This is a genomic window from Pseudoalteromonas sp. MMG013, from assembly GCF_018100885.1.
GTDB lineage: Bacteria > Pseudomonadota > Gammaproteobacteria > Enterobacterales > Alteromonadaceae > Pseudoalteromonas > Pseudoalteromonas aurantia.
Genome location: NZ_JAGJEE010000016.1, coordinates 57,672 through 115,342 on the forward strand (window position 1 = coordinate 57,672; position 57,671 = coordinate 115,342).

41 protein-coding genes, 2 pseudogenes and 2 CRISPR repeat arrays (1 of these 45 only partly in view) are annotated in these 57,671 nt (G+C 39.5%); of the genes and pseudogenes, 27 read left to right on the forward strand and 16 right to left on the reverse strand.

The annotated features are described in order from the left end of the window. The 4 genes and pseudogenes from J8L98_RS15010 to cas6 form a co-directional block, all read right to left on the reverse strand. A protein-coding gene (locus J8L98_RS15010) for a M35 family metallo-endopeptidase (protein ID WP_210997066.1) crosses the window boundary here: on the reverse strand, positions 1-571 show its 5' portion. It extends 554 nt beyond the left edge of the window; only the first 571 of its 1,125 coding nucleotides appear in the window; it begins with the start codon at positions 569-571; the stop codon falls past the left edge of the window. Positions 572-776: 205 nt separating this feature from the next. Then, on the reverse strand, positions 777-4,433 hold the full coding sequence (locus J8L98_RS15015; RefSeq protein ID WP_210997067.1) for a collagenase: 3,657 nt from the start codon (positions 4,431-4,433) through the stop codon (positions 777-779). A gap of 405 nt (positions 4,434-4,838) precedes the next feature. Continuing rightward, a pseudogene (locus J8L98_RS15020) lies at positions 4,839-5,024 on the reverse strand (transposase); the annotation flags it as partial. An 87-nt stretch (positions 5,025-5,111) separates the two neighbouring features. After that, positions 5,112-5,553: direct repeats of the CRISPR family, unit length 35 nt; unit sequence GTATCAATCCCCTCTAAAGTCGGGGTCACTCATAC. Positions 5,554-5,872: 319 nt separating this feature from the next. Then, positions 5,873-6,799: a CRISPR system precrRNA processing endoribonuclease RAMP protein Cas6 gene (gene cas6 / locus J8L98_RS15025; RefSeq protein ID WP_210997068.1), complete on the reverse strand. Its 927-nt coding sequence runs from the start codon at positions 6,797-6,799 to the stop codon at positions 5,873-5,875. Between the two features lie 69 nt (positions 6,800-6,868). On the opposite strand from cas6, the gene J8L98_RS15030 reads away from it, so the two are divergent. The 13 genes and pseudogenes from J8L98_RS15030 to J8L98_RS15090 all read left to right on the forward strand — a co-directional run bounded on the left by J8L98_RS15030 (position 6,869) and on the right by J8L98_RS15090 (position 23,650). Next, a complete protein-coding gene (locus J8L98_RS15030; protein WP_210997069.1) occupies positions 6,869-7,750 on the forward strand; it encodes a hypothetical protein in 882 nt (293 codons plus the stop codon). A 14-nt stretch (positions 7,751-7,764) separates the two neighbouring features. Continuing rightward, positions 7,765-11,865 carry a hypothetical protein gene (locus J8L98_RS15035; RefSeq protein ID WP_210997070.1) on the forward strand — a complete coding sequence of 1,367 codons (4,101 nt, stop codon included), beginning with the start codon at positions 7,765-7,767 and terminating at the stop codon, positions 11,863-11,865. A 4-nt stretch (positions 11,866-11,869) separates the two neighbouring features. Beyond that, positions 11,870-13,801, forward strand: coding sequence for an RAMP superfamily CRISPR-associated protein (locus tag J8L98_RS15040; RefSeq protein ID WP_210997071.1), 1,932 nt, complete (start codon positions 11,870-11,872; stop codon positions 13,799-13,801). Continuing rightward, entirely contained in the window at positions 13,795-15,258 is a 1,464-nt protein-coding gene (locus J8L98_RS15045) for an RAMP superfamily CRISPR-associated protein (RefSeq protein WP_210997072.1), read from the forward strand. Before J8L98_RS15040 ends, J8L98_RS15045 begins: the two co-directional genes overlap by 7 nt. Then, positions 15,251-17,455 carry a TIGR03986 family CRISPR-associated RAMP protein gene (locus tag J8L98_RS15050; protein WP_210997073.1) on the forward strand — a complete coding sequence of 735 codons (2,205 nt, stop codon included), beginning with the start codon at positions 15,251-15,253 and terminating at the stop codon, positions 17,453-17,455. Before J8L98_RS15045 ends, J8L98_RS15050 begins: the two co-directional genes overlap by 8 nt. Positions 17,456-17,516: 61 nt before the next feature. After that, positions 17,517-18,515: a reverse transcriptase domain-containing protein gene (locus tag J8L98_RS15055; RefSeq protein ID WP_210997074.1), complete on the forward strand. Its 999-nt coding sequence runs from the start codon at positions 17,517-17,519 to the stop codon at positions 18,513-18,515. Between the two features lie 48 nt (positions 18,516-18,563). Further along, entirely contained in the window at positions 18,564-19,568 is a 1,005-nt protein-coding gene (cas1, locus tag J8L98_RS15060; RefSeq protein WP_210997075.1) for a CRISPR-associated endonuclease Cas1, read from the forward strand. Between the two features lies 1 nt (position 19,569). Continuing rightward, the gene (gene cas2 / locus J8L98_RS15065; protein WP_210997076.1) at positions 19,570-19,848 is read left to right on the forward strand and encodes a CRISPR-associated endonuclease Cas2; all 279 of its coding nucleotides are present in this window, start codon (positions 19,570-19,572) and stop codon (positions 19,846-19,848) included. Further along, a complete protein-coding gene (cas2, locus tag J8L98_RS15070) occupies positions 19,849-20,121 on the forward strand; it encodes a CRISPR-associated endonuclease Cas2 (RefSeq protein WP_210997078.1) in 273 nt (90 codons plus the stop codon). Between the two features lie 352 nt (positions 20,122-20,473). After that, positions 20,474-21,054: direct repeats of the CRISPR family, unit length 35 nt; unit sequence GTACGAGTGACCCCGACTTTAGAGGGGATTGAGAC. 43 nt (positions 21,055-21,097) lie between these two features. Beyond that, a pseudogene (locus J8L98_RS15075) lies at positions 21,098-21,370 on the forward strand (integrase core domain-containing protein); the annotation flags it as partial. Positions 21,371-21,473: 103 nt separating this feature from the next. After that, positions 21,474-21,983 (forward strand): GNAT family N-acetyltransferase, encoded by a 510-nt coding sequence (locus J8L98_RS15080; RefSeq protein ID WP_312037129.1) that lies wholly within the window; start codon positions 21,474-21,476, stop codon positions 21,981-21,983. A 233-nt stretch (positions 21,984-22,216) separates the two neighbouring features. Continuing rightward, complete coding sequence (locus tag J8L98_RS15085) at positions 22,217-22,645, forward strand: NUDIX hydrolase (protein ID WP_210997080.1); 429 nt, start codon at positions 22,217-22,219, stop codon at positions 22,643-22,645. Positions 22,646-22,882: 237 nt separating this feature from the next. Continuing rightward, the gene (locus J8L98_RS15090) at positions 22,883-23,650 is read left to right on the forward strand and encodes an SDR family oxidoreductase (protein ID WP_210997082.1); all 768 of its coding nucleotides are present in this window, start codon (positions 22,883-22,885) and stop codon (positions 23,648-23,650) included. Between the two features lie 28 nt (positions 23,651-23,678). Here the strand turns inward: J8L98_RS15090 and J8L98_RS15095 are convergent, their stop codons facing one another. From J8L98_RS15095 to J8L98_RS15105, 3 genes are all read right to left on the reverse strand, one after another. Continuing rightward, entirely contained in the window at positions 23,679-24,329 is a 651-nt protein-coding gene (locus J8L98_RS15095) for a DUF1826 domain-containing protein (protein WP_210997084.1), read from the reverse strand. Positions 24,330-24,588: 259 nt separating this feature from the next. After that, complete coding sequence (locus tag J8L98_RS15100) at positions 24,589-25,608, reverse strand: AraC family transcriptional regulator (protein WP_210997086.1); 1,020 nt, start codon at positions 25,606-25,608, stop codon at positions 24,589-24,591. After that, positions 25,605-26,516: a GGDEF domain-containing protein gene (locus tag J8L98_RS15105; RefSeq protein WP_210997088.1), complete on the reverse strand. Its 912-nt coding sequence runs from the start codon at positions 26,514-26,516 to the stop codon at positions 25,605-25,607. Before J8L98_RS15105 ends, J8L98_RS15100 begins: the two co-directional genes overlap by 4 nt. 339 nt (positions 26,517-26,855) lie before the next feature. On the opposite strand from J8L98_RS15105, the gene J8L98_RS15110 reads away from it, so the two are divergent. Both J8L98_RS15110 and J8L98_RS15115 read left to right on the forward strand, forming a co-directional pair. After that, positions 26,856-29,642, forward strand: coding sequence for a TonB-dependent receptor (locus J8L98_RS15110; protein WP_210997090.1), 2,787 nt, complete (start codon positions 26,856-26,858; stop codon positions 29,640-29,642). 84 nt (positions 29,643-29,726) lie between these two features. Beyond that, positions 29,727-30,989, forward strand: a complete 1,263-nt coding sequence (locus J8L98_RS15115; protein WP_247682576.1) for a metallophosphoesterase — start codon at positions 29,727-29,729, stop codon at positions 30,987-30,989. Positions 30,990-31,196: 207 nt separating this feature from the next. Here the strand turns inward: J8L98_RS15115 and J8L98_RS15120 are convergent, their stop codons facing one another. Together J8L98_RS15120 and J8L98_RS15125 are read right to left on the reverse strand one after the other, a co-directional pair. Then, a complete protein-coding gene (locus J8L98_RS15120) occupies positions 31,197-32,396 on the reverse strand; it encodes a hypothetical protein (RefSeq protein ID WP_210997093.1) in 1,200 nt (399 codons plus the stop codon). A gap of 86 nt (positions 32,397-32,482) precedes the next feature. Continuing rightward, on the reverse strand, positions 32,483-34,114 hold the full coding sequence (locus J8L98_RS15125; protein ID WP_192506996.1) for a trypsin-like serine protease: 1,632 nt from the start codon (positions 34,112-34,114) through the stop codon (positions 32,483-32,485). 404 nt (positions 34,115-34,518) lie between these two features. Between J8L98_RS15125 and J8L98_RS15130 the strand changes: the two genes are divergently transcribed. Next, positions 34,519-35,088, forward strand: a complete 570-nt coding sequence (locus J8L98_RS15130; protein WP_210997095.1) for a hypothetical protein — start codon at positions 34,519-34,521, stop codon at positions 35,086-35,088. A 197-nt stretch (positions 35,089-35,285) separates the two neighbouring features. On the opposite strand, the gene J8L98_RS15135 is transcribed toward J8L98_RS15130, so the two are convergent. After that, positions 35,286-35,867 carry a TetR/AcrR family transcriptional regulator gene (locus J8L98_RS15135; protein WP_192506998.1) on the reverse strand — a complete coding sequence of 194 codons (582 nt, stop codon included), beginning with the start codon at positions 35,865-35,867 and terminating at the stop codon, positions 35,286-35,288. 150 nt (positions 35,868-36,017) lie between these two features. Here J8L98_RS15135 and J8L98_RS15140 point away from each other — a divergent pair, with 150 nt between their 5' ends. The 6 genes from J8L98_RS15140 to recD all read left to right on the forward strand — a co-directional run bounded on the left by J8L98_RS15140 (position 36,018) and on the right by recD (position 49,128). Further along, the gene (locus tag J8L98_RS15140) at positions 36,018-37,061 is read left to right on the forward strand and encodes an alkene reductase (RefSeq protein ID WP_210997097.1); all 1,044 of its coding nucleotides are present in this window, start codon (positions 36,018-36,020) and stop codon (positions 37,059-37,061) included. A gap of 111 nt (positions 37,062-37,172) precedes the next feature. Next, positions 37,173-39,170, forward strand: a complete 1,998-nt coding sequence (locus tag J8L98_RS15145) for an EAL domain-containing protein (RefSeq protein ID WP_247682572.1) — start codon at positions 37,173-37,175, stop codon at positions 39,168-39,170. A gap of 133 nt (positions 39,171-39,303) precedes the next feature. After that, on the forward strand, positions 39,304-40,329 hold the full coding sequence (locus tag J8L98_RS15150) for a GGDEF domain-containing protein (RefSeq protein ID WP_210997100.1): 1,026 nt from the start codon (positions 39,304-39,306) through the stop codon (positions 40,327-40,329). A gap of 108 nt (positions 40,330-40,437) precedes the next feature. Beyond that, the gene (gene recC / locus J8L98_RS15155; RefSeq protein WP_210997102.1) at positions 40,438-43,695 is read left to right on the forward strand and encodes an exodeoxyribonuclease V subunit gamma; all 3,258 of its coding nucleotides are present in this window, start codon (positions 40,438-40,440) and stop codon (positions 43,693-43,695) included. Further along, positions 43,682-47,215, forward strand: a complete 3,534-nt coding sequence (gene recB, locus J8L98_RS15160) for an exodeoxyribonuclease V subunit beta (RefSeq protein WP_210997103.1) — start codon at positions 43,682-43,684, stop codon at positions 47,213-47,215. Before recC ends, recB begins: the two co-directional genes overlap by 14 nt. 47 nt (positions 47,216-47,262) lie before the next feature. Beyond that, positions 47,263-49,128 (forward strand): exodeoxyribonuclease V subunit alpha, encoded by a 1,866-nt coding sequence (gene recD, locus J8L98_RS15165; protein WP_247682577.1) that lies wholly within the window; start codon positions 47,263-47,265, stop codon positions 49,126-49,128. Positions 49,129-49,318: 190 nt separating this feature from the next. Here the strand turns inward: recD and J8L98_RS15170 are convergent, their stop codons facing one another. Beyond that, a complete protein-coding gene (locus tag J8L98_RS15170) occupies positions 49,319-50,614 on the reverse strand; it encodes an amidohydrolase (RefSeq protein ID WP_210997106.1) in 1,296 nt (431 codons plus the stop codon). Positions 50,615-50,776: 162 nt separating this feature from the next. Between J8L98_RS15170 and J8L98_RS15175 the strand changes: the two genes are divergently transcribed. After that, positions 50,777-51,295 (forward strand): Mpo1-like protein, encoded by a 519-nt coding sequence (locus J8L98_RS15175; protein ID WP_210997113.1) that lies wholly within the window; start codon positions 50,777-50,779, stop codon positions 51,293-51,295. 30 nt (positions 51,296-51,325) lie between these two features. Here J8L98_RS15175 and J8L98_RS15180 read toward each other — a convergent pair whose 3' ends face one another. Beyond that, positions 51,326-52,282: an FHA domain-containing protein gene (locus tag J8L98_RS15180; RefSeq protein WP_192507007.1), complete on the reverse strand. Its 957-nt coding sequence runs from the start codon at positions 52,280-52,282 to the stop codon at positions 51,326-51,328. Positions 52,283-52,694: 412 nt separating this feature from the next. On the opposite strand from J8L98_RS15180, the gene J8L98_RS15185 reads away from it, so the two are divergent. Next, positions 52,695-53,285 carry a CBS domain-containing protein gene (locus tag J8L98_RS15185; RefSeq protein WP_210997120.1) on the forward strand — a complete coding sequence of 197 codons (591 nt, stop codon included), beginning with the start codon at positions 52,695-52,697 and terminating at the stop codon, positions 53,283-53,285. A 37-nt stretch (positions 53,286-53,322) separates the two neighbouring features. On the opposite strand, the gene J8L98_RS15190 is transcribed toward J8L98_RS15185, so the two are convergent. Together J8L98_RS15190 and J8L98_RS15195 are read right to left on the reverse strand one after the other, a co-directional pair. Then, positions 53,323-54,237 (reverse strand): M14 family metallocarboxypeptidase, encoded by a 915-nt coding sequence (locus tag J8L98_RS15190; RefSeq protein ID WP_210997122.1) that lies wholly within the window; start codon positions 54,235-54,237, stop codon positions 53,323-53,325. Between the two features lie 66 nt (positions 54,238-54,303). Beyond that, positions 54,304-54,714 carry a hypothetical protein gene (locus tag J8L98_RS15195; RefSeq protein ID WP_210997124.1) on the reverse strand — a complete coding sequence of 137 codons (411 nt, stop codon included), beginning with the start codon at positions 54,712-54,714 and terminating at the stop codon, positions 54,304-54,306. 500 nt (positions 54,715-55,214) lie between these two features. Here J8L98_RS15195 and J8L98_RS15200 point away from each other — a divergent pair, with 500 nt between their 5' ends. Continuing rightward, on the forward strand, positions 55,215-55,607 hold the full coding sequence (locus J8L98_RS15200) for a hypothetical protein (RefSeq protein WP_192507011.1): 393 nt from the start codon (positions 55,215-55,217) through the stop codon (positions 55,605-55,607). A gap of 42 nt (positions 55,608-55,649) precedes the next feature. On the opposite strand, the gene J8L98_RS15205 is transcribed toward J8L98_RS15200, so the two are convergent. Then, positions 55,650-55,964 (reverse strand): cupin domain-containing protein, encoded by a 315-nt coding sequence (locus J8L98_RS15205; RefSeq protein WP_192507012.1) that lies wholly within the window; start codon positions 55,962-55,964, stop codon positions 55,650-55,652. Positions 55,965-56,159: 195 nt separating this feature from the next. Here J8L98_RS15205 and J8L98_RS15210 point away from each other — a divergent pair, with 195 nt between their 5' ends. Both J8L98_RS15210 and J8L98_RS15215 read left to right on the forward strand, forming a co-directional pair. Then, positions 56,160-56,336 carry a hypothetical protein gene (locus J8L98_RS15210; RefSeq protein ID WP_192507013.1) on the forward strand — a complete coding sequence of 59 codons (177 nt, stop codon included), beginning with the start codon at positions 56,160-56,162 and terminating at the stop codon, positions 56,334-56,336. Then, complete coding sequence (locus J8L98_RS15215; protein ID WP_210997126.1) at positions 56,320-56,922, forward strand: hypothetical protein; 603 nt, start codon at positions 56,320-56,322, stop codon at positions 56,920-56,922. Before J8L98_RS15210 ends, J8L98_RS15215 begins: the two co-directional genes overlap by 17 nt. Before the next feature lie 63 nt (positions 56,923-56,985). On the opposite strand, the gene J8L98_RS15220 is transcribed toward J8L98_RS15215, so the two are convergent. Further along, complete coding sequence (locus tag J8L98_RS15220) at positions 56,986-57,144, reverse strand: hypothetical protein (RefSeq protein WP_192507015.1); 159 nt, start codon at positions 57,142-57,144, stop codon at positions 56,986-56,988. Between the last annotated feature and the right edge of the window lie 527 nt (positions 57,145-57,671).

Sequence of the window (57,671 nt, forward strand, 5' to 3'; positions counted from 1 at the left end):
TTTGTGTATTGTATGTCAGAGTGGAGTTTGCAGCGACTGTTTCTGCTATCGGATCACCTGTAACCCAAGTTGAAATTGCAGTAGAGCGCAAAGCTGAATATGCAAAAGGTACCGCATTGTTCTTTAGTGACTGCATATGCTCATTTTGTGGCGCTTTAAATAGATGCAAAGAATTTGCCTGATATTGAACACGATATTCACCTGGGAGTGCAAAATTATAGAGTGAAGAGAGTTCGATTGAGTAGTTAATACTTTGGCCTGGTTTGAGCATTTGGTAATCATTTTCACTCGGTGCTGTGCGCTTGTACAATGCGCCTGTATATTCAACGGGCTCACCATCGCGGGTAATGTTAAATATATTACCTTGTACGCCATCAGCAGCTGTGTACCATTTAAGCACTTTAACTGGGGAGTTGTCATGGTTGGTTAGTACCAGTTCCACATGAATATCACCTTCAGTTGTCAGTAGAGAGCTTAGGAAATTTATTTGGGCAGAAACTTGCGCAGCACTTGCCGTATTAGCCACAAAGATGGCTGAAGAGAGCGCACTTATTAAAAGTCTTCTTTTCATTACTTTATTCCTTTATGTTGTTGTCTCTAGGAATAATAGCAGCGAAGAACAAAAAATAAACAGTATATCGTTTTTTTGTTTGTTTTTTGTTAATTTTTGACTCTTTACTAGTGAGGATTTTATGCAATTGTTGGTGGGGGGAGAAAAAATAGGCGCCACAAGTAGGGTGGCGCCTATTGGTTACTTACATGTAATTAAGGGTAGATCACTCTGCCTTAACGCTAAAGGTTACCCCCTTAAAGGTAGAGTTCGTATTCAAGGTGATGTAGCGCCAGCCACGATTTGCCGTGACAACAAGACTTTGTGCTGTGCCAGCTTCACCTGATTTATTTTGTGCATTGGCCTTACTAGCCCAAGTATCGGCGTTGAAGTAAATACCGACATCACCTTCACCACCTTGGCTTTGCAGTGTTAGTGTGGTGTTATCTGCTGCGACCCACACATAGAATGAGTTACGGCCCCCAGCGACACATTCATTTTTGCCAAGTGTTAATTGTCCATAATTAATTGTGGCAGCGCCACAATCTTGAATAGCCCCATTATTAGGATCATTCGGGAATGGGTCACTATTGTCACCCATGCCATCCCCATCGCTGTCGAGCCACTCTGAGCTATCATTTGGAAATGCGTCTTTGTTGTCTCCAAAACCGTCACCATCGGTGTCTTTTGTTTCAGTTGGATCATTTGGGAAAGCATCTTCTGAGTCGATTACGCCATCGCCATCGGCATCGTTATTATTGCCGTTACCATTATCGAGAATGTCATTGGTGATCACGTAGTCATTGAGGGTGTTTTCTTCACTCATGACGGCAACGGCTAAACACTGTCCAGACTGTGTGGTGATAGCTGCGCGTCGATTACCAAACCATTTCCAAGAGTCGGCACTCGAGTATGTTTCACCTTGTGCTAATGTTTTAAACTCAAAACTGTCACTCAATGCACCTGTTTCGTTGTCTACACGATAGATACGCACAGTTGTGTCAGTGGTGTTTGTGAATTTGAAATCAGCTTCAAATGGACCTGTTAGATGTTTTTCCATTAAGTCACAAGAACCTAACTGATTCGCTGCTGGTAGCACTTCTGGGCTTTTTGCGTTGGCAACCATCGCTTCATCAATGGTAAAGTTGCCAGTTGGGTTATCAAGAACACCCACGCTCAAACAATTTAAGCGTGCATCGGTGATCATGAATCTGCGATTGGCATACCAAATATCAGAAGTATAGCTTTGCCCTTTTTGTAATGTGCCATAGCCATAATCAAAGCCATCGGCCGCACTTTCATATTTAGGCTTGCCAGTCAGATTGTCTATACGGAATAATCGAACAGGGTAATCTGTGGTATTTGTAATGCTAAATTGATGTGCTTCGTCACCAATAATATGCGGTTTAACTAATTCACAGCTCCCTAAAGTATGCTGGGCCGGCAAAGTTTCTGGCACAACATCTTTTACTAAATCTGCGTTTATCGTGAAAGTGTTACCCGCTGATTTCAAAGACGCAACGCCGAGACAATTGAGGTTATTGTCTGACAACATAATTCTGTCGAATTCTCGCCAATTTGTTGCGTTATAAGTGTCACCTTGACCTAATGTCTTGTAGTTTTTCGCAAAGTTGGCCGTACCTTTTTGATTATCAATCCAGAAAATAGACACCGGAGTATCAGTGTTGTTGGTGATTGTGTAGTCAGTGTTATTTGCGTCAACGGGGCGCACATATTGCTGTGTGAGATCACAGCTACCGATTTTTCCAGCGTTAGGTATGACTTCAGCTTTTGCAGCAATGGCTTCAGAATTGGCCATAACAAATGCTTCAAAGTCCGCTTGGCTACGCTGCGCAACTGCCTTTAAAGAACTTACATAACCGTCTTTGCTGCCATTTCTTAATGCATCTTTGAGCAAGTGCATGTCGCTATTGTGTTGCTCGTCTAAATAACGCATAGCAAAGTAGCTCCACTGGTATAAGTCATCATAGCCATACGCCATGAATAGCAAGTTATAAAGTGGCGGGATAACTTTGCCTTTGATTGACTCTAATGTACGAGCGAAATCAGTACCATTTGCTAAATATTCAGCCATGCCTTCAGACCAAGACACGTTGTAGTTATAATAGTTGAAGCCACCGACTTTGACATATCGGCCATCTAGATAATGCACATATTCGTGGCGTAGATTGTAAATTTGGTCTTCATATTGACAAGATTTACCGACCCACGCATCAGGGCATTGCATCGCTAGGAATCGTGCTTGGTTCCCCTCTTTTTCTGGTGTTCCTTCTAAGTATATTCCGCCATTATCGGTGTCTACATTATCAAAAAACTCAGGCGCATACTTTTTATATTCGTCTGGGCTTGAGAATACGACAACCTCCAGCGTGGTGTTCTTATCGTTAGCAACCGGGCTGCCTTGGGTATTAAAAAATGCATGAAACTCAGTTTCTTGGGTAGCCATTTCAGCGCAAGATTTATTTAGAATTGACTGGCTGATGGTGCTTTGTGCTCGAATAGTGACCGAGTCAGAGCATTTATGAGTCACAGTTAAAATATCAGACTCTTTTGGTGGTACGATACAATGACCAAAGAGTGGATCGGTACTTTCACATAGTCGTTTAGCCGAATCTAGGTACTTTTTAGTGGTCATAGTTTCAATGGTTTCAGTGCTTAACCATGCGATGAGCTTTTCATGGGTTTCAAGCACAATACTGTCAAAGCGTGCTTTTGCTTCGTCAGTGGCAATGGTGGCAATTTTCCCCAATGCGATATAACTGTGTGGCACAATCCATTTACGGTCAGACTCTTTACTCCAACGCAAATCAATGGCCGTTTCACCTAATACTGCAAATGAGCGAATAACAGACATCACATCTAAAATCCGTTCATTAATTGCATTTTGCGCAGCCGGATCACCATACATTGCGGCATTAGCAACCGCACCAAGCATTTCCATCATGGCATCACTGGCGTTGTTTGCCTTGAATGGGTCTGTTTGCAATGAATGATATTGGATTGCGGCCAGTATGTGGGGAAGCTGGTCTTTAAAGTGGTTTGCGCCATTGCCACGTTGAAAATTATTGATGGCCTTTGCATAGCCTTCTTGGATAACACTGCCCGTCGGTGATAAAAACGCAGTCATTTTTGCAACGGCTTGCATCGCGGTATTTAGATTACTTGCTTCTGTTGTGGTAATTGCTTGCGCATAAAATTTATATGACCCAAGGAAATACAATAGTTGGTTTAAATCAGGGTCGGCAATGTCATCGGCATCAGCAAGATAATGAATTGCTTCGAGTACATCAGGGAGTGGGTCATTTGCAGCGCCGGCGAGCGCTTCAAAATCGGCATATTTTGCCGCTAAAATAGTGGGAATTATGCTTCCGTATTGAGATTTTGAACTGATAGCCGGGTTAGGTAAGTTAACGGAGATATTGGTGTTATAAATAATGTAGTCGCCAAGTGGAGGTGGAATATCTCCTCCTGTAATGTCGACTCTTAATGTGGTTTGCGCAATATTACCGTCGATTTTAAAGTAACGTCTTCCAGCTCGTGATGTTTCTGATACTTGCTCTGTGTTCGTGTCTGCTGTGTCACTGCGCTGCGTGACAGTGCCACTCCAGTGGTTACCCTCATATAGACTTATTGCTGCATCAATTCCGTTGTACGTACCACCTGAAGTGCTGATAACCAGTTGGCTGTTCTCATAGGGGACTTCTACATAAAAATAGTGACCGTAATTCGTAATACAGTGTGTTTGGTTGGCGCTTACTTCACCTTGGCGAGGTAGAGTAGGGTCCCCACATTGGGCGTTGGCCAAAGTAATGTTACTACTGAGAGAAAGTAGTACCGCACTTGCTAGAACCGATTTTTTCATAGTTTTATTCATTATTATTATCAACATGTTGTGGTTATATGAACGTAAAGTTTGTTATTCCTTCGCATGACAAGCATTTTTGCCAAGCTTACGCACTGTCATCCATTATTTTTATTCGTATTTTTACAATCTTGTCATATTGTCTTAATTTTTATACCGTAAATTGTATACTGTATGCAAAATAATCTTACCTAATTTATATATCTTTTTTGTCTATAATTATTCTAATTTAAAATTTTCTTTTAAATTCAATTGATTAGTTTTTTTTCATCGAGTCTTAAGTAAGAAACTCTCAGTGGTGTGAAGCGATTTTTCGCGAAAAGTAAGGAGTGGTGATATCAAGTGGTCAGTGCAACATGGTTTTTAATCATATCATTAGGAGTTAAATAGTTTAATATCCTTCTTCAAAGCTTTGGCATTAGGTGTTTCACCATTTCGCTCAAGTTCAAGTTGTTGAACCCAGCGCCTTAAAGCCGTTTCTCCAACATCCAATGAACGACATGCTTCTTGAAGTGAATAGCCTTGGTCTAAAACTAAACAAGCGGCTTCAAGTTTGAATTCTTTACTAAATGTTCTGCGTTTTCTTACCATCGGACACCTCTGATTGAGTGGTAATGATACCACCTAAAATAGTGTCCGGAATTATTGAACCACAATACAAAGTTCTTAGGAGAGCCAGTCTCAATCCCCTCTAAAGTCGGGGTCACTCATACACACATAACGGAGGTACTCATTATGAGTATCAAGTATCAATCCCCTCTAAAGTCGGGGTCACTCATACTAATTCTTATTGGGTATGCGCTTTTTGATTCAGGTATCAATCCCCTCTAAAGTCGGGGTCACTCATACTCAAAATAGGGTTTTATAGTATGAATATTTTTAAGTATCAATCCCCTCTAAAGTCGGGGTCACTCATACGCACAGCGTAAAGTCTCTCATTTTGAGAGAGAGTATCAATCCCCTCTAAAGTCGGGGTCACTCATACATTATTAACCGCGCTTTAACGGCTTTTGCTAACGTATCAATCCCCTCTAAAGTCGGGGTCACTCATACTTTGGTATTACTTTTAAGTAAGAGGTAACTGTGTATCAATCCCCTCTAAAGTCGGGGTCACTCATACTATAGCTGATCGAGGCCGCGCCATACAAGGCCTAGAAGGGGTAAAAATGACGCTCTCCAAAAGCTTGTACCTAAAAGCTGTTTGTTACTGACATTTTTAAGTGTTGGAAAGGAAAAAGTTTAAAGTTTTCAAACATCTGTGGTCTAGGCTACTGACAAAGTGTTGATTTTATAGTGTAGATTAAATAATATTTTTTGAAAAAAGCTAATTAAATTAAAAGGCTATAACCTTTTCAGTCAAAGTAACCTAAGTAAAAAAGCAGTATGTGGTCAAAATAGATTAAAGCGTTTATTTTCGGGCATTAACCTATTTACATAACTTACTGTACTGAGTCATCATGAGCCGACATTAAGGCATATTCTAGGGAGTAATTGCCCTGACCAAAATTGGCTTTTTTACCTATTTGCAATGCGCTGCCAATTTGTAGCCATAACAGTGATTGCGATGTGGTTTGGTACTGTATTTGACCAACTAAGCCACTTAGATCATGCGCTTTATCGGCAATATTGGTTTGACGTGTCTGAATAAAGAACTTTGATGCGTCATAAAGTGCTTTGTTATTTGGAGAGGTACAAAGCAGTTCTTTACAGTCATAGCCAGTTGTAAAGTGGTTATCACATAACAACTGTAAACGGTTAGCTACCGATAGTATCCAGTTATCAAGTAGTGGAGCGTTTTTAGAAAGCCTACCTTTTACTTTTAAAAAGATAGGTGAGTGAATGTTTAATTGTGCCAACCAAAGCGGAGAGTCCGCTTCAAAAGGGATAAAAAGTTGGTCTGCTAAATTTGTTGCTGGTGGTACAAGCAAGTCAAGTTTGCAGCCCGATTTATATAACATTAAATCTCGGCCTTGATGGCGCAAGTTTATTTTATGAACTTTAAAGTTAACTGACTTACTACCCAACCCTTTTTTTTGCAATATAAACAAGGAGTGAACAATTTCAGCTAAATACTCACATGCTTTACCAAATAATTTGATTGAAAAATTAAAAAGCTTACCTTTATCTAGACCATTTGCAGGCAAAAATGGCGCAGTAAAAAAATAGCCTCTAGGACTCGATGTATCTTGTTCACCTAATAGTAATTGGCATAATTTGGGGTTAACCGAATACATTGCATTAGTTAGCGCACCATGTAGTAAACTGCCTGAATAAGGATAGCCAACAAGGTTATCATCGAGTTTTAATTGTACCCCCAGATTAATAAATGGGATGTCTTTGCAAAGAGAGATAAGGGGAGAGTGCAACTATCAGCTCCTTTTTATTGTTCTAGTGCTGTATCTATGATATCAAAAGAAAGAAGATAGGAAAGCATTATGATAACTAAACACAATACCAGTATTTTGTGTCCTACTAATGATCTTGAGGCACACACTATAATCGCCTTAGCAAGTAAGTTTGGGTTTTCAGTTTTTAAAGGCCCAAATTTTTGGGGGGCAACATTATTAGACGCCATAGAGCATATAGATTTTGAAAAGTGCAAGCCAAATCTAATTGCAATCGAACTGCCAGACATTAATGAAGAAGGTAAGCAATTTCTTGCACGTAAAGGTATTAAGTTACATTTATTAGACCATCATCAATATTCGGATTGTGATAAACGAAATACTCATTCTGCTATTGAACAATTTGCAAAAATTTTCTCTCTAAGATTAAGCGCCTACGATAAACTAGTTGCAGCCAATGATAGAGGTTTTATACCTGGTTTATTAACAGCCGGAGCAACTTACTATGATATGAAAAAAATAAGAGATGACGAAGCAAATGTTAGAGGGGTTGGAGGGATACGTAGAGAAGCTTTTAGTTGGTTTGAAAGTCAAAATATTGAACAGTCACCCGACAAAATATTCTATCTAGATTGCCCAGCTCGTTTTACAAGTGTCATGAGTGAGGTTGCGCAGTTTCCCTCTAAAGTTACTTATGAGCGAGCCTTAAGTTTACGTCAACCATTAAAACTCAGGCAAGTAGTGCTCAGATATATAGAGCAAGACCATGTGACACAAATTGAAGTATTGGCAAGAAAAAACCGTGACAAACTCAGTAAATTAGTTAAAAAGTGGCCATTTGTTAATTTAAAAAGTTGGTTTGGTGGTGAAGCCCCTAACTACTTTTTTGGTGCAGTTGCAAAAAGCAAATTTGTGAAATCCGAACCTCAGTTTGATGTTTTATACAATGAATTAAAAGGCATTCTAAAATAAGAACATTTATAAACATGGAAGAAAAACAAAACAAAAATCTTGAATTTAAAGAGTACTTGTTAGATTTAGAAGACGTTACAGTGGTGACACGCTATTGTGAGTTACCTGACTCTTATTCACTTATAAAGTCTATTGAAGATCAAGAGGCCTTAAAAGGCGCAATAACTAAAAAACCTTTATTTTGGGGTCGAGTTTGTGTTGATAATGCCAGCTTATCTCTTGAAGAAGCCGTTTATATCTGTCACGACAAACGCAAAGTTGAATTACTAAAACGCTTTGCAACCGAGCACCCTTTTTGTCAAATCGAACAAGTAACGATTGCACAGAGCTGTTACTATGCTTTATTAATGACAAAGCAAGCATTAAGTCAAAGCACAATTACCGATTTTTTTGATGTTTTTTTTGAGTTTTCTAGACCACTGCATCAATATCGCGCAACGTTTTATTATCCGTTTGACCTTCAAGGCGAAACTACTTTAAAAAATAGACTAAATATTGATGCTAATAATAGTAATAAACGTAAGGTTATATTGAATGATGAATGTTTAACAATTAAGGCAAAAAGGTATGAATTTCATAAGATAGGAACTGATCCTGCTGATTGGACTACGGTTGAAAATAATCAGGTCCAAACTTTTTTGTATTATAACCCGCAAGCTCAAGCTTGTTTCTTTGGTGAAAAAGGTGGTTCTAAAAAAATAAATGCCTTTGAAGAGTATCAATTAGAGTTAAGTAATTGCTACATAGGAATAGACAACGCTAAAAGTAAACAGGCACGAAATAAACGCAAACAATCTTCAGTGTTTGGTGATACTTTACAAGACTGTGAGGTTGCTGATTTTACTCAAAATGAACTTACGCCTTGTGCAAAAATAACCCAATTAAGTTTAATTCGGCACCCAATTTCTCGAGGTAGCTTTTTACTTGCAATAAACGCAGAGTACTCTCCAACACAAGATATTTTTAAATATGCCGCAAGTACATTAAGAACGGTTCAGAAAATACAAAATCAACCTTTATACGCAGGAACTATTTATGATGAAGCGTGGTGGTGGTGTATTTTACTTGCTCCATCTGATTTAACTCTAGCTAAAAGCATGAAACAAATGCAGTTAGGTCGCTGGTTGAATTTCAGTCAAAAAGCAAGGATCCTTTATCCAACGTTTGTTGAGCAAAAAGAAGAAGAAAAAATAGACTGCTTAGTGTTGCTTTTAAACAATACTGAGCATTTAACCTATGATGGTGAAAAGCCAAGAGGGCTAGAGGATTTAAAACAACAAAAAGACAATCGACAACCTATTTCGCGTTACGTTATGCGGCTGGTCTCTTTATTTTTTAATGACGATGCATCGAGTACGGCAGAACAAAACGACGTAATAAAAAAGCTAGACCCATATAGCCATAACCAACATGATTCGAGATTGTATTTAAATGCAACTTACGGACTGTGCGGTAATTATCCTAAGACTTCGCTTGGCGAAGATGTCTTAGCCCAAACCACCAGCTTAGCCACAATGGTCGATGTTGAAAATAATCGGTTCGACTTCTACCCCACAGGTTATGCATACAATCAAGAGTTTGTGACTAAACTTATCGATGATCAATCTTACAGACGATGGAAAGGCATAAGCTCAGAAACAGGTTTCAACGAATATGCAACGGTCACTGTTGGTTTTGGTGGTTATACGGCTGATTGCATTTTACCGCATTGGCACACGATCTATCGTCACTTTTTCCATTATGCGTTACTTACCCGGGAGGCGTTGACATGCTTTAAGCGAACAATGAATAAAGCCACTGATCAATTAGCACAAGGAAATACGAGCTCGAAACCTGAAAACAATTATCGCGAAATAAGACGAAACTTTATTTTATTTATGAATCGATATTGGTTTAAACAGTTAAGTCATGAACAACAAGGGCTAGAGGTCTTTGAGCAAATACAAAGAGCAACGTCGCTTGATGAACACTTTGATATGGTTAAAGAGCAAGTGTCATTTGCCGATGACTATATGGAAAGTTGGCGTAACATTTATTTTGTCAATAAGGCGGATAATACAGGGCAAATTGCCGCATTATTGGCATTAATTGCAATTGTGACTGCTTGGCCAAAAGGCTTGAATGTATTCAGTTTAGAGTTTATTGACAGGATGACGCTCATTATATTAATTGGGTTAGCCATTCTATTCGGTGTCAAATCTAAGTTATTCGCTGCTATTTATAGCTGTTTAAATTTTATTAGTTTTCCATCTGCTAAGTACCAATATCTTTATCAGAAATTAATGTCATTTTTTCCAATTAGCAGCAACCATAAAGAGAGTAAGAAATCGCTTGCTGAACAATGTGAAGAACATTGGGAAAGCAAATTGCAAAATTTAAAGAATAAGACAAATAAACAGTCACACGTAACCCCATTAAAAAATCATCAAGGAGAGGCTATGTATGCACTCATAAAAGTTGAAGCTGTTAATTTTGGTAATAGCTTAGGGATTAGTAATAACCTCAGTGTTTACCGAGGGACAAGCATGTTATTACGAAATTCAGTACTTCAAATAGCGCAAAAGCTCGACAACTTAGAAGTGATTTCTTTAGGTGGCTCAGTGGGCATTTATAAAACAAATAATAATGATGCAGAAGAGTTAGTATCTGAGATTAAAAATAGACTAAATGCTGATTATCAAGGCATGAATTTCGTTGTTAATTACAAAAAACACGTTACAGATAGCACGTTTAATAAATCAAAAGATGCCTTGATTAATGACGGGCGATTGTTACAGCTACAGCAAATGAGTGTAAGTTTCAAAAATGTACCAGACGCGTTAAATGCTGATGGCAGCAAAGTCGAAGCTCAGAAGGTATGTGAACTTAGCCATGTATTGCCTGCATCAGAACACGAGAGGGTACAAAGTGCTGATAAGCCAGTGAATACGATTTTAAAGACATTATTTTTGTATGGGCGAGATCAAAAGCAAACCTTCTACGAGAGTGAATTAGCTCAGTACTCAGAACTTGCAAAAGTGAGTAATCCTAAAACCATTAAAAGATTCTACACGCAGAGCTTTGAGCAAATATGCAATGATGATGGTATTGCACACTTAGATAATAAGCTCGCTTACCTTTATTTTGATGGCAACAAGTTTTCTAAAATTCAACAAAACTATGTTGAATCTGCCGACGACCAGCTTAGTTATGACAAACATATCCGCCAACTCAGAGGAGAATTACTCGATAAGCTATTAAATTATCTAGATAATCAAAAAGATGCCTTATTCGAAGATACCATTACAATAGATGGGCAAGAGCAAAATATCTCGAGGATTAAATTAGAAACCCTATTATGGGGAGGAGATGAAACTTTATTTGTTCTGCCTGCATCTCAAGGTTTTAAAGTACTTGCTAAACTTATGGAATGGACAAAAGACTGGTCTATTAGCAAACAGGTTAAACAAGAAAATGGGGCGTTAATTAACCAGATTTATCCTTTAACTCATGCATTTGGTTTGGTCTTTTGCCAACATAAAACCCCGGTCTCTACTGTTAGAAGCTTTGCCACAAATCTTGCAGATGAAGTTAAAAAAGTGGCGCTTTCGGCAGTTGTAAAACAAAAAGAAGTTAAAGAAAAAGAGACACGATTATCTTCTGATGAGCCAAAACAAGCTAACGAGCAGCATATAAACATTGACGGTACTACAAACTGCTACAGTGTTGCTGTGTTAGAGTCAATCGATATTACAACCCCTGATGTTAACGATTATTTTAGCCACAGCTATGGGGAGATGTCTCAGCAACGAGCCAACATTTTGCCCAATGAATTTAATACAGATGATCTGTCAATTTTAGGCGCAAACTTAACCGAAAGCTTCCCAAAAAGTGCCATTTATAACCTTGCAAAGCAATATAAAAATCCAGAGGCTTTGTTAGAAGCGGAGCAGAGACTTAGCTATGTGACAGGTCTTCGTGAGGAGAAAATAGTAGAATTTATTAAGCTTGCTAGTGATGTTTTGATAGGGAAGCCATTGGACTTAACAAAAGAGCACCAAGAACAACGTGCGATTATGTGGGTACTACTAACAGAATATTGGGAGTACATTGCATCACATGGAAATAAGGAGTAAGGACATGATAGAAAAAGCAATGCATACCTTAGACATTACAATCAATGTAATTGGGCCAATTGTGACTCAAGGCAGTGGCGCAATGCAATATGGTTTAAATGTGGCAATTCTAAGAGATGCCAACAAACGTCCTGTGCTATCGGGAAGCTTACTAAAAGGTAATATACGCCATGCGTTAAGTGAATTATGCTTACTAGATGAAGAGACCCATTCAAAACTGAGTCCAAAGTTAATAGATTGGTTCGGAAAAGAGGGCCCTCAAAGTGAACAAGACCAAACAAATGATGACTTTTATGGACAAAGAGGGAGTCTGAATTTTGATTTTTATTGGTACTTAAGCAATCCCCAAAACGCTGAGAGAAGTTCTCCCCAAACACGAATAGAGCTAAACCATGAGGGGACGATTAAAGAAGGCTCTTTATTGTTTATTGAGTCACCTTATTTACATGGCGAAAAAATTTCAATACAAGGTCAAGTGACTTTTAATGCATCTGAAGACGAAGCATTAGAAATTAAAAATACGTTAGAGGCTGCACTTAACTATTGTTACGCATTCGGTAGCTTTAAAAGTATTGGATTTGGAAAAATAACAGAAATCAAAAGTATCTTAAATAAAACTCAACAAGCGAAAGTAGACTGGCCCGCATACACTAAAGATCATTTAATCATACTAGATTGGACTGCTGATCGACCACTTTGTATGGCGGACGCACCAACTAACAGAGAAAATAGTTTTTACTCAAGAACAGAAATTACAGGCGCAATGCTCAAAGGCTTAGTTGCCAATACAGTTTTACCAAATAGTGTTTTACACAAATACTTGGCAGATATTACATTTTTCCATGCAATGCCTCTAAATCAAAATGATGAATTAGTTTATCCACCAAGAAAGTCTTTAGCCTTATATGACGGGCCTAGAGTTGACATGTATGGTGTTTCAAGTACTCAAGATCCGAATCGTCAAGTTTTTGATTTTTTAATTAATCCTGCTGGTCCAGATAACCTATGTGGATTGCTCACTTTTAGTTCGGATTTCAAAGGTTCTGATGAAGAGTTATTAAAAACACCGCCGTATTTGACTAAAACATTATTAGTCAGAAATGCAATAAGTAACTGGACACAAACAGCAGAAGCTAATAACAAATCGACTGATGAAGTAATTGAGCACAATATATCTACCCGTAATACTGCCGCTGATGAAAAGCTATTTAGTTACCACTGCGTGAATCATTTTTGGTCAGAGAAACTTAATGATAGTAAGTCTGCAAATGAAAAATCAGAAGTGAATAAAAATGTATATGTTAAGTGGCGAGGAAAAATAAATTTAAACCGAGTACCAGAATCAGTAAGAGAAATGGTTTATGCGGAATTAATATCAATTCTTGATGAACCTCTGATTGGTTTAGGTAAAACCAAGGCAATACTCAGTGCCAAAGCTGCAAAGGCTACTCAAGAAAAAATAGTCAATGTCAGCCCTGATAAACGTATACTCATCACCCTTAAAACGCCAACCTGTTTAATTGTTAAAGATGCCATAGATGCGGTAACACCCAGTAAAGACTTATACCAAGAAGCTTTTGACAAATTAACTGATGGCGTATTTTGTGTTAATCGCACTTTTACTGACGAGTCACTAAAAGGTGGGAGTTATTGGTATATGCGTTTTCAAAAGCACACCGGACAATCAGGATATAAACCTTATATAGAGACCAGCGCGGGTAGTTGCTTTGAACTTTTAATAAAAGAAGGCAAAGAGGAGCAAGCTACGATTCTGTTAAACCAGTGGTGCAAAAATGGCTTACCATCATGTGATGTTCCAATTGCACAGGATGAAAGATGGAACTTTACGCCTTATGATCATGCAAACGGGTTTGGGGAAGTAGACATTGAACTTGTTTCAATGGTCCCAACAGCTAAGGAGCAAGCAGAATGTTAAATAAGATTTACCCTAAAGCAAAGGTGTTGATTACCTTAGTAAGCACTTCAAAATTGGCTGTTCGTACAGGTGAGGCTGAGGAAGTAGCCAACGACTCAAAAAAACAAAAGAACGAGTCAACAGGACATGAATCCTTAAGAGTTAACGCTAATGGTTACCCTGTAATACCAGGTAGTAGCCTAAAAGGCATGCTGCGAAAATTATTTACTCAAGATTTGGCAAATGAGTTATTTGGTGGGCAAGTTAAACTTAAAAACACAAAGAGCAACGAATCACAGAAATACAAACGATTAGATGGTGTCGTCAACGTACCTGCGGCTGTATCAAGATGTCATAAAAATGATATTGAAATCATTACGCATGCCAGCATTGATGAAGTAACAGGCACTGCAAAAGATAACCATCTTTTTAGTGAAGCATGGATCCCTGAAGGTACAGAATTTATTTGGCAACTAGACTGTGAATTTATAAGTGAAATACAGCTTGAGCGTTTGTGTAGTGTATTACTGGGCGCAGATTTATATGTGGGTGCTGGGCAAAAATTTGGCCACGGCAAGCTGCAAGTGACTCTGGAGCAACATAATGGCGTACCTTGTGTTCAGGTTATCACTTCCGAAAAACTTACCCAATGGTTTAATAGCAGTCTTAAAAACCAATCAAAAGTTGCAGCTATTAATCCATTAGATGACGAATATACAAAGCTCCCAATTGCTATTCGTCAGGTCGAAAATACTAATAAAGAAATATTAAGTTTTGACATATGCCTATCTAGCCCTGATCCGATCCTAATTGCCAGCCCTGCGTACTTAGCGAGCCTTAGCAAGTCACAAACGAATAAAGACCTTTATTATAGCCGAGACAAAGCAGGTATACCTGTTTTACCCAATAGTGCTTTACGTGGCATGTTTCGGGCGCGCTTTATTAAAATAATAAAGACATTAAATGAAGAAATAGAAGAGAAACAGTTACAAAAGCTTTGGTCTATAATTTGGGGTAATAAAGATCAGCGCAGTTCATTTGTTATTCGTGATGCAACACTCGACAACAAAGCACAATTTCAAGATCATCATCAAACCATGATAGCGATAGATCGTTTCACTGGCGGAGTAAAAGACAGTGCTTTGTTTGATGTAGAAGCACTGACGCTTTGTTCTGAACAGTATTTTAGAAGTCGAGTGAGTATCACACATAGAGCGCTTAACCGAGATATGTTTGCAACCGCAATATGGGTATTGATGTTTGCCGATTTATTTGACCAAAAATTATCTTTAGGTGCCAACAATAGTCGTGGTTATGGACGGATCTACGGGTTTGTTTTAGTAAACGAAAATCGTATTAATGAGGTGTCAGAATTCATAAAAATGTGCCTAGACCCACTTGGATTGACGCAAGCCAAGTTAGAAACCGCATTAATGACCTTTATTGATTCAGCAAAGGAGTGCCAACATAGTGAATAGCAATCAATTTTATAACCCTTATAATTTTATACCGTTTTCTAAGCTTAGTTGTGAACATAAAATACCAGCAACAAAAGCGGCACTGAAAAAAAAGAATATTGCGCATGACAGTTATTATACTGGCAAACTGAGCGGTAAAATTAAATGCCAAATAAAGATGGTTCATCCTGTTGCTCATGGTAATCAGCCGCAAAAAGTATCAGATTTGAAACACTTAACCGATGAACAAAAGAAGTCGGCTATAGATAATAAATTAAAGGTACTTGCTCCCTATTTACGCAATGGTTGTTTAGCAATTCCGGCATCAAGTATTAGAGGGATGCTGAGTAATCTAGGTGAGATAATAACGGCTTCAGCGCCTAGAGTACTTGAAGATGCAGCTTTGTATTATCGAGATGGTAGAGGCTTCCCTAATCAAGCATATGGTGCATTATATAGACAAGGTGAAAAGTGGTATGTAAAACCGCTGGGGTTACCTTCATTTATGCTTAGAAAAAAAGACTCTGAGGTGGCAACAGAGCCGAGTCAATACAGTGTGCCTGCTCCATTGCGTAACTTATTTAAATACCAAAATGGTCACCAAAAAGCAGGCCAGCCAATGCCTTTATCTGAGATGTTGGCGACAAGATGGCCCGTGAACGAAGACGTTAAAATGGACATGGATAATACTGCGCGAGCGTCTAGAGCTAGATTAACTGAGTCAGGTGAAATGGAGTGGGATAAAACGATTTTAATTTCTGATACTCAGTTTGAACCAGGTTTTGAGGGAGAAAATACTAAAACATGGTCTTTTTGTTATAAAACAGGTGTCGCCCCAAGATGGTTTGAAAAAATTAATAATAAAGGGGCCTATCGTTTAATAAGAAAAGGATATATTGATGGTCATGGCGAAGAGGCAATATACACAAGTTGTTTAGATCATACTGAGGTACAAAATGCTTATGCATTTTACAAACAAAATTTAAATGCAAGGCCTATAGAAGTTAAAACAAAATATGTCACTCAGTTTTTAGAGCTATTAGAAACTACGGATAAAGCTAGAGTAAAACGTAAGGGAAGTGACATTAAAAAGGCTTATTCAGAAGCCGAAATAGACGGGAGAATTATAGTCTGTCAAGTAAAAGGTACAAATGATACGGAGATCATTGGTCTATCTGACTCACAAATTTGGCGAAAGAAAAACCGAAAGACAGTATATGACTTTTTACCTCAACAAGCTGGTGAAGGAGATAGCCCTACGCCGTTTGACGGTTTAAGAGATCTTACAATTATAGAGCAACTATTTGGCACGGTCGCTGACCAAAAGCTGGATCAGCAAGATAAAAAGAAAGTGACAGCATTTGCCAGTCGCGTAAAAGTATTTGACGCGATCAGTGATGTTGAATACATGGGTGATAAAGATAGCATTGCGCTTATACCATTGGCCACAGGGCCTAAACTGCCTTGTCCACCAATGTATTTTAATAACCGTAATGAAGATCATACTGTTATTGCCAAATCAGTACTCCATGCTGATACTCACGAAGCAAATGGTTATAAGGTTTTTTTAAGACACAAAAATGCCCCTAGACCAACGTGGTTAAATCAACAAAGAAATTATGAAAACCATAAGGAGTGTGCAGCTTCACCAATGATTAAAGGCGATACAGTCTTAAAGTTTGACATCGAATTTGAAAACCTAGCACCTGCTGAATTGTCATTGTTAGTAAAGTTAGTTGAACCCAAAGAAACAGGGTGTAAAGACGATATATTTAGGCATCAAATAGGCTTAGCAAAACCCTACGGTTTTGGTGATGTGAATATACGTATAACAGAACTAGAATTAGAAGATAAAAAAGCTCGATACTCGAGTTTTAGTGCCATCGAGTCTGTAAAATGGCAAGCAACGCAAAATAGTACACTTGGTAATGCAAATCACTGGCTTGGAAATAAATATGATATTAGCAACACGCTATGGAAAGCAGAGCGACTCGATTGGTTATTAGCACTGGCAGAGCCATTAGAAAATGTGCAATACCCACAAGCACTTGATGGTAAAGAGGGGAAAACGTACGAATGGTTTAAAAATAATACTTCTCACATAGAGCAAATTAAAAATCATAGGGCAAATCCTAAACCTCAGGCTTTGTCGACTCATGACGGAAAGCCTATTCCTTTAGAGAAAAATAAAAAGTACTTAAGACCAAGGCAGAAATAATCAGTTTCCTTGGCAAAATCTAGTCTATATTTATAGACTTAGGTTTTGCCAAGGAAAGGTTATGGACTACCAGCAATTATGCAATTACGACTTATTATTACAAGCTTTCTACCGTGTTAAACAAAATGATGGCAGTCCAGGTATAGATTGCCAAACCATTGCAAACTTTGAAACCGAGTTAGCATTGGGGTTAAACAGTATATTAGCGGATTTAAAAAGTCAGCATTATCAGCCGCATCCCCTAAAGCGCAGTGAACTAAAGCTACCAAATAAAAAGCCGCGCTTTTTAGCTTACCCAACAGTCAGAGATCGTATTGTTCACACCGCAATCGCAATTCTATTACAGCCTTATTTTGAAGAAGAATTTGAACACAATAGCTATGGTTATAGACCTGGTCGTAGCTATTTAATGGCCGTTGATAAAGTTATTGAGCACAGAAAATCGGGGTTAGTTCATGTATTTGATGCAGATATTAATGGTTATTTTGACCACATTCCACAAACACTATTACGTGAAAAGTTATTTCAAACCGCAATCGACCCAACACTCATAGAGCTAATTTTTTGTTTGTTATTCTCTCATCAATCTTATGGCGGTTCGCTAATTTTTGGTAAAGCTCTCGGGCAAGGTATTCCTCAAGGTTCAGCAATTTGCCCACAATTAGCTAATTTCTATTTAGATGAGCTAGATGAGCACCTAAACAAACTAGGCTATAACATGGTGCGTTATGCTGATGATTTTGTGGTTTGTTGCAGCAGTGCAAAAGCAGCATTACATGTGCAATACCATACCGAGCAGGTGCTAGAGCATTTAGGGCTAACATTAAACCCAAAGAAAACACAGTTAACGACTTTTTCAGATGGCTTTAAATTCTTGGGTCATTACTTTATTGGCGAGCAGGTAATAGATGAAAAGTCTAGTTTGGTCTACGGAGTTATGGACAAAGCAAAAGACTGGATGGCTACGGCCAGTGAACAGCAGCAAGAGCATACCCTTTTACAACTTGACCTACCTAGCAAACCAGAACAAAGCGCAATTGAAGACGAACAAGATTGGTAAGAGTTACCAGAATATTTAATTGCTCAGCCTAGTACTGTACAGCGAAAAATGCTCAAAACGCTTTACTTAACGCATGCTGGTTCAGTTGTGGGTATTAGGGGAAATAGAGCGTATTTGAGCTTTGAGAGTGAGACCATTAAAACTTGGCCATTAAGTGTAATTGATAGTGTGATAGTACTTGGAAGAGTGCAGCTTACCACAGATTTTATGGCCTATTGCTGTGAACATAATATCGGTGTGGTATTGGCCTCATCAACAGGTCGTTTCAGAGGTGAACTCAATACATACCCAAGTTTAAACTTAAGTTTATACAAGCAAATTCAACATTTTGGTAATAAAACTTTTCAGCGGAATTTAAGCGAAACCCTATTGCAGGCTAAGTTTGAAAACGCATCAAAAGTGCTTAAAGGTCAACTTAGACGCACAATACTCTCTAAAGAAAATAAAGAAGAGATACAAAAAACAATACAGTTATTGCAAAAAGCGCACAATAAAATCATCCAATGTAAAACTCGTGAACAACATTTTTTATTAGAAGGGCAAATGGCGAAACAATATTTTACTGCCATGAGTCATTGTATAGATAACACTTGGCACTTTCTAGAAAGAAACAGATTGCCGCCCAAAGACCCTATTAATGCCATGCTTTCATTGGGATACAATCTGTTAAGCAACAATATCCTATGCATGGTAAGAAAACATGGCTTGCACCCAGATTGTGGCATTTTGCACTGTGGTGATTATCAACCTAATTTGGTACTCGACTTGATGGAACCTTTCCGGTCAGTTGTGGTTGATGCATGTGTTTTAAAGCTCATTAATAAAGGGCAAGTAACCCAATCAGATTTTGTGTTTCAAAGCGGGCAGTGTCAATTAACATCTCAGGCTTTAAAGTGTTTTATTTCAGAAATAGAAAAGAAGTTTTCGGCAACATTTCAGTGCAAACAAAGCAAACATTTACTCGATTACCGCAAAGCAATGGATAATCAAATATTAAGTTTAAAAGCGCACTTACTTCAAAAGCACGAATTCATAACATTTAGAGTAAATTAAAATGCCTCATCATTATGTTATTTGTTACGACACACCTTGTGATAAAAGGCGTTATCGAATTGATAAAACACTCGCAGGTTACGGAGAGCGGATCCAGCTATCTGTATACGAGTGCTGCTTAAGTGAGTCGCAATTCACTCGGCTGAGACATCAAATAAGGCAAATTGTGACAGATGATGACGCCTTGAATTATTATCCTGTATGTTGCCACTGCCAATTGCGGCGTCATGGGATTGCAAGCGCAGTGGTATATGACCCAAGTTCATTTGAGATTTTTTAAATGCGAGTATTAGTCACCCTTGACATTACATCTCCAAGAGTACGGTACAGAGCCAATAAACTCATTTTAGGCTATGGTGAGCGGGTTCAGTATTCTGTATTTGAAATTGATGTCACCCAAAAACAGCTAAATCAAATTCACCAAAAGCTAAAAAAGTTACTCAAACGACAAGATAAAGCACATTTATTTCCATTGTGTGGTAAATGTATGGGATCAAGAAAAGCCGATGGCGCAGGTGAAGTGACTTGGCCTGAGCATTTTTATTACTACTAACTCCTTAAAGTTTTTATCAGCAACCTTTTATCAGTAATCATAGTAAAAAATCGATTATTAAGCATGCCAGCTAATTTCATTACCCTACTTACCAAAACTACCATTTTATCATTTATAGAAATACCCTAACTCACTGTTATTAGGCAATAAAAAATAAAAATCTAATTATTATGTTGTAGGCAAAAACATCACTTTGTCAGTAGCTAGGACCGCAGATGATTGTATTTAATAGGGTTTATTAGGTTTTAGAGATCTAACTTGTCAGTAGCAACTTATTTTTGGGTACGATTTTTTAGAGACCGTCATTTTTACCCCCTCCAGCCCTTGTATAGCGCGGCCTCGATCGGCTATAGTACGAGTGACCCCGACTTTAGAGGGGATTGAGACCATTGGACATAAGTCCTCCTAGTATAAAAAAGATGTACGAGTGACCCCGACTTTAGAGGGGATTGAGACCTTGTCATGTTCCACCATATGGAACTCCTCAGTACGAGTGACCCCGACTTTAGAGGCGATTGAGACTTGCCCAGCTAATTGACCCATGAAATTTTACGTACGAGTGACCCCGACTTTAGAGGGGATTGAGACTCCTAGTAGGTAGTGGTAGTAATGGAAATGTTAGTACGAGTGACCCCGACTTTAGAGGGGATTGAGACTTGATCTTGCGTGTATTTCATATCTATCTCCTATTGTACGAGTGACCCCGACTTTAGAGGGGATTGAGACCCATAGGGCGGGCAGATTGTCCAAATTGTAGTTGTACGAGTGACCCCGACTTTAGAGGGGATTGAGACAAACGTTAACCATAAAGATTCCTTAATAAAAAAGAGTACGAGTGACCCCGACTTTAGAGGGGATTGAGACATAGATAATAAAACGGTGTAAAAGATTTAAATTTGTACGAGTGACCCCGAGATTAAAGGGGATTGAGACCGTGGGGCAAAACAGTCTTCAACCTGTTTGTTGTGGTTCAACAAAGTTCAGGCAAAGGTTATGGCGTTATCAAATAACACAAAGCATGAGCCGCAGAGGTAATTGTTGGGATAATGCCCCGATGGAGCGCATATTCAGAAGCCTCAAAACAGAATGGGTTCCAAGTACGGGCTACAACTCATTTAAAGAAGCAGAGCAAGATATTAGCTTTTATTTGATGAACTATTACAACTGGAGCAGGCTGCATAGTCATAATGATATGAACGCCCCAGCAGTAGCAGAAGAAAAACTTAATTCACTGTCCGGAATTAGTTGACCACAACACCACTCAGGATAAAGGATCCAGATGAGTGGGGTTTTGTATTTTTTATTTATAGTATATGGGTTCGTTATACTTGATTTTAAGGAGAGGAAATAAGGTGTTTAAAATAGAAAGTGAGCGGTTACTAATGAAGCATTTCTCATTCAATGATGCTGACTTTATCATTGAGCTATTGAATGAAGACTCATTTATTAAAAATATTACGGATAAAAATGTGCGCACGATTGCGGATGCACATCAGTATCTTCGCTCTGGGCCGATGGCAAGTTATGAGATGTTTGGCTTTGGACTCACCTTAGTCACTTTAAAAGAGTGCGGTACACCAATCGGTATGTGTGGGTTACTTAAACGAGAGGAGTTGCCTCATGCCGATTTGGGTTATGCATTATTACCGAGATTTTGGGGTAAGGGTTATGCGTATGAAGCGGCTAAAACGGTATTGACATATGAGTTAATGAAGCATGGGTTAGAAAAGGTATTGGCAGTAACTTCACCAACCAATATCAGCTCCAATAATTTACTCGTTAAATTGGGGTTTGAACGAATAGAGTCACTCGAATTGTACGGTAAGCTAAATAACCAATATGCGTTCACATTGAACGTATAGATATGGGAGGTGGATGTCGGTGGTGGTTAAGTTGCGCTGGAAATTTGATTGTGCGATGTTTTGATGGCCAAACCAGCAAGCGAAACCCTCATCATAATGATACGCGTGATTTTAGCGCTACTCGTTGATAAAAAACAACCAAAATCAACATTTTTTCAGCAGGTTAGCAGAATAATAGCAATGTGAAACAAAAGCTTGCTAATATTGGCAGAAAATGACGGCTTAGGGTAAATATGCGTAATAAAGACGAAGTTCGGGTAGGTGTTGGCGTGATCATTGTGCGTGAAGGAAAAATATTGCTCGGAAAGCGAATTGGTGCGCATGGCGCCCAAACTTGGGCAACGCCTGGAGGGCATTTAGATTTTACCGAAACCCCTGAGCAGTGCGCAGCTCGTGAAGCGTATGAAGAGACTGGTTTAGTATTGGGAGCGGTAAAAAAACTTGGCTTTACCAATGATATCTTTAAGTTAGAAAACAAGCATTATGTCACCTTGTTTATGTTGGGTGAAAGTGAGCAAGGTGAAGCACATATTATGGAGCCAACAAAGTGCTTGCGATGGCAATGGTTTGATATAGATACACTGCCGGAACCCCTGTTCTTGCCGTTGGTTAATTTACTGAAGGAACACAATGATCTGAAACAATTTATGAGCGTGCTATAAAGCATGCTGACAGGGGGAAGTTACAGAATGCGTTAGAGTAAAGCGAATCGTTATATAAGGGGGAACGTACAGTACTAGCCCAATCATGGATATTCTTATTTTCACCATATAATTAATAGCTTATCAATGCTTATGATTATCGAATTAATACTTATGATCACCCAATCGCCCTATAAATCAACCTTGTTAGGTGTTGAAATAGAAACACTTTTAATACCTTTACTATGGCGATAACGTATGTCAAATCACCCACCAGCACCATTTCACGATAAAGTGGTATTTATCAGTGGTGCAGCGTCAGGAATGGGGAAAGCTGCCGCCCTAGCTTATGCTCAACAGGGGGCTAAGTTGGCGTTACTTGATATCAATGAATATGCCTTAATTCTGCTGGTTGAGTCATTGGAGTGTGAGGTACTCTCTTTTGCTGGCGACATTTCCGATGAGGCGTTTATTGTTGATGTATTTGCGCAAATAGATGCGCATTGGCATCGAGTTGATGTTGCCTTTAACAATGCGGGGTATGGTGTAATGCGTTCTGTTATTGAGTGTACCAGTGAACAATGGGATCAAGTACAGAATATTAATTTGAAAGGTACTTGGTTGTGCGTACGGGAGCAACTAAAACTCATGTATCAGCAAGGTTCTGGCGCCATTGTCAATAATGCCTCGGTGTTAGGGCTTGCAGCTGCAAAAGGTGCAGATGCCGCTTATTGTGTTGCGAAACATGGCGTGGTTGGACTAACTAAAATGGCGGCATTGGAAAGTGCTGAGTATGGTGTCCGGGTTAATTGCATCTGTCCTGCAAGTGTCAATACACCGATGTTAGCGACTATGGCTGATGATATGCTTGAGCGACTGGCACAGTTACAACCAATTGGCCGAATAGCTTGCAGTGAAGAAGTAATTGCAGCCGTATTATGGCTCTCTTCAGAGCAAGCAAGTTATATGACAGGCGTCGCACTGCCTGTTGATGGGGGAGTATTGGCTGGGATTAATATGGTGTAACGTGTATAACGACCATCGTCACTGGCGGCTAACTTATAAAATCGATGTATACACACAGCTTAGCATCTTTGTCATTAAATGTCGGAGACGCACTAATAAGTGCGTTGTGTTCATGTTCAAGCCAACTGGTCCCTTTGTAGATTGCAATATCGCCATCACATAAACTGTTGATAGTGTGTGCTGGCGGTGGCTTGATCTGTGCGGTAGTTTGATTTTTCTGTAGTGGAAAGTACTGTGCGTCTTGTCGTTCAATCCATTGCTCTCCAGAGCCGCCAAGGCTCGATGTCATACGTGCGATCATTCTGTTTTCATGAAATGCAGGGCTGTGTGCATGCTGACAAGCGATGACTCGAAGGCCAATCTCTTCAGGTTGCAATAAGGTGTTGAACATTTCCAGCATGAGCTCGATGTGGCCCAAGATCAAATTACCATGGGAGGATGGCGTAAATTTGCTGCTGAGTTGTTGTATAAGCTTTGGGCTGATTTCCCCTTGATAGGTGAACCTATCATCAGGATGACGCGTAACAAAACTCTGTGCGGCGCGTGAAAGAGCCCAACTCGCGGGCTGACAATAACATACCAATGAGGTTTCTGAATTATAAATATGCGGTAACACGCTGGCGTTGCTATCGATAATGTAGTGTGAGGAGTACTTTTGTATTTGCAAATTACTTTTCATCAGAATACGAAGTTTTGTTATGTGATATTATATCAATTTAACATTTAAATTGATGACTGAAAAGTATTTTAGGTTGAGACTGGACATTATCCTTTGAGAATGGGAAAGATGTGATACAGCTCACTTATGCTTGTGAGATATTGCAGTATCATCTTGATGTTGAAGAGTATGGTTTTGAATAGCTTTACCGCTGCACGTTTTCGTCTGAGTTTTTTGTAAAATATAGGACTAACATGGCCAATAAATGACGGTGTGCGTGTTATGTTTTTAGCATCATGATTTCGCGAAGTTGTGAGGGAGTCATACCTGTCCAGCGCTTAAAAGTGCGACGAAAGTTGGTTAAGTCGGTAAAGTTTAATTGCTCAGCAGCTTGTTCATTAGAGTAGCCTTTTTCACCAATACTTATTACCGCAAGCTGCTTTTGTAATGTGTCTTTGAGCGTTTGCATTGAAGTATTATGCTGCTTGAATTTTCGCTTTAACGTTGCGGGACTTATGTCTAATTGTTGTGCAATATCATCACAAACACTTTTTGGTTCTTGCAATAAAAGATCACATACATACTGTATAAAACCGACAGTGTGTGGTGTGTTGTGTGCTTGCTGTAAATGATAGTGACACATGATTGGGGGAGTTGATACTTGTTTAACGTGAAGTAATTCATTTGGAATACAAAGACTGAAACAAGGGTAGTCAAACTGATATTGAATCGCTAAGTGGGCATAATATTGCTCAATATGTTTAGGTTTGCTGAAGGGTAGTTTGATCGTTATCTTATTAACAAAACCGAACCGCCACTTACATAAAGCGCTAATTTGCGCTGTGATCATCTCGAAGTAAAATGCAGCAACTAAAGGAGGGGGCGTGGCAATTGCAAAGTTAAGGATATAGTGGGTGTGAGTTTGGCTTCGATAGGGGACAAAGAATACAAATGGGCATAACTCAAACTGCTTAATTTGCAGCACACGGCTCATTTGCGTCAAATGCTTGCTGTTTAAAAGTGCTTGTCCACTGTGACTCGTTTGATTGAATAACCAATGCTGACCAAGCAAAAAGCTCAGTCCGTCATCGGGCAATAAACGAACCGCATTACTTACGAGTGTATTGAGTTGCGTAAAGCTGATTTTTTTTTGCGGGTTTTGCAAATCTTCGTGAAATAACTTAGTGCCTTTTAGTAACCTGTTACTATTCACGCCACGTTGTATGGCTATTTCAACAATAGGTAACGCCAAAGTATGGCTTGTTAAGCATTCCGTGTCGGTATCAAAGTAATGCTTCATGCTATTGATGCCTTACATTGCGCTAATCCATTGTTAAGCTGTGCAAGTAAACCATCGAGGCTATCTGTATGTGCTGCTTCAACGCAATGCCAGCGTATTTCACTAAACCCGGTTATTGCTTTTTTGTTGTTGTATGGCGTATGGTACGACACCATTTTTGTGACTTGCTCAACAACGTGTACAGCTTCCTGATAGGACGTATTGGGAAACAGTACAATAAAGCAATCGGAAGCGAAGCGACACGCTAAGTCGGTACTACGCAGGTTTAATGTCATGATTTGCCCGATGTCGAAGAGCAAATTATTGGCTTGAATAACGCCGTATTGTTGATTAAAGCGTGTGAAGTTTTTTATATCAAGTAACGCTAAGCAAAAGCCGTGAGAGTGGCTGTTTAGTAGTGCAAGCTCTTGTTCAATGTGTTGCTTCATATAATCCGCTTTATATAACCCTGTAATGTAATCACTGAGGCCATGCGTTCGGTAAAAACGCTCTTTTTTTTGCAATAGGTGGTTGAGCACTTGTTGTTCATGAAACCAATAATACATCGCAAAACTCATCAGGATCATGCCAATAACCGCAGGAAAAGCTTCTAAGCTACTTAACCAGTTATAACGTTCTGAAAATATAAAGAATTCATCTAAAAAATCTAATAACATGGAGATATGCATGGCACTTAGGCCAAAAAAAAGCAGATTTGTGACTGCGCCTTTAGGACGGGTAACGAGTGTTGCCAGTAGCCAGATCAAGGTCATAACGGCAATGCCCCCTTCTCCAATGCTATCAATCCATTCAATCTCATCAAGGTGTTTGAGAGTCCCTAATTGACTCACAGTGAATAGCGTCAGCATTAACATCAATAGCAGTGTGCTAAGCAAGGTAACATGGAGTTTTATAAAGGGTTGAGGCATGGGGACCTTTGTTTTAACTAAATTATTAATCTGAATATGTAGGCCATATTATAAATTTCACTATTTATCTAACAGGGTCACTTTAGCTCACCAAAGTGGATGAATTTATGACAAAAGTTGCCTTTAAATGTGGATTAAGCCCCTTTATTGCAAAAAAAGGCATGTTATAGGGGGTGAAATTGGCTCAAAATGACAGAAATTAGCTAAAAAAATGCGTTATAAGGCATTTTTTTGAAACCGATATAATGTGCTGACATATTTCTTTCATGTGTTTTTTTTACCTTTGCAGCATTGCCGCTTATAGCGGGACAACTAACCTCCTGTGCAAGAGAAAATCACATGAAATTACAAAAACCGTCGAATTTTACCTACACAAAACTGGCGTTAGCAACCGCTGGTGTTTTATTTACCGCACAGAGTTACGCCAATACTCTGCAAGGTCGTATTAGCGACCATGATCAAGCCGTTTATTTTGAAGGAGCAAAAGTCACCATTAAAGAGCTTTCTCGCAGTGTCAGCTCTGCCAGAGATGGCTCATTTAGACTGGCGAATTTACCTGAAGGAGAATATACCTTAGTTGTAAATTATTTAGGTGCGCCACCTGTCGAGCGCACAGTTCGGATCCATCAAGGTGAAACGCTTAACACACATATTCAATTAGGCACAGGTGATGCATTATTAGAAGACGTACTTGTTGTTGGGCACAGAGCAGGTCAAGCTGGTGCACTAAATAGACAAAAAAATGCACTCGGGATTAAGTCGATCGTAAGTAGTGATGCAATAGGCCAATTACCCGATCAAAATGCTGCAGAAGCATTACAAAGGTTACCGGGAATGTTTATTCAGCGTGATCAAGGTGAAGGTCGTTTTGTCGGGATCCGAGGCATCGACCCTAGCCTAAATAACGTCACCATAAATGGGGCTAACGTACCTTCACCAGAGTCTGGCGTACGCAGTGTCGCTATGGATGTGATCCCCAGTGAGTTAGTACAAAGCTTAGAAGTGAGTAAGACCGTTACGCCAGATATGGATGCCAGTGCAATTGGCGGGAGTATCGAAGTGAAAAGCCTTAGTGCATTTGATAGACAAGGGCAAAGCTATAGCTTCACAGCTCAAGCAACTCATAATAAACAAGTAGATAAAACCAGTCCAAAAGTATCGGGTAGTTTTACCGATGTATTTACGCTTTCTAAGCAGTTTGATTTAGGAGTGGCAACGGCTTTGTCGTGGTCGGAACGTCAATTCGGTTCGCACAATATGGAAACGGATGGTGGTTGGCAAATGCTCGATGTTGAGGATACAGCAGGTCAATCAGTGAGCTTGTTTGGTGCTGAGGAAATAGAGCAGCGTCATTATGTGATCAAACGAGAACGACTAGGTGCAGCGTTGAACCTAGATTTACACTCTTCACAGTTAAGCAAATATTACTTTCGATCGTTGTTTAGTGAATTTTCGGATGATGAATTTCGCCTGAGAAACGAGTATAAATTTGCAAAAGGTACACTGGTTGCGGGTTCGAATACATCAACAGCCGCAGTATATAGTGGCGCTGAAATGGACCGTGATACAAAAGACCGATATGAATCACAGACAATTATGTCTGTTGTACTGGGCGCTGAGCATCAGTTTAGTGATTGGTTTGTTGAATATAGCTTAGGGTATTCTAAGTCGAGCGAGGAGGAGCCTAATCGTATTGATGCAGATTTTGCTGGTGAGGATTTAACATTAGGATATGGTAGTTTGGGTGATACCCCTACCTTAAGCCGCACTGAGGCTGCACATGATTTGAATTTGTTTGCATTAGATGAAGTCGTGAGAGAGAACAATAATACAGAGGATGAATCGACTAGTTTCAAAATAGATTTAAGTCGAGAATTCACCATTGCTGGTTTTAACAGTGAATTGAAATTTGGTGCTAAGTATTCAGAACGAGACAAATTTAACGACACACAAACGACAATCTTTGATGGGGGCTTCGATGATACAACCGCTCTGCAATTTGCGACTGTGGCGCCTGAGTACCACAGTGGTGATTTCGGTCCAGGGCTGTCTAGAGACAGCATTGCACAATTTGTGATGCAAAACCATCAGCAGTTTGATATTAATCAACAAGACACTGACATAGACAGCAAAGGTAAAAGTTACCAAATTACCGAGGAGGTTGTTGGCGCATATGTGATGATGACCCTAGATATGGGGCGCTGGCAGCTGATCAGTGGACTGCGCTATGAGGGCACTGATTTTAGTACTTCGGGTAATAAAGTCGAGTTAATCAAAGATGAGGTTGCTGATAGTGAACGTGTTGATATAACGGCTTGGCATGCACAAAAAGACTATCATCATGTGATGCCAAACTTGACCGCAAGATATGACGTTAGTGAACAGGTGTTAACGCGTTTTGCGTACACCAACACCATTGCCCGCCCGAGTTTTTCTGATTCATCTGCATTTCAAATCGTAGAAACGGAAACAACACAAGAAGATACCGGCATTGTGATTGAACGTCAGGCCGAGGTGGGTAATCCTCAATTGGACCCTTATGAATCCCACAACTTAGATGTGTCTATAGAGTATTACCCTGGTAAGGTTGGTGTGATATCAGCAGGACTGTTTTATAAAGACATTGATAACTTTATTAGCGTTGAGCAAGTCCAAGACAATGGGCAATGGCAAGGCTATAAGAAAGTGACACAAGCGGTGAACGGAGGCGCTGCGAGCTTACGTGGGATTGAACTTGCGTATACAAAACACTTTGAAAATGGAGTGATGTTTTCAGCTAATGGGACCTTTATTGACGCTGATGACGCTTTACCCAACCAGTCAGATACCGTTGCTAACATAATGTTAGGATATGAGAGTACTACCTTAAGTACCCGGTTAAGTGCGAGTTATAAAAGCAAAAGTTTCATGTTTGAAGAAGGAAATGCACGCGTTTTGCAAGATGATCATCTGCAATTGGATTTCAGCGCTAAGTATTACGTCACAGACCAAACCCAACTGTATTTCAATGCCGTCAACCTAACCGATGAGCCTTATTATGCCTATCATGGTACTGCGCAATATAACTATCAATCTGAAAGTTATGGACGCTCTTTTGAATTTGGCTTTACGCTCACTTCACTTTGACCCGAATTAAACACGAAAGGACCGCAGGTGTGAGCCTGCGGCTACAATATGAACAAATTTTCTTTAAGATATATTATTGCCGCTATGACAGTTTTAGCGGGTGGAAGCAGCGTAATATACAATGCCACTGCTCAACCTAGCGTCAACAACATTGCATTTTTAGCATTGGGCGATGGGGGATATCACGTTGATTATCCAAAAACAAAGCACATTTTAAATCCCAAAACCAGAACTGAATTTATTGCTGCGGAGAAGGCTGATTGGTTAGAGGAACATAGGCCATTAACTGAGTTTAATCATGCACCTATCTATGTATATCCAAACTCTGACATTGCCACGGAGCAAAGTGGCGCGATTGCAGTAGGTAAAGCAATGGCTGAATTGTGTACTTCTGTCTCATGTGATTTTGCGATTCAATTAGGTGATAATATTTACCCAGATGGCGCTGATGCCAATGATGGTAAAGACGACCAAAAGCGCATGGATGATTTAATTTTAGCACCACTTAAACCTTTGTTTGAACAGCAACCGGAGTTGGTTGTGTATTCGGCATTAGGTAACCATGATTGGAAAACATCAAGGAAAGGGGTGGCATTACAGACTAAATGGATGGATGCACAAGCAAACTTTTATATGCATGAAAAAGGGTATTACAGCTATAAGCAAGGGGCGCCTGGAAACGATGTAGAGTTTTTTGTGCTCGACACCAATATGTTATTAGCTGGACAGCATTACTATGAAGTGCCATTGCGCGAAGACGGGTCTGAACAAGGCTTGGCGAGTGCGCTTGCAAACAAGCAAGCGAGTATAGAAGATATTGAAAAACATGAAACACCAATTAATGGAGAGGATCATAGACAGCTTGCATGGTTAGCCAATGGTTTAAAACACTCTAGTGCAAAATGGAAAGTAGTGTATGGTCACCATATTTTATGGTCAATTGGTGGAAGTAAATATGATGAAGGGCATGTGTTAAGGCGCTTAATTCTACCTGAATTGTGTCAATATGCAGATGCATATATTGCAGGGCATGAGCATGACCTAGAGCTACTCACGGATGATTGTAGTCGAGTATTACCTGGTAATAACCTGCCCAAATTACCATTGATTATTAGTGGTGCGGCTTCAAAAATGCGCGGTAAACATACTCCGTTCGCTGAGCAACAAGAGCGGCGTTATGCAGAATATGATTTGGTGTGGTCGAAAAGTTTTGTGTGGGGTTTTGCACATATTGAGCTTAACAATCTGGCTGATGAACTCAAGGTCGGTTTTTATACTACGCCACATTCGGGCTCCGGAGAGTTAGTAAAAGAACGTACATTTAGCTTTAAGCACCGAAGCAAATAATACCTTACGACTGCGGCACTATAAGTGACAATAAATGGTAACAGGAGAAAGTGTGGATGATGAACGCCTTTCTCCATTTATGTTACTCAACAAAGGCTACTTGGCCCATGTTTTAATATATTAACGGCCTGTTTTATACCAAATGACATTAAATGAGTAGGCAATTAGCACACCCAAAAGGTAGTTCGTGTTTTAAGGTCGTGATTGTTACTCACTGTGCTCAAAATAAATACGATAAGTTGACGACCAAATGGGAAACTCAACCTCCATCGCGTAGCAAGCAAAATGCGTATCATCTAGTTCACTATAGTTCAATAAAAAGCCAATTTTCTCTGCTAGCTCAGGATGTTCGGTTATATAATTTTGTGGGGACTCCAACGAGACGACTTGAAGCTGTGGAAAGTCAGGTAGTCGCTCAGTCCACATATCAGCCGCATTGAGTTTACCCTCATCGACTTTTTGATTGCCATGATAGCAGCCCACTTTAACATTGCTCGTGGCGTTAATTTTTTTGTCGACAAAGACCAATAATGTGAGTTTTTTTGCTGGATTTTTAATTGAAATACTGGTTGATGTGCATTGACTGCTGTGTGTGAGAGGGTTGACGAGCTCATCTGGGTTATTAAAAATAAACGTTGCATCGGTCGTATCATTGTTTGGAATATCGTCAAAGACCATGCCTGAGTTACTCACGGAGTAACTACTATAAGCATCATATAAACCAGACGATGAGTAACGTTCAACAATCCCCATGCTAAATTCGTTGGGTATGATCCGAGAGGCATGTGTTATGAGGGCTGGCTTGTTAAAGTCACTTGGATGAGGGTGACTATAAAATTGCACAAAAGGGGCTGCTTCCTGTGTTCTTGATATCCCTAACTTACTGATCATAGCAACTTCTTGTAGAAAGTTGGGGTTAGTTTGGTTAACGGTCAGAATATAACTGCAACATACATGTTCGACGCTAAAACCAAGTAAAGACTTTGCTGCGTAGTATACTTGCGCGCGGTTATCACTTTTTGATGGCGCATGTTTGGTGTGCATGGCATCCAGTTGTCGTTTGAGATCCGCATGGCTTGTCGCATGGCATGCTATGGCTTGCGCATAGAGTAAATGTGCTTTACTTAGCTTCTCATACGTTACGGTGCTGATGTACGGTTTGGATTTATCAATAAACTCTTCAAATGCTTTAACCCCCGGCAATGCACAAAGTACCTGATGCCCGTCGGTAGACTTTTGCGCATTAAAAATACGTTGACTGTTTGAGCGATGATAGCTTAGAAATTGCGTCATGCTATTGATGCTATGTACATGCGGTGATAACTCAGTGAGCACGAGTTTTAAAACACTTTTTATTCGCTCTCCAAGACGCATAAGTTCTGAAGAAGTTAATTGATTAAGTCCCATGATATTAAGCAGTTCGATTTATCATACTGTTCAGATTACATGGGACTTAGGCTTTTTAAAAGTCAGGTTGAGAACTTATAAAAATTTTATAGGCATTTTCCAACGTCAGTCCATGCGCCCCACGGACCTGATTCCTCAGGGTTTTCACCTTGTACCCACCAATTTGCCTGATATACCGTGTTATTCAGCGTCACTTTATCGCCAGCTGTATATACCGTTGAAGGCGACCATGGTTGAATACCATTACAACCAGAAGTATCGCCATTCGTTACCGTGACCGTCTCAACATGTTGACTTACTTGTCCTTGGTCATCAGTAACATTAAGTGTCACTTGATAGCTTCCAGGGGCTCGGTAGCTGTGGGTTGGAGAAAATTCGGTACTGCTGTTACCATCTCCAAATGACCAATTGCTAGCAACAATTTGACCATTGTCACGACTTAAATTGGTAAATGTGGCGTTCAATTTAGATGTTGTAACGGAAAAGTCAGCGCTCGGCAGCGGATCTGTGGTAACAGAGCAGGCTTTACCCTTTTTCCATACTTGGCTATATAGATCTGGTGCTGCTCCTTGTGACCACCATGTTGCTTCATATTCAAAGCCTTTATAACTGACTTTATCACCCAGTGCGTAAGATTGTGCTGCATCCCATGCTTGAACACCATTACACGGGGTTGTCGTGACACCTATCTCTACTAATTTAGAGGTTGTATGTGTTTGCTGGGCAGTATCAGTCACAGTTAGGCTGACAGTGTAATTACCTGCTTGAGAAAACTGGTAGCTAGGACTGGCGGCATTTGAAGTCCCCCCTTGTTGATCGCCAAATGACCACGCGTGTGCGATGATTCCGTTATCGTCGCTAGAACGATCATTAAACTGTGCAGTGAGTTGGCTGACTTGAACATCAAAGTCAGCAACCGGTAGTGCGTCAACTGGGTCTATCAGGCCTGTTTTGTCTTGTATCCAATTTAAATAGCTGGTGGTTCTTGTAAATGCAGTTGCGCCACTACAGCCAATGCCCCAGCTTACTGTACCAATACTGTAAAAATCGTTACCAACACGCACGGCATAGGGCCCGCCACTGTCGCCGTTACAAGCGGACTTCCCACCTTGGCCACCGCCACATATTACCGAACTTGGGATATTATAGTTGAGTTGGCTTGAACAACTGGCATTGCTGATCACTGGCAATGCAACTTCAAGTAGTCGATCACTTGGACGGCCTCTGTTTGAGGTTAACCCCCATCCAGATACGGTTACAGAGTTACCGATATTTGCGTATTGTTGCTCTATGTCGGCGGTTGGAAGCTTAGCTGGCGTATATTTGGCATCAGCCGGCGAAGCTAATCGTAAAACGGCAATGTCGTAACCTGAACGAATCCCATTGGCACCACGCCATTGTTCATGATTAATGATCTGAGATACCCGCAACACTTGACCATCATTTTGTGACAGGGAGTGCGCGCCCACTTTCACAGTCAGGTTACTGGTTGAAGCACTGTCTAAACAATGCGCAGCGGTGAGTACCCAATCTCGGCTTAGCAGAGTGCCGCCACAGCCTTGACGACCATTCATCAACAGCGCAACTTGGTAGGGTCTAGAGTATGCCGGTGTTTCACTACCACCAACGATATTTGGCGTGATATCCAATTCTGAGGCGCTAATACCAGCGCTCAAAAGTGAGGTAAATACTGCCAGTGCAGAAAGTGTAATTTTCATGTTATATCCTTAGATTCTCATTATTGAGTAATCTAGAAATAATCTGAGATACACCTTGGATGCAATAGGTGGTTGATAATTTGCTCATGGTCAGACCTGTTTATTTGGAAGGATACAAAGCGAAATAAGTAGCAAGAACAGAGCTCTATATGTAACCAATTATTTACAATAGGGGGTAGCGACTAAATCGAATGAAATTCAAACAGAATGAGTTTAAAGACGAAATCATCAATTTATTGGCGTGGTTCCATCTGTCGTATCGTTAGGTGTAGGGTTAATTAAGTTTAACAGTCAGCGGGTGTTGTGCGTTTATGGCATAATGGGTGATGTTGCAATTTAAATGTTGAAATATCCCCTGAAGACACAGTCAGCGTCTATGGTCGATTAGGTTATGAGGAGTAGTAATGGAATTGAACAACGCATCGTCGGTATCTGAAAATGAATCAGATGAAATCAAATTTTATGTCGTCTCACAGAGAAAGTTCTTAATTTTATTCATAGCGACAATGGGAATGTACGGTGTGTATTGGTTTTTTAAGCATTGGAATGAGTATAAAAAAAGTACCAATGATGATATGTGGCCTATTGCGCGAGGAATTTTTTCTATATTTTTTACCCACGCTTTATTCGCTCTTTTTGAAATGAAATATGAGCAGAAAACGGGAAGTGCACCTAAAAGTATTAACCATTTAGCAACGATATACGTGGTGGTTGTAATTGGCAGTAATATTAGTAGTCAATTGTCTGATCATGGTTATGGTAATCCGATCACACTATGTTTAGGGCTGCTGATGTATCCGATATCATGCTGGGTTTTGTACCAAGCGCAGTCGTTGGCGAATTATGCCGGTGAAGATGTTAATGGGGCATCAAACAGTAAACTCACTGCGTTAAATTATGTGTGGCTGATACTCGGTTCTTTATTATGGGGACTGATGATTATAGGTATATACGTTACGCTCATAAACACGTAAATCCACGGCCGATAATATATAAATAAAGATTAAACACTCACAGTGCGGTTGCTTTTACGACCGCAAATTTTATTGATTAAGTTACATTTAGGTTTTTGACTGAAGCCATTTTTGGGCACTATGAGACAGTCTTTGAGTAGCAGACCAAATTTACGTTTTTCTATGCAGTTTACTTTGTTGTTCACCCGTATTATGGGTTACGTGAGTACGGTACGTAACAGTTGCTCACTGAGTTGCTCTAAAATCACTTTGTCTCTTCTTGTTGCTGCGTAAGTACGTATACCGTAAATACCCATTGCTAAAAATTGAGCACGTTCTTGCGCATCAGGGTGTGCTGTAACTTCTTTATTTTGGATGCCGGTATTGATAATTGACGCTAAACTATTTTCGAATGAATTAAGGTTTTTTGCTAAAACAGTTGATACTTCATGGTCTTGGCCTACGAGTTCAGTCAATGTTTTGGTTAACAAACACACCTGTCCAGATTCTCCGTTTAAGCATTCTTCTACAATGACTTCAAGTAACGCATGTAGCGCATCACGGGTGTTGCTATGTTGCGAAAAAAGCGTTTCAAATTGACGATTTCTATCGTGTTGATATTGCTGTATTGCACCGAGCAACAAGCCTTTTTTATTTTTAAATGCGCAGTAAATGGAACCTGGGTGTAAACCTGTGGCTTTGGTTAACATTTGCATACTGGTTTTGTTATAGCCATATTGCATAAATGTCGTCATAGCTTGACGTAATACGTATTCTTTATCGAACTCTGCGCTTCTCATATCATCTAAATATTACTTAATAATAGCGTTTATCATAACTTAATTTGATTACTTATTCAAAAATCACTCTTGAATGATCATTCAAGAGTGATTATATTAAATCCCATATTGAACAACCATTCAAAAATTCAAGACGTTTGGAGAAACACAATGACAGATGCATTATTTACCCCTTATAAACTGAATAACTCAATTACGTTAAGCAATCGTATTTTGATGGCCCCGCTAACGCGTTGTATGGCAGATGATAAATTGGTACCGACAGAGGAAATGGCTGCCTACTATACGCGTCGCGCCGATACTGGACTTATTATTTCAGAAGCGACTATTATTCGTCCCGATGGTCAAGGATACCCCAATACCCCAGGTTTGTTTACTGATGAACAAATCGCAGGCTGGAAAAAAATAACAACGTCAGTACATAATGCAGGAGGTAAAATTTTCGCACAGCTTTGGCATGTAGGTCGTGTTGCTCATCCATACTTTTTTGGTGAGGGGGATGTGTTGAGCGCTTCAAGTATTGGTATTGAAGGCTCGGTGCCACGTATGCGAGAGCTTACTTTTCAAACCCCAAGAGCTGCGTCAACTGAAGAAATAGCGCAATTGGTGACAGATTATGCGCAAGCTGCAAGTAATGCAATGGCAGCTGGGTTTGATGGTGTGGAAATTCATGGCGCGAATGGATATTTAATTGACCAATTTCTACACTATGCTGCAAATCAACGGGATGATAAATATGGTGGTACACCAGAAAATATGGCGCGATTCGCACTTGAAGTAGTCGATGCGGTGGCTGACAAAATTGGTGCGGATCGAGTTGCGCTAAGGTTATCACCAGGGGCATATTTTTTAATGCAAAGCCATAATGATGACCGCGCGGTGTTTGATTATTTACTCAGAGAACTTAACTCGCGTGATTTGGCTTTTGTTCATATTGGTATTTTTGACGATTCGATGACGTTTGATTACTTGGGCGGTCATGCATCGGATTATGTGCGGAGTATTTATACCGGCACATTGGTAGGAGTAGGCGGATATACAGCTGAAACAGGGGCCAAAGCAATGGCTGATGATCGCTTTGATTTGGTTGCAATTGGACGTCCTATGATTGCAAACCCAGATTATATACACCGTGTAAAAAACAATGAAACACTTGTGGCTTATGAAGAAGGCATGCTACAAGAACTCGTTTAACAACACTGTGCTCTTACGCAATATGTGGGCACGTTAATTGATCTGGACATATACTTAAGTAAAATAGCGTAAGAGTGTGTCCAGTTGCCACTTCATTCACTGCAAAAGAAAATGACAAAACTACTTCATGGACGATATTTATTATCGCTACGTGAAGCATTTATTGCACTCATTCCCTATTTTGTGAGTAGTGCGTTAGCGATATTGGCATTAAATAGTGCACTGACATTCAATCTAGTATCAAAAGATAGCCAAATTGCACATGTAGTTAGTCATAGTGCGCAAATTATTTTGTTGTTTTTTCCTGTTGTTGTCAGTATTTCTATTGGCTTTTTCTTGACCAAAAATTATGCTCAAAGCGGTATTGTAGGCGCATTATTAGCGGTATTATGTTTTGCTGTTCATGGTGAGTTTTTACAGCTGAACAAAGGTGAATTTACCTTGAGCAGTACATCGACAGCATATGCCATTATTCTACCCAGTATAAGTAGTTTACTGTTTATCTATTTAATGCGCACCTTGCCGCAACCAAGGCGACAATTTAGTGCGTTGAGTCGGTTTTTACGCGAAAAATTTTTAGTGATTCTCCCTTTTACTTTGGTGTTTTTTAGTTTTTATGTCTGGACCCCGTTGTTAGGAGATTTGGGACATTTAATTAGTCTATGGTTGGCACCCGATATATCACAGGCCTCGGTCGCTGAGCTCACATTCCAAAGAATGATGGCCTCTCATACGTTTTGGTTTTTTGGCGTTCATGGCGACAATACGTTTAGTATGCTCTTTGAGGAGTCATTTTTAGCAGAAAATGTGGTGGCTAATTTATCGGCAAAAACATTTTATGACACCTTTGTATTGATTGGTGGTACAGGTTGTTTTGCCGGCTTAATTGTTGCGTCTTTCTGGTTGAAAAAAGGCACTCATGAGCGCAATGTCGCACAGTTATCAATCCCTTTTACAGCATTCAATTTTTGCGAGATCATCCTTTTTGCATTACCGATATTTCTCAACCCAGTGTTACTTATCCCATTTATACTTGCTCCAGCCATTAATTTTTTTATTGCATTTAATGTGTTGGAGTGGGGTTGGGTGAATACCAATAACCTAGAAATAAGTTGGATGACGCCTACCTTAATTAGTGGGTATCAGGTAAGTGGGGGTATATCTGGAGTAATATTACAACTGATGTTACTTATCGTAAATGCATGTATTTATTACCCCTTCTTAAAATGGCACAGTGAACAAATACATTATCAAAAAGCCCTTAATCAGTTAAGTGAGCAGTTAAATATTTCGGAGCAACTACGCTCTGCTAGTGAGTCTCAATTTATACAGACGCAAAGAGCAAAAGAGCGTTCTTCAAAAGCATTGAACAAAGTGTTAAAGGAACTGGCGCAAGGGCAGTTATTGTTGTACTACCAACCGCAAATTAGCCAAGTAACGGGGGGAATTGTCGGTTACGAGGCACTCCTTAGATTAAGAAAATCAGACGGCACGATTGTTGGGCCCTATTTTATTGATGTATTGGTAAAACATGGGCAAACGTCGATTATAGACTCATGGGTGATTGAGCAAGCTGCCGCTGATCTAGAGCATTTTGCATCACAAGAATATTGGCCGGTGATCAGCATTAATGTGAACCCAACACTTATCAGTGATGATAAATCGGTTTTGTATATTTGTGATCGTTTTAAAGACTTTCCTAAGCAGTTAAAAATTGAAGTGGTTGAATCGAGTTACTTTAACGACAAGTCAAGTGTCATTACCAATATCAACCGCTTGAAGCAGCATGAAATAGCAACCGTCATTGATGATTTTGGTACTGGGTATTCCAGTTTATCTATGCTCGCTGATTTGCCGATAGAGCAAGTGAAGTTGGATAAAGCTTTTTTAGATAAGGTAGCCACAGAGCAAGGGCGAGAGTTTTATAGTGCAGTGGTACAACTACTCCATCAAATGAATAAGCAACTAGTGGCTGAGGGCGTTGAGTCACAGCCACAGCTGAACTTTGTCAAAGGACTCAAGATAGAGGTTGTTCAAGGCTGGTATTATGAAAAAGCAATCCCGAAAGAGCATGTATTAAATTACTTTAATGATTTCAAAATGGTATGAAATGTAAGGCAATGAAAACAGAGCTTCATTTGTGGTTTACCATAAAAAAGTATTGCATGTGGTTGGCGGGTTGTTTATAACTTACACAAACGGTACTGTTTACCAGTGCTAATCGTATTTTAGCAGGCAGTATATGCAAGAAGAATTACTTAATTCGGTGATTAAAATCACCAAAACAAGAGACGTCGACTCTTTGGAATATAGCCTCATTTCGACGATTCAAGAGTTTATCGGTTGTCAAGAAGTTGCTGTGTACAAAGATCTTCAGATACAAGGCGAATTAGCAATTGAAAGAAGCCTATCACTTAGAGTATTGACAGATAGAGAGTATGAATGGGACGAACGAGAAGTGGTACGTTCCCCTGAACCCGAGCTGGTGTCGTGTCTGCAGTCTGCGTGTATCATTACGGTACAATCGACAGACGGCGTTGAACGTCGTTGGTTACCCATTACGTTATTGGAAAAACCCATTGGTGCGATTGCCATTATTAGCAATGGTTTAAAAAGTTCAGATCAAGTACTTTTGAATGCATTTTGCCGCATATTTGAAAATTATTTGACCATTTTACATGAAAATGAAAGGGATAAATTAACCGGCTTATTGAATAGGCAAACGTTTGAGAAAAAGCTCAAGCAATTAATGGAAAAGCAAGTCATTAAACAGCATAAGACGGTGTGGCAAAGTGACTTGCGAAATCAACATCAAGGGGCGACTTCTTGGCTTGCAATGGTAGATATTGATCACTTTAAAAAGGTAAATGATAACTACGGCCATGTATGCGGGGATGAAGTTTTGTTATTGTTAGCACAAAAAATGCGCCAGTTTTTTCGTTCTAGTGATTTGTTGTTTCGATTTGGTGGTGAAGAGTTTGTGATGGTGTTTGAGCCGACAGATTATGAGTCTATCAATAGAAAGCTTAGTGAGTTTATGGAAGTGGTGCGCAGCACGCATTTTCCATTTGTAAAAAAGTTGACAATAAGTGTTGGTATGTCGCGTATTAGCCCCTATGATTTTCCAATAACCGTGCTAGAAAATGCGGATAAAGCACTGTATTACGCGAAAGAAAATGGACGCGATAAGTTATGCTTTTATGAAGAACTGATCGCAAATAAGCTTATTGAAACACATCAAGAAGGCAGTGATATAGACTTGTTCTAGAGCTATCTAAGCGCTTATAAATAACATAAACTGTGCCAAATGAATAAACAAATATAGCTGCTTGATATTGCATCGTTAATGCAGCTTATGATTTAGGTTTGGCACACAATGTTGCATGTAATTCAATCAAACCGTATGGAAGCGCTGCAAACGCAATTCCATACGGTACTTAAAACAGCACCTCTGAGTTCTCCGTTTAAAAAAGAGATTGTGTTAGTGCAGTCACCAGGTATGTCTCAATGGCTTAAAATTGGCATGAGTCAGGCGTTGGGGGTGGCTGCGCAGATCGACTTTCCATTACCTTCGAGTTTTATTTGGCAGCTGTATCAACAATTTTTACCGAATGTGCCAAGCGAGTCACCCTATAACAAATTAAATATGACGTGGAAACTCGTCACTATTTTACCGGCATGCCTGCCTGATACGCGTTATCAAGAGTTATCACAATATTTAGAAAATGATGAACATGGCCTAAAATTATTTTCCTTGTGTGAAAAAATCGCCGATGTTTATGACCAATATTTAATGTATCGGCCGCAATGGCTTAGCACCTGGGACTCAGGCGTGGATACATTGATAGATGTAGACGTCAATATTGCATTATGGCAGCCAGATTTATGGCGTCGTTTAGTGAGTCATACCAAAAGCTTACAACAAAGTGCCTACCATCGCGCGAATATGCATACTCAGCTTGTGGCTGCACTAGCTAGTGCTAAACCAGAAGATTTACCGGAAAGGATCAGTATTTTTGGCCTTTCTGCAATGGCAACCAGTCAGTTAGAAATTTTTCAGGCGCTAGCAACTAAAACAACGATTTTGTTATTTTTCTTTAACCCCAGTGAGCACTATTGGGGAGATTTGGTCGATGAGAAAACACAAGCGAAAATTGAGGCGAAATATGCTAAAAAGCCAGAAGTAGACGCACAGCAAGGTGAGTATTACTTTATCGGTAACCCATTATTGTCTTCATGGGGAAAGTTAGGACGAGATTATTTTGAACAACTTATACAATTAGACGCGCAGTGGCTTGATGGTTTTGTGGATGACTTTGATGAAACATTACTGGGTAAAGTCCAAGGTGAAGTGTACCAACTGGCTTTTAAAGGAGAGTCGTTGACTGATGATAAAGCGTGGTTTATTAATGACGAAGGTAAATTGCCCATTGCAATTGATGATCGCTCTATTTTATTACAAAATTGCCATACTCCGCTGAGAGAGGTCGAATGTTTGCATGATCACCTGCTCAGGTTGTTTGAACAAGATCCCGCATTATCACCCAAAGATATTATAGTTATGATGCCGGATGTCGGTACCTATAGTCCTTACATCGAAGCGGTATTTGGCGGGGCTGGTGGTGAGCGATTTATTCCTTACGCTTTGGCTGATTTAGCTATTGAGCAAGAAAAGCCTATTTTGAGCTCGTTCATTACGCTGGTTAATTTACCATTTAGCCGTTTTGGCGTGTCAGACATCATCGATTTATTGGCCGTCACTCCGATAGCAGAACAGTTTGGTCTTGAAAATAGTGAATTTGACCAACTTAAGTATTGGTTAGATCAAGTGGGTGTTAAGTGGGGGCTCGATGCGGACCACAAGCAAGAGCATGAATTGCCTGCAATGGTGTTAAATACTTGGCAACATGGGCTGCATCGTTTATTACTCGGAATAACTAGTGCAGATGAACACGCTGAATTTAATCATATTTTTCCAGCTGATCAAGTTGAAGGCATGGCGGTTAATACACTCAGTAAATTAATTCATTTTGTTGAAAGTTTATCGAAGTATAAAGAACTCTTGTCACAACGCACCCGATTGAACAGTAAAGCGCAAGTGTTGCGAGATATGGTCACGGAATTTTATCATCAGGAAGCTGAACAAAGTTGGGACTTACTCACACTTGAAAAGGTGATTGATGATTTGGGTAAACATGATGATAATCTTGATATGCAAGACACTGTTTCTGCCCAAGTGATCAGTTACTTGGTCAAGCAGGGGGTACAAGAGAAGGGCGTTGGTCAACGATTTTTAGTGGGGCCAGTTAATTTTTGTACCCTAATGCCAATGCGCGCAGTACCTTTCAAAGTCGTGTGTTTATTGGGCCTCACTGACGCAGATTACCCTCGCTCAGTACAGCCTATTGGATTTGACCTTGTACCTTATTCACATCGTCAAAAAGGAGATCGTTCACGTAAGTTAGACGATCGTTATTTGTTTTTAGAAGCCTTATTAAGTGCGAGAGAATCGTTATATTTAAGCTATGTTGGCCGGTCATGTTTTAATAATGAGCCACAAATGCCATCGGTATTAGTCAGTGAGCTATTTGAGTATTTAGATCGGAGCTTTTGCTATGAAGATAATACGACAAAGCCGTCACAACATTTGTTATATAAATCGCCGCTGCAACCTTTTCATCCAAGTTATTATTGCAATGATAACCCATTGCAAAGCTATAACCCTGTCTGGTTGGTCAATCAAGAACCTTTGTCTAAACAGGTGCCAGAACCGCTCAATATTGCTGTGCAAGGTGAAGTTGAATTGCTTCAATTTTTACGCACTGTTATGAATCCGCAAGAAGCATTTTATCAGCAAAGTTTGGGTCTTCGATTACCCCAGCTTATGATGCAAGATAAGGATGAAGAGCCCTTTTTACTTGACACCTTAGACCGGTATTATTATCTGGATGAGTTGTTAGCTTTGTCATTAGCAGAGCAAACAATTAATGATAAGCAATTATTACAGCGCGGTAATCTACCACAGGCGCATGTAGGGGCAATTCAATTAGAGCAGTTGAATCGACGAATTGCGCCCATGGTTAATCAAATTAAACCTTTATTAAAAGACCACAGAGCGCCTGTAGAGGTAAAACTCACGATATCAAATTGTATTTTATTAGGCTGGTTGGATGCTTTGTATGGCAACAAGCAGGTGTTTTATCGCAGCGCGAGTATCAAAGCGAAAGATAAGATCCGAGGCTTTTTAATGCACTGTATTGCGCAGTGTCAAGGTGAAGCGGTGAGCACATATATTTACGGGTTAGATGAGCAAGTTGTATTTTCTCCAATAAAGGAAGAAGTCGCTTATAACTATGTACAACAGTGGTTTGATTTTTATCAGCATGCTTTAACTGAACCCGTGCCATTTTTTCCTAATTCTGGATATGAATTTGTGAGTTCGAAAGACATACATAAAGCAGCTAATAAATTTGCTGGTGGGCAGTATGTTGGTTTTGGTGAATGTGAGAACCCATATGTAGCGCTGAACTTTTCAAATTTATTTGATGTAGAAGTAGAGTTTAGTCAATTGAGTCAGCAATTGCTGAGCGCAATTATTGAACTTGCACAGGAGAAAAAGTATGAAGATACTTAATCCTCAAACGATGCCATTATTTGGACAGAGTTTAATTGAAGCGAGTGCTGGCACCGGAAAAACGTATACCATAACGGGGTTATATTTACGCTGTTTGCTCGGGCTACAAACAGAACATACGCAAATGGCGTTAAGTGTTGATCAAATTTTGGTTGTGACTTTCACCGAAGCAGCAACACAAGAAATTAAAGAGCGTGTGCGTAATCGTATTATTACCGCCCGTGATGCATTGTTAGGTGCTCCCTGTGAAGATGAGTTGATAACAGCAATACTTGCACAAGTGAGTGATCAGCATACAGCTTTTGCATTGTTAGATGCCGCGGCTAAATCTATGGATGAAGCGGCTATATTCACCATTCATGGTTTTTGCCAACGCATGTTGAAGCAACATGCTTTTGAGTCTAAAGTCGCATTTAATCTTGAATTCATTTTAGATGAATCTGAATTGATTATTGAGGCGGTAAAGGACTATTGGCGAGGGTTTGTTTATCCATTAGATAAAGACACCACATCTGCTGTGTTAGAGCACTTTTCAAGCCCCCATGCTTTGGTCTCTAAAGTAATGAAAATACTGAACAAGGGAAGCGCAAGTGTTACGCCTGAATTTGATTTACAAGCGGTACTTAATTGTCGTAAGGACTATCAATTACGGGCAGTTTCTTTTAAGAAAAAGTTATTGACGAGTGATTTTTTTAGTGTACTAACTGGTTCTGATTTAGCAAAAAATAAAGCCCCTGGCAGGGCTGCAAATATCAATGCATTACGAGATTATTGTGATAATGAGTCGTGGTATTTTGAATTCGGCACAGCGAAGCATTCATTTAATTTGTGGGCCGAAGAGACATTACAAGACTCGCAGTATTACAAAAAAAATGGTCAGTTAATCAATCATTCAATGTTGACTGAGTTTAGTCGCATGGCTCGGTTACATACGCAATTAAGTCAAGGGTTACCTTTGGCAATATTACAACATGCTAGTAAAGCGGTGAAAGAGTTACTTCGTGCGCATAAACTAAAGCATGGTTTAATTACGCCAGATGACTTATTGAGTAATTTATACGATGCGTTGTTGGCAGAGCAAGGAGACATATTACGCACTAAAATTGCAACCTTATATCCGGTCTCTATGATTGATGAGTTTCAAGATACTGACCCCACGCAATATGGTATTTTCAATCGTATTTACCAAGATCAAGATAACACCACGTTGACCATGATAGGAGATCCTAAACAAGCGATTTATGGTTTCAGGGGCGCAGATATATTCACTTATATGGCGGCAAAAGAACGGATCAGTGAGCAAGCAAAATATACCCTCTCTACGAACTACCGATCTGCACAAGGCGTGGTTACCGCGATTAATGGTATTTTTTCCGCCCATGAGCATAGTTTTATTTTTAATCAATCCATTCCATTTGTGAAAGTTGCCGCAAAGGGAAAGAGTGAGTCAAATCGTTTAATGGTGTTGGGGAAAGAGCACAATGCGCTGACGTTTAGTGTCTTAAAAGACGACAGCGCGACGACCAGCAAAGCGGTCGCTTTAAAGTCGCTAAGTTCTATATTTGCTAAAAAAATCACGTTGCTACTAACCCAAGCAGCACAGGGGGAGGCTAATATTGGTGATGTTGCGGTTAAAGCAAGTGATATTTGTATACTGGTACGAGATAGAGCTGAAGCGAGTATTATCAAATCGGCCTTGCAACACCATGCTATCGCCAGTGTGTATTTAGCGAGAGACAGTATTTTTAAACAACCCATTGCTTTAGCGCTCTTACAGTTTTTAACCGTGTTACATGGTAGCTACGATGAAGCTGCGTTACGAGGGGTATTAGCAAGCCCACTGTTTTCCTTACATCATCAGGAGATTTATGAACTCCGTGAGCAAGAAATTGCATGGCAATGTTATTTAGATCAGTTTGCCCAGTTACAGCGTATTTGGCATAAGCAGGGGGCAATGGCAATGTTAGAGCAGCTGCTTATGGATAATCAACTGCCTAGATTGTGGAAAAGTAATGACTATTTGGTTGAGCGGTGGCTAACAGATTATCGTCATCTATCGGAATTGTTGCAGCAAAAGCAAATTGAATTAGACGGCACATTGCGTGTATTACGTTGGTTTTCAGCACAATGTAGTGACGCACAACAAGACGCTGCACAAGTTAGACTAGAAAGTGATGCTGACTTAGTGAAAATTGTCACTATGCATGCGTCGAAAGGGTTAGAATACCCCATCGTGTATATGCCTTTTGCAACTACATACAGAGAGGCTAGCGATGTGGTTTATCATGACAATCAAAAGCTCGTATACAGTGTATTACCTGACGATGAGCAACGCGCGCAGGCCGAAAAAGAACGTCTTGCTGAAGATATACGTTTACTTTATGTTGCTGTTACACGTGCAATACATCATTGTGATATTGGCCTGTTTAATATTGCAGCCGGGCGGACCAAAAAACCGGGCATAAATCACACTGGGCTCGGTTTTGTATTGTTTGGTATACAGCCATTTGTAAACGCTCAGCAGTGGCACGAGCAATTAGTGCAGTTTTGTACAGCACATCCAGATACGGCATGTGATTTTATTGATGATACAGAGGATATTGAAAAAATAGGCGTTCAGGTTGAACAGCACAACGCGCTACATGTTAAAAACGCAAAAACCAAAATAGACAGGCAATGGCGAGCGACCAGTTTTAGTCAACTAAGCTATCAAGCACACAATGATGAGCGGCCATTAGGCGCGTTAGATGAGAATCATCAGCTTGATTTACCTGAGCAACACTCAATGATTGAAGCGTCTGCCTATAGCTTTCCCAAAGGTGCCAAACCCGGTAGTTGTTTGCATGAAATTTTTGAGTTGATTGATTTTACACAGCCAGAGTCGCCTTCGAATTCTGCTCAAATCCCCTTATCAGACGCAGTGGAACAAAGCTTATTGAAGTATAGAATCGATGAACAGTGGCAAAAAACAACGGAGCAATGGATCTCTGCATGTTTAGAATGCACATTAAATGAAGAAACGAATCTTAACTTAGCCGCTTTGACTCCTGCGGATTGTTTGGTGGAAATGGAGTTTTATTTACCTCTGGCCCCACTGAATGCTCCAATGCTTAATAAGTTACTGTTAGAAATAACAGGGCAAAGTAGTCATTTACAGTTTGAACAGGTTAAAGGCTTACTCAAAGGGTTTATTGATTTAATATTTATCCATAATGGGCAGTATTTTATATTGGACTATAAATCGAATTACTTGGGAGATAGTGCTTTAGATTATCAAAAAGACAACTTACGTTCCGCAATGGACGCGCATCAATATCACTTACAGTATCTTATTTATTCTGTTGCATTACATCGGCTGTTACAACAGCGTCTTCCAGATTATGACCCTAATGTGCATTTAGGTGGTGTGTATTATTTATTTTTAAGGGCTTTACCAGATGCGTCGGGCGTATTCTTTAATAAATTAACGATACCGCAATTAATGTCATTAGATGCATTGTTTTCTGAAGGAACTTTGTGATGAGCCAGTTAGACTTATTTTCCGCAGGTGGCGAGCCTGAATGTGTTATGGACCATGGTCTCTATCTGAACTATTTAATTGCACAGGGGCGAATTCGCCATAGTGATATTGCACTCGCAAAGCTACTGAATAAAAACGAGACAAATGATATTTTTTATTTGATTTTATTGTTACTGCAGGCAGAGCAAAATCAGCACAGTTGTTTGGCATTTACAGATATTGATTGGAATAACCCTTTTTCTCTCGTGATGGAGCTCATGGATGAAACAATACCAATGACCCCATGGGCGTGCTCTACAGGAACGAAAATATGGCAAGGTTTAGTAAATCACCATGCTGTTGGCGAAGGCAAACCATTACAATTGTTCGCACAGCGATTGTATTTGAGCCGGTTGGCAAATTATGAAGTGACTTTAGCTGAGCGTTTTAAGCAAATGCAAGCTCAGAAAATTTCAGTAGACTCTAGCCGATTAACAGCACTATTAACTGACTATTTTGGGGTGACAAACTTATCAACAGGTGAAGTTGATTGGCAAAAAGTAGCCTGTGCGATGGCTGCTACACAAGGTTTTTGTGTATTAACCGGGGGACCTGGTACAGGTAAAACAACCACAGTTACTAAGTTACTAGCGATTTTACAGTCACTATACCACCAAGCACCCTTAACAATTAAGCTGGTTGCGCCAACTGGAAAAGCTGCCGCGCGTTTAAGTGAGTCAATACTAGGCGCTAAAGCAAAACTGAACTTGATGCCTGAGGTGAGTAACTTGATCCCAGAGCATGCGCAAACAATTCATCGGTTATTGGGTGTTATTCCAAATAGTAATCGCTACCGGTTTAACGCAGATAATCAATTGCACTTAGATGTTTTGATTGTGGATGAAGCATCGATGGTTGATTTGTCTTTGCTGGCTAAATTGGTTCGAGCAATCCCTGCACATGCACGACTCATTTTACTGGGCGATAAGGATCAGCTAACGTCAGTGGATACGGGAAGCGTGCTAAGTGATTTGTGCCAAGGGCTTACACTAGGGGAGCAGCCACCTTATAGTGAATCATTGACTGCTCAGTTAAATGAATTGTGCTTTGAGGGGCAAACGTATTTACATCCACGAGAGAGTGAATTTTGCTTGGCCGATAGTATTGCATTTTTACAAACAAGTCATCGATTCGATAGTCATAGCGGCATTGGTCAGCTCGCGTTTTCGGTGAACAATAATAGTCGGGCGCAATTGTCGCATACCATAGAGCAAGGGTATCAAGATTTAGCACTGTTTGATTTAAACACGCACGAATATACGGCATTAATCATACGTGCAGCAATGCAATATCGCACATACCTAGAACTCATGCATCAAGGTGCCAGCCCTGTGGATATTCACCATGCATTTGGTCAGTATCAATTACTAGCAGCTGTAAAGGAAGGGCCATATGGCGTTAAAACATTAAATAAGCGTATTGAGCAACAGCTATCCTCTCAAGGTCTTATTAATCCTAGCGGCCGTTATTATGCTGGTTTACCGATAATGATCACGAAAAATGATTACCAGCTAAAATTGTTTAACGGAGATATTGGAATTTTACTACCCGATGAGGAAGGGCAATTGAAAGCGGTTTTTATTGACGAACAAGGCGAGCATCGTTCATTTTATCCTGCGAGGTTACCGAATCATAGTAGTGTATTTGTGATGACGATACATAAATCTCAAGGGTCTGAATTTAGTCATACAGCCATGATATTACCGCCAAAGCAACGGGCCTCTAGAGGTATAAATCGGCAGCTTGTTTATACTGGAATAACGCGTGCAAAGCATAAGTTTGAGTTGATCGCTCAGCCAAAGGTGCTGCATATGGCAATGGCTAAGTCTGTTTCTCGGTGTTCGGGCTTACGTGAGAGGTTGCTGGCTCGTTAAATTAATGATGCAAACTTGTTTTTTCTGATGTGTGTTCTACATTTAACGGTAAGTCACTGTGACGAATTAGATTATGCAATGAGTGTTTATTTGAACCCCTTGCCCCCGGATCCACTGCCCAGTGGTTTTATAATTACCGCCATGCTCTAGTTGTGCGTGGCGGTATTTTTCTGTATTTATTGTACCGGCATCAATAGCGTGAATTATTTTTTAAATAGTCAGTTGCTAAACTAGTTAAAGATTCAACGCCTATAGAGAGTGCTTTTTCGTCAATATAAAAGTGCGGAGAATGATTACTTGCAGAGAGCGCGGGGTCTTGTTCTTCAGGGGTTATTCCCAAGAAAAAGAATAATCCAGCGGTTTCTAATGCATAGTAAGAAAAATCTTCAGCACCGGTAATTAAATCCATTTCGATGACATTTTTGTTACCGACGGCTTTTTGTAATGTCGGTAACATCTGTGCTGTGAGTTTTGGGTTGTTAATTGTAACGGGATAGCCATGGTCGATATGAGTATGAGCGACAGCACCCGCAGATTCAGCGACTAACTGAGCAGTATTCGTCAATCGCTTTTTAATGTCTTTACGCATGCCTTGGTCAAAGCTGCGTATGGTGCCGACCAGCTCAACATGATCAGGAATAATATTAGAGCGGATCCCTCCATTAATGGCGCCGAACGAAATAACAGAAGGCGCTTTGGTAACATTGATTTGTCTTGACGCAATCGTTTGAGTCGCCATGATTATTTGCGCAGAGGTTACGATAGGGTCAACCCCATTCCATGGGCGAGAGCCGTGTGTTTGTATTCCTTGTACTTTAATTGTGAATGAGTCTTCACTGGCCATGAGAGGGCCACTTCGGTAGCCAATTGTGCCGGTATTTAGTCTATTCGTGACATGAAGGCCAAATATAGCATCCGGTTTATTTTCAGCGAAAATGCCTTCTTTGAGCATGAGCTCTGCACCACCTTCTTCGTCGCCAGGAGCGCCTTCCTCTGCGGGTTGGAATATAAACATAACGGAACCAGACAGGCGATCTTTTTGCGCAGCTAACCGGCTGGCTACACCCATTAAAATAGCGACATGTGCATCATGACCACATGCATGCATAACCCCCACTGTTTGCCCACGGTATTGTGTCGTTTGTTTTGACGCAAAAGGGAGCATCACAAGCTCGGTAATAGGTAAGGCATCCATATCGGCTCGTAGCGCAATAAGTGGCCCTTTATTTTTACCGTGTAGGATCGCAGTAACACCGGTGTGTGCAATATTGGTTTTGACTTCTAAGCCTAGGTTTCTTAGATGGTCTTCAATGTACTTCGCGGTTTTAAACTCACGATTACTCAGTTCTGGGTATTGATGTAGATGACGACGCCATGTGATGACATCATTATTAATCTTTTCTATTGATTTAAGCTCATTCGCGTGTGTTGTGTTAATGAAACCTGTTAACAGGGCTAAGAAAATGACCGTTAATAATGACCACATATAAATATTCCTATTGTTATTCTTGTCATTTTAAATACGAAACTTTTATTAATTTACAGTGAGTTGAGCGTAATTCAAGTAATTTGCGTTGAAGTCACAATTGACAAATTCAACAATGTATGGTTTAACGAATTAAAGTATTAAGTCAAAAGCACAATAACAATGAAAACTCTTTTAGAACATCTAAGCCAATATGCACACTACCATCGTGATGTGAGAAATATAGCAACCCACTTTGTGGGTGTGCCTTTAATTGTATTGGCGGTTATTTGGCTATTATATGTTCCCATTTTATCCTTGCAAAGCATAGTGTTAACACCTGCTTTGTGTATCTCTATCATAGTGAGTCTTTTTTATTTAAAACTAAATATCGTACTGGGTATTATCATGTCTGCTGTATTGTCCTGTGGGTATATTGTCGCAGAGTATTACTTTTATCTATTAAGTGACGGTCTATTTTTGTTTTATACTTTAGGTTTTCTATTTTTTATTGTTGGCTGGGGGATTCAATTTGTTGGTCATTACTTTGAAGGTAAAAAGCCTGCTTTTGTAGATGATTTAATGGGGTTAGTAATAGGACCTTTATTTGTTGTTGTGGAAATGCTCTTTAAATTAGGCTTATTTAAAGAGCTTGAAAAAGAAATAATATCAATTTCAGGCCCTTACCGAGGAGGCTCATAAGCTTATGCACTATTTAGTGCATATTGAATTTTAAATGGTGATGCGAGTTTCTAATTTACGGCCTTTGATGATCGTAATATCTTGGCTATTTAAGCGAACTCGCCCATTACTTGTTTCAATTAAATATGCAAGCTCTGGGTTTACCTCACCACCGGCATCACAGAGCTGCTTTCTTGCTCTATGTACCATGATATTCATATGATTCATTTGCACACCAAGTGCTTTGACTAATTCTTCACGGTATAGCCAACCCTGTTCATCCAAGTCGTTACCGGCACGTTTGTCTTGTATCCGTGTTCTAGCAAGTAATAGCAGTAAATAGTGATGGGTACGAGTGCCCAAATCAACACTCTCACCACTTAGTTCTACAGAAAGCTGTGTACTTTCCTCATCTTGACTGACGTTGAAGGTTAAGCCACAAGGTTTGACAGTGGGTTGATTATCAAGATGCTTCGTCATAGCGGCCGTACTAGCTGAATAAAAGAGCCATTGATCATTAAAAGCGCTTACTAAGCCACCATCAATTAATGCTTGGCGATCATTGGTATTCAGGTCTTCTAAAAACCAATAATTTAATACATTGTCAAAATAGATAATATGCGTAGGGTCGTCCGAATTAGGCAGTAACGCCTGGTCTTTTACCTCAATGACTTGTTTGCTATTGGTTTGTGACACTAAGTATTGGCAATCATCGCTGAGATTGGCCACAACATATGAGTTTTGTCCTTGTGCTGCAAAGTCAATTTTGTCATTTTCACATAGCTGATAAGGTAGGTTTTTATCTACTTTTTTGTCATTAATCCATATACCATTGGTACTTACATCTCGAATGAGCCACTTCCCTTGTGCTAACTCAATTATTGCATGATGTCGAGAAACACCTGGTTGGTCAATTAATGTATCAACATTAAACTTGTAGCGTCCAATTGTGTGGTAGCTCTTCAGGTATATCTTTTCTAATTTGTGTTCATCTATGAGGTAAGCCATTCATATTCCTTAAATGTTCGTCTACACCACGTTTATTCGGACTATAAGTTAATTTGATATTCTACAATATTTTTCATTTAAAAACATATTAGTAGAGTCCCTTAGGTGATTTTAAAAAAGACCCACATTGAAAGTGGGTCCCATCATTGAGGGAAGCTGCTAATTAATCTCTGAGTTAACAGTGGTTAATGAGCATGTTCGCGGTAAAAATCATAATACTGAATTGCATTGTTTTTTTCACCAATCGAATTTGGGCATAAATTCGATTGAACGGTCATGATTTTAGAATGTTTTTTATTACTTTGCTATTACACAAGATTACACCGTTTAAATATTGCTCTCCTTGCACTATTGCTGCTGGTGAACCATATTTTTAAGAGCGTTGTTTAATGTGAAAATAAAAGAGGTTTTTATGGGTGAGTATAATAAATTAGAGACCGTAAAGCTTGAAGGAAAATATCTATTTTGTGATCAGTTTGATTCTCAGCGTTTAGAGTTGTCAAGCAGTGCGGTTAAAGTGATCACTGACTTCACGCGTAGAGTACCTCAGGTCGTACTTAAAGATGTGGATATTGATCATGCTCTGTATATGATGGTAAATGGCCATGTCCGCTCGAAATTAGTTGTAGATCATGATGATACATTTTTAGGAGTAATTAATTCCAAAGATTTGACAGGCAGAAAAGTGCTCAGTGTTGCGCAACAACGAAACCAAGCTAGAAGTGATTTAACCGTTGAGGATTTGATGACGCAAAAATCAGATTTACAAGCAATGTCGTACTCAATGGTGCAAACTGCAAAAATTGGTGATGTAATAGAAACATTAAAAGAGTTAGGTCATCAACATGTGCTGTTAGTGGATGAGGAAGGAGGGTTACGGGGGATGATTTCCGCCAGTGACATTGCGAGATCGCTGCATATTCCGATTAACATTTTACAAAAAGCGCATTCATTCAAAGATATATTCTCGATAATCTATGCCCATCAAGAAATGATTGCTTAGATTCAGGCTGGAAATCCAACCTAAATCAGCAAGTAGATTAACGTAGATTAACTAAGAAATTCAGTGCACCTTTTATTGCGGCTACTTGTCCATCAATACACGATTGGGGTGTTGCTTTCAGGCTATCTGGGTATGCTTCGGTGGTTGTCACATAGGGGGCATCTGTGACACCCATACACAATCCAAGTTTGGTACCATCGTAGTTGATAACACCTTCTTGCTCAATAGGCACGCCAATTAGCTGTTTATTTTCATCCGCAGGTGCAATATGCGTTACTTTAGCAACTTCATCAATGATGGATTTTTGAAAGTTGGGTTCTGGTTTTTGAGTGTGACCAACTAAATAAAATCCATCAGGAATATTCCAATTGTGATTTGTTATACCATCTCGAGCAGCTAAAGCCGGGCGAAATTCGGAGTTATCTGTATCTGTTGTTTCGTGCAAGTCGATATGGCAAATAATATTATTTTGAAATTGTGCTAGGTAGTCAGCTGCCAGCTTTGATTCTTGTGCAGGGCTGCCATTAAAAAATGATCTATTAGGGTCTATCGCGTCTGGGTTCCAACGATTAATTGTTTCGTAACCCCAAGGGCTTAGACAGGGGAGGACAATGAGGTTAAATGTTTCACTATAATGATTACCGTACTGTTCTAGAAACTCTAGCGCACCGTGCACACCACTGGTTTCATAGCCATGGACACCACCGGTGATTAAAATGGTTTTTTTATCTGTAGTCCAGTTTGGTGATTGAATAGCAAATAGGTCAAATACTCGGTGTTCGTAGGATAACGAACCGTATTGTGACACGTTAAATCTAGCGCTTAATTCTGATATTTTGGTAACAACATCTGCTTCGTAACTGCGTTTCATGGATTGCGCTTGTAACCACGACTGCTTTTCTGAAGTGCCCCAAGGAGTGCCGACTGTGCCAATAGAATAAGGTTGTGACATGTGATGTCTCTTTAAAGTTATTATTGTGACTGATCCTATTGGCTTTATCGTGCTTAGGCAAATAATCTAGGCTAAATAACCAAGTTGTTTTAATTTGATTTTTTGATTTTTCGCAGGTTTAAACCCTAATAAGTAAATAGACTTATTATCTGTAGATACTTTGGTTACTTTAATTCCCAATCTGGTTTTTACTTTAACATGTGTAATTGTTTCAGATGGAATATATCGTTGAGCGCCAAAGATGTTTACATAGGACAAACCATTATTGCAAAAAAGAACGTGCCTTTGCCCTGTTATTGCTAAAGTGAAATTGATAGTAGCGATCATTATTACGATAATAGAAAGTGCCATTTGTCCTTTGAATAAAAGGCTTAATGTACCACCTAATAAGTTTAACGATATGATATATATTGAAAAAGCGAGAATGCCTACGATGCAATAGAATGCGAAATTCACTTGTAATTTGAGTTCTTTCATTGAACACTTATTCCTATTTTAATGGGCCTTTTTGTTGAGGTTGTGCAAGATATTGAAACAAAATGGATGAAATATGAAGTTAGTAAAAAATAGTGAGATTTTAATTGGGGGGGAATTTAGCGATATTTTTAAGTATAAAACAAAGGGCTTGGTTTTATTTTAAAGTTATAGACATTAATCTTAGCTAAGATATGTTGCATTTAATGAATCAACATTTGTTCTGTTAATGAATTTCATTAAAAGAACAAGTATTTAACATGAATTTAAACTAAAATGACAAATAATTAAGAGTGATAATTTGTTATAAGAAACTCATATTATGACTTTATTACAGTATATAGTTGTATTATATGAGTTTTATTTGATGAATCTGAATTTATGTGCTGTATAAAAATTAATTGACGTTGCTATTTTTCAAACATGAAATAATCAAACGTGACAAGCTTCTCACTTTCAAATAAGGTAAAGAGGTATCAACGACCTTATAGAAAGGAAATCAAATGAAATTTGAGCAGCTATTAAGTCATTTTGACAGTGGTATTTGTGTAGAGCAATTGCAGAAAGAGTCTTTATTGGATTTGGCGTTACTCTTTGTGGGAGTTGACGGCGTTATTTCCGACACCGAACTCGCAGTGGTGAGAAAATGGGCAGAAACATTAAGTTGGAACTCATCTGTAAAACTTGATAACTATATTGTAGATATGACCGGAAAGTGTATTTTAGCGGTTAAAAATGATGATATCGAGGCATTTATTCAACATAGAATGAAGCACATCGTTGACAAACCAATGCGTGAACTTGCTGTTAAGCTTGCCCATAAAGTCATTGCAGCAGATGGAAAAATAGATAGCAATGAATTGGCGGCAATGTCTCTACTTGAAGAGCAAGTTTAAACTATGGGTACGCATTAAGTTTGAGTTGTGATTGTTTACATGTCAAGCGTAGAAAACAGCGAGCCAAACTGTTGCTTGGTTTAGTGCTGTGTGGCTTACTTTGTGTTTTGTATGTGCTGGAATATTTAGGTAGTCGCCCTTGTTTAAGGTGACAGACTGCCCACACTCGAATTCAATTGTGCCAGAACCTTCTAGCACCATGACCCATTCATGTTCAGTTTGATTGTACCAGCCACTATTGGGCGACGTTTGCCCAAAAGATACAATACGTTCGATGCGGGTCTGTTTTGTCGCAATGAGCTCTTCAAAGTGCTCTTTGGTTGTGTTGATGGGTAACTGAGATAATAAGTTGTTCATAATATATGTTGCGTAACACCTGTGAATACTAGATAAAATATCAATACATGCGTAAGAATTCCAATATAAGTTGGGAATTTATGAGAAAGAGCGCGTAATTCGCTTCTTGTGCTAGATTTAAACAAAGTGTGACTTTACCTTGAGTATCGAGGTATTGATTTGTTACTATGTTGCTAGGTTTTATTTGGGGGTGCTATGAATAGTATAATTAATAATAATATCATTACGAGTCGATTTGTTCGTGTAAATGGTGTTATGAAAAAAGTTCGTATTAATGGCGCTGATGATGCGTTTGAAGCTGCTTTGAAAGTAAGGAATGGTCGCAAGAAGCAAATAGAGCAGGAGCTTTTAGTACATGGTCTCACAGGCTAATACCACCTCCCACCCACAATATAATCCGATATTTGAAAAGTTAGTGATTAGTACCAATGAAGAGTCGAAATATCGACTTATTGGAATGCTGGCTTATGCAGACTACAAACTAGAAAAATACCAATGGAAAGAGCATTACCGACAAGTCCATAATGATACCAGTGTGCCCCCTGAAATGGTGGCAAATTTCCTACTCAATTATCATGACGCTAAACTAAAAAAATTGGTAAATGATGCGGAGGCAACCTTTTTATCATTTGCAGAGCACTACGCAGAGCAGCGTATCGCTGACTTATATAATGAGTTGAAGGATGATGTTGTTTCTAAAACAGTAAAAAAAGAAAGCCAATTGATCCAAGATACAATCAAGGAAAGTACTGATGGCTGGTTTTCGGTGGTATTAAAGGGGGCATTAGGCTCGGCGCTCTTTGCTATGTCGATCTTTATTTTTTCAGTATTGTTTTCAGTTGCCAAACCGAGTTCTAACTATGGCAAACTCATTCAGTTTATGATTGGTGGCGAAGAGTACGTAATTTTACCAATGAATGATTGTCGATTAACTGACTCTAGTAAGACATGCCCCTAGAGGCGCAAAACAGATTCAAAATAGTACAGCATAACTAAATATGCTGTACGTTAGTTTTAATTACTAGCACTCACATGCCCAAAATGGTCCGCCCGTTTCAGATACGGGAGGTCGACATGCACGACGACTTGCACCACCAGCAATCTGTGGTGTAGCGTCGTTTGGTAGACTATTTTTTGTTGATAGGTTTTTGAGTGGTGCTTTTTTTAAATTAAGTTTCATATCATTTCCTTGAAAAATCTTATTAGTTTTATTTATTTCATACAGTTGAAATGTTCAACTGTGATAGTATTGATATCAGCTTAAAAAGCATTGTTCAAGCTATTTAATTAAATATACCGACCAAGAAATTCGCTTGCTAATCTATATATTCGTTGTGAATAAGTACTTACTTGGGCTGCGTGTATTGCAAATACCGAATAAGATTTTCAGTTTATGGATAATACTCATTAAGAAAGATTTAATACTGATGCAAGATCCAGAATGAAATTTTTTAAATATAAAGTAATTTTAAATACTTAGTTTATATAACCTTAGCGTGTATTTCACTGCCTACACGTTTCTATTTCATACCAAGTTTTGTTCAACGAAAGCGCGACATTATTTAGGCGCCGATACTATGAGAACGGCAGCCATACAGGTTTTATAATGTGGTTAACAGATGCAACGGTAGATGAAAAAGACGTAACAACATTAAGAAAGGCACTTAAAGATAGTAAAGGCCCTGGTAACTTTAGAAATCTGTTTTT

What these genes read in the sequence shown, in the direction of transcription:
- J8L98_RS15015 (WP_210997067.1), bottom strand. Translation starts at nt 4,433, where the DNA reads ATGAAAAAATCGGTTCTAGCAAGTGCGGTACTACTTTCTCTCAGTAGT.
- J8L98_RS15030 (WP_210997069.1), top strand. Translation starts at nt 6,869, where the DNA reads ATGATAACTAAACACAATACCAGTATTTTGTGTCCTACTAATGATCTT.
- J8L98_RS15035 (WP_210997070.1), top strand. Translation starts at nt 7,765, where the DNA reads ATGGAAGAAAAACAAAACAAAAATCTTGAATTTAAAGAGTACTTGTTA.
- J8L98_RS15040 (WP_210997071.1), top strand. Translation starts at nt 11,870, where the DNA reads ATGATAGAAAAAGCAATGCATACCTTAGACATTACAATCAATGTAATT.
- J8L98_RS15045 (WP_210997072.1), top strand. Translation starts at nt 13,795, where the DNA reads ATGTTAAATAAGATTTACCCTAAAGCAAAGGTGTTGATTACCTTAGTA.
- J8L98_RS15055 (WP_210997074.1), top strand. Translation starts at nt 17,517, where the DNA reads ATGGACTACCAGCAATTATGCAATTACGACTTATTATTACAAGCTTTC.
- cas1 (WP_210997075.1), top strand. Translation starts at nt 18,564, where the DNA reads ATGCTCAAAACGCTTTACTTAACGCATGCTGGTTCAGTTGTGGGTATT.
- cas2 (WP_210997076.1), top strand. Translation starts at nt 19,570, where the DNA reads ATGCCTCATCATTATGTTATTTGTTACGACACACCTTGTGATAAAAGG.
- cas2 (WP_210997078.1), top strand. Translation starts at nt 19,849, where the DNA reads ATGCGAGTATTAGTCACCCTTGACATTACATCTCCAAGAGTACGGTAC.
- J8L98_RS15085 (WP_210997080.1), top strand. Translation starts at nt 22,217, where the DNA reads ATGCGTAATAAAGACGAAGTTCGGGTAGGTGTTGGCGTGATCATTGTG.
- J8L98_RS15090 (WP_210997082.1), top strand. Translation starts at nt 22,883, where the DNA reads ATGTCAAATCACCCACCAGCACCATTTCACGATAAAGTGGTATTTATC.
- J8L98_RS15095 (WP_210997084.1), bottom strand. Translation starts at nt 24,329, where the DNA reads ATGAAAAGTAATTTGCAAATACAAAAGTACTCCTCACACTACATTATC.
- J8L98_RS15100 (WP_210997086.1), bottom strand. Translation starts at nt 25,608, where the DNA reads ATGAAGCATTACTTTGATACCGACACGGAATGCTTAACAAGCCATACT.
- J8L98_RS15105 (WP_210997088.1), bottom strand. Translation starts at nt 26,516, where the DNA reads ATGCCTCAACCCTTTATAAAACTCCATGTTACCTTGCTTAGCACACTG.
- J8L98_RS15110 (WP_210997090.1), top strand. Translation starts at nt 26,856, where the DNA reads ATGAAATTACAAAAACCGTCGAATTTTACCTACACAAAACTGGCGTTA.
- J8L98_RS15115 (WP_247682576.1), top strand. Translation starts at nt 29,727, where the DNA reads ATGACAGTTTTAGCGGGTGGAAGCAGCGTAATATACAATGCCACTGCT.
- J8L98_RS15120 (WP_210997093.1), bottom strand. Translation starts at nt 32,396, where the DNA reads ATGGGACTTAATCAATTAACTTCTTCAGAACTTATGCGTCTTGGAGAG.
- J8L98_RS15125 (WP_192506996.1), bottom strand. Translation starts at nt 34,114, where the DNA reads ATGAAAATTACACTTTCTGCACTGGCAGTATTTACCTCACTTTTGAGC.
- J8L98_RS15130 (WP_210997095.1), top strand. Translation starts at nt 34,519, where the DNA reads ATGGAATTGAACAACGCATCGTCGGTATCTGAAAATGAATCAGATGAA.
- J8L98_RS15135 (WP_192506998.1), bottom strand. Translation starts at nt 35,867, where the DNA reads ATGAGAAGCGCAGAGTTCGATAAAGAATACGTATTACGTCAAGCTATG.
- J8L98_RS15140 (WP_210997097.1), top strand. Translation starts at nt 36,018, where the DNA reads ATGACAGATGCATTATTTACCCCTTATAAACTGAATAACTCAATTACG.
- J8L98_RS15145 (WP_247682572.1), top strand. Translation starts at nt 37,173, where the DNA reads ATGACAAAACTACTTCATGGACGATATTTATTATCGCTACGTGAAGCA.
- J8L98_RS15150 (WP_210997100.1), top strand. Translation starts at nt 39,304, where the DNA reads ATGCAAGAAGAATTACTTAATTCGGTGATTAAAATCACCAAAACAAGA.
- recC (WP_210997102.1), top strand. Translation starts at nt 40,438, where the DNA reads ATGTTGCATGTAATTCAATCAAACCGTATGGAAGCGCTGCAAACGCAA.
- recB (WP_210997103.1), top strand. Translation starts at nt 43,682, where the DNA reads ATGAAGATACTTAATCCTCAAACGATGCCATTATTTGGACAGAGTTTA.
- recD (WP_247682577.1), top strand. Translation starts at nt 47,263, where the DNA reads ATGGACCATGGTCTCTATCTGAACTATTTAATTGCACAGGGGCGAATT.
- J8L98_RS15170 (WP_210997106.1), bottom strand. Translation starts at nt 50,614, where the DNA reads ATGTGGTCATTATTAACGGTCATTTTCTTAGCCCTGTTAACAGGTTTC.
- J8L98_RS15175 (WP_210997113.1), top strand. Translation starts at nt 50,777, where the DNA reads ATGAAAACTCTTTTAGAACATCTAAGCCAATATGCACACTACCATCGT.
- J8L98_RS15180 (WP_192507007.1), bottom strand. Translation starts at nt 52,282, where the DNA reads ATGGCTTACCTCATAGATGAACACAAATTAGAAAAGATATACCTGAAG.
- J8L98_RS15185 (WP_210997120.1), top strand. Translation starts at nt 52,695, where the DNA reads ATGGGTGAGTATAATAAATTAGAGACCGTAAAGCTTGAAGGAAAATAT.
- J8L98_RS15190 (WP_210997122.1), bottom strand. Translation starts at nt 54,237, where the DNA reads ATGTCACAACCTTATTCTATTGGCACAGTCGGCACTCCTTGGGGCACT.
- J8L98_RS15195 (WP_210997124.1), bottom strand. Translation starts at nt 54,714, where the DNA reads ATGAAAGAACTCAAATTACAAGTGAATTTCGCATTCTATTGCATCGTA.
- J8L98_RS15200 (WP_192507011.1), top strand. Translation starts at nt 55,215, where the DNA reads ATGAAATTTGAGCAGCTATTAAGTCATTTTGACAGTGGTATTTGTGTA.
- J8L98_RS15205 (WP_192507012.1), bottom strand. Translation starts at nt 55,964, where the DNA reads ATGAACAACTTATTATCTCAGTTACCCATCAACACAACCAAAGAGCAC.
- J8L98_RS15210 (WP_192507013.1), top strand. Translation starts at nt 56,160, where the DNA reads ATGAATAGTATAATTAATAATAATATCATTACGAGTCGATTTGTTCGT.
- J8L98_RS15215 (WP_210997126.1), top strand. Translation starts at nt 56,320, where the DNA reads ATGGTCTCACAGGCTAATACCACCTCCCACCCACAATATAATCCGATA.
- J8L98_RS15220 (WP_192507015.1), bottom strand. Translation starts at nt 57,144, where the DNA reads ATGAAACTTAATTTAAAAAAAGCACCACTCAAAAACCTATCAACAAAA.